Here is a 55,675-nt window from a genome sequence, read left to right on the forward strand (position 1 = left end):
CATGGCGACCATCAAGGCCAGCTCCTACCAGATCGTCGACATCATCGGCGTGATCGACTCGATCGCGTTCCAGACCAACATCCTCGCGCTCAACGCGGCGGTGGAGGCGGCGCGCGCCGGCGAGCAGGGACGCGGCTTCGCCGTGGTGGCCTCCGAGGTGCGCAACCTGGCCCAGCGCAGTGCCGGCGCGGCCAAGGAAATCAAGACCCTGATCGGCAATTCGGTGGAACAGGTGGACGCCGGCGGTAAACTGGTCGACTCGGCCGGACAGACCATGGAGCGTATCGTGACCGCCGTGCAGCAGGTGGCCGACTTCATGCACGACATCACGGCCGCCAGCCAGGAGCAGAGCGTGGGCATCGAGGAAGTGAACCGCGCCGTGGGCCAGATGGATAACATGACCCAGCAGAACGCGGCCCTGGTCGAACAGGCTGCGGCGGCGGCCGAGAGTATGCAGGAGCAGGCCAACCACCTGGCACAGGCCGTGGGCATCTTCAAGCTGGGCGCGCAGGATGGGCCGGCCCGCGCCCTGCCCTCGACGCGCGATGCAATAGTAGGGTACCTCGCAAAATCACCAGTTCGTCGTTCCCGCGCAGGCGGGAACGACGGCGACACATCCACCGACCAGACCACTTGAACGACACCATGACGACCACACCCAACTTCCGCTCCCGCGCCACGCTGCTCGCACATATCCAGCACACCATGCGCTTCTACGAGCCGCGCTGCGTGGACGGCAGCGGCGGCTTCTACCACTACTTCAAGGATGACGGCACCGTGTACAACGCACACAGCCGCCATCTGGTCAGCAGCACGCGCTTCGTGTTCAATTACGCGATGGCGTTCCGCCACTTCCAGCAACCGATCTACCTCGAGCGCGTGCGCCACGGCCTCGCCTTCCTGCGCGGCGCGCACCGCGACGCGGTCACGGGCGGCTATGCGTGGGAGCTGGACTGGCGCGACGGCAAAGCCAGCGTCACGGACGGCACCAATCACTGCTACGGTCTCGCCTTCGTGCTGCTGGCTTATTCACAGGCGCTGATGGCTGGCGTGAGCGAAGCACGCGACTGGATCGCCGAAACCTATGCGCTGATGGAGCAACGCTTCTGGCTGCCGGAGCACGGTCTGTATGCCGACGAAGCCAGCGCCGACTGGTCGCAGCTGGCGCCGTATCGCGGCCAGAACGCCAACATGCACAGCTGCGAAGCGCTGCTGACGGCGTTCGAGGCGACCGGCGAACTGCGCTACCTGCACCGGGCCGAAACGCTGGCGCGCAACATCACCGTGCGGCAGGCGGCGCTGGCCGATGACCTGATCTGGGAACACTACCACCAGGACTGGTCGGTGGACGGCGATTACAACCGCCACGACAAGACCAACATCTTCCGTCCCTGGGGCTACCAGCCCGGCCATCTGACGGAATGGGCCAAGCTGCTGCTGATACTGGAGCGCCACGCCGTGCGGCTGGCCGGCCCGTCCGACTGGCTGCTGCCGCGCGCCCGCGCCCTGTTCGACCAGGCGCTGGCCAAGGCCTGGGATGGCGAACATGGCGGCATCTGCTACGGTTTCGCGCCGGACGGCGGCATCTGCGACAGCGACAAATACTTCTGGGTGCAGGCCGAGAGCCTGGCCGCCGCCGCGCTGCTGGCCACGCGCACCGGCGATCCGGTCTACTGGGACTGGTATGAGCGGCTGTGGCAGTACAGCTGGACGCACATGATCGACCACCAGCATGGCGCCTGGTATCGCCTGCTCAGCGCCGACAACCGCAAGCGCAGCGACGAGAAAAGCCCGGCCGGCAAAACGGACTACCACACCATGGGCGCGTGCTACGAAGTGCTGAACGTGCTGGCGGACTAGCCGCCAGCTTCCCTGCCGGCGATGGCGCCAGCGGCGGCGGCGGCGCCATCGCGCATTACATCAAGCTGCGCGGCGGCGACGCGCCACCACGCCCATCAACGCCAGGCCGCCCAGCAGCATGCCATAGGTTTCAGGTTCCGGCACGGCGGTGGTGATGTTCAGGCCGCCCGAATAGCTGGCCGACGGGCCAGCCCAGCCGCGCACGGTCAGCACCAGCGGGCCGCTGAAGCCCGTGTCGAACAGGTGGGCGCCGCTGACAAACTGGCCGTCGGCGATGTCCAGCTGCTTGCCGTTCAGGCTCACTTCCTGGAAGCGGATGTGCTGCGATTCGCTGCCGTAGAAATTCACCACCCCGCCATTGGCCATGAAATTGCCGTTCAGCGTGGGCGAGAACGTGTAGGTGTCGCTGAAAAAATTGCCGTCGATGGGCTCGGGCAGGCTCAGGTTGAAGCTGCCCGTCCATTCGTTCGGTTGGTAAGGCGATTGCAGCAACGACACCGTGTAGTCGCGGGCCATGGCGGAGCCGGTGGCGGCGCCAGCCAGCAGCAGTGCGAGCAAGGTCGATTTCATAGGATTCCCTTCAGTTGTGGAGTTGGCGGCGCCGGCGCGCGGCCGGGCCGGATCTGCATGGCGGGCCTGCGATGGGCCCGCCGATCAAGAAGAATAGTAATTTGTTATCATTTCCTGCAAAATAGTCTATTTGGACTGATTTGTGGCCCGGCACTTGTGGCGCCGGGCACGCTGGGCTGTAATAACGATATGAACCATTGCTTCCTTTTGATCGACGATCACGCCCTGTTCCGGGCCGGACTGCGCATGACGCTGGAGAGCGCCCACCCCGGCGTGCCGCTGCTTGAAGCGGCCACGCTCGACGAGGCCGTCCACGCGCGGCGCGACGCGCCCGCCCCCACCGTGGTGCTGCTAGACCTGCAACTACCCGGTCTGAACGGCATGGACGGCATGACCCTGATCCGGCACAAATGGCCCGACTGCGCCATCGTCGTGTTGTCAGCCGACGACAGTCCCGACACGGCGCGCCGCGCGCTCGAACTCGGCGCGCTGCGCTACATCTCCAAGGGCGAGCCGGCGGCCAGCATCCTCGACGGCATCGCCGCCGTGATGCGGGCCGAGCCGGGTGCGCTGACCGCGTCGGCCCCGCGCACCGCCGCGCCGCGCCTGACGCCGCGCCAGTGCGAAGTGCTGGACCTGCTGTGCCAGGGCATGTCGAACAAGCTGATCGGCCGGCGCCTGAACCTGTCGGAGAACACCGTGCGCGGCCATGTGCAGGCGCTGCTGGCCCTGCTGCAGGTGGTGAGCCGGGCCGAGGCGGCCTACGCGGCCCGCAGCCGGGGGCTGGTTGGCTAGGCCGGGCGCGGCGCGGCGCGCCGAGGGTCTGATCCGGGCCGAACAGATGCGCCTGCTGCTGGGCAATATGGGCAGCTCGCTGCTGCCCACGATCGCGGTGGCGTCGCTGCTGCTGTACACGCTGGCCACGCCGGCCAACGCGCTGGGGCTGCGGCTGTGGTGCGCGGCCGTCATCGGCTCCAAAGTGTTCGGCTGCTGGGACGCGCGCCGCATCCTGCGCGGCCGCATCGGCCCATGGCGCGCCTACCGGCTCGAACGCTGGATGATGCTGGTGAGCGCCATCGACGGCGCGGCCTGGGGCGCGCTGACCTGGACCGGCTTCGATCCGGCGTCCACCGCCAACAGCATCCTGGTGGTGGCCGTGTTGTCCGGCATCGTCGGCAACGCCATGTCGATGCTGTCGCCCGTGCTGAGCGTGTTCGCCATCTTTTGCGTGTTCGAGCTGGGCGCGCTCGCGCTCAGGGCGTGGTCGCTCGATGACTTGCCGTTCCGGACCCTGAGCCTGGCCGTCGTGGTCTATTTCTTCAGCCTGCTCAGCCAGGGACGCAACAGCGCCCGCGCCGCGCGCGCCGCCATCCAGCTGAGCTTCGACAACATCGACCTGATCCGGCAACTGCGGGTCGAGAGCGACAAGACACGGCAAGCGCTGCACGCGGCCGAACAGGCCAACCTGGCCAAGTCGCGCTTCCTGGCCGCCGCCAGCCACGACCTGCGCCAGCCGATCCACGCGCAGGGCTTGTTCCTGGAAGTGCTGGCGCGCTCGCCGCTCAACGACAACCAGCGCACGGTGCTGGCCAGCGCACGCGCCGCGTCCGAAGCGTCGGCCGACATGCTGCATACGCTGCTCGACTTTTCGCGCATCGAGGCCGGCGTGATCGAACCGCAGATCGAAGCGTTCGCGCTGCAGCCGCTGCTGGCCAAGCTGGAAAGCGAACTGGCGCCGCAGGCGAACGCCAAGGGCCTGGTGTACCGCACGCGCGACAGCGGCCTCGCGCTGCGCACGGACCGGGGTTTGCTGGAACTGATCGTGCGCAATCTGGTGACGAACGCCGTGCGCTACACGGAGCAAGGCGGCGTGCTGGTCGCATGCCGCCGGCGCGGCGGCCACGCCGTGCTGGAAGTGTGGGACAGCGGCATCGGCATCGCCGCCGAGCAGCAGGAGGAAGTGTTCCGCGAATTCCACCAGCTCGGCAATCCCGAGCGCGACCGGCAGAAAGGCCTGGGTCTGGGCCTGTCGATCGCGCGCGGCCTGGCGCAGTTGCTGGGCCACGAATTGACGGTGGCGTCGCGTCCCGGGCGCGGCAGCGTGTTCCGGCTGGCCGTGCCGCTGGCGGCCATGCCGGCGCTGTCGTCCTCGCCCGCGCCGCTGGCATTGGACGCGCTCACGCGGCGCGCCCTGCCGCTGCGCGTGCTGGTGATCGACGACGACGCCATCGTGCGCGTCAGCATGCAGCAATTGCTGACCGGGTGGGGCTGCGACTGCCAGGTGGCGGACGGCATCGAGGCGGCGCTCGCGCTGGCGAGCGCGTGGCGGCCCGACATGATCATCAGCGACTACCGGCTGCGCGAGCAGCGCACGGGCGCGGAAGCCATCGCCATGCTGCGCGCGCAAGCGGGCGCCGCGATCCCCGCCCTGCTGATCACGGGCGACACGGCCCCCGCCCGCCTGCGCGAGGCGCGCGCCAGCGGCGTGCCGCTGCTGCACAAGCCGACCTCGCCCGAACAGCTGTACCACGCCATGGAGCAAGCCTGCGCCAGCCGGGGTCACGCCAACCGGAGTCAGGTCCAACAATCCGATACGGCCTCATCCGATGCCCTGGACTATGGCTGAGTTTGGGATGCGATGTTGGCCCTGACTTTGCGTGCTTAGTCCGGTAGAAAATCCGGCGAAAATACTACTTCGACCGGCCACGGGCATTGCTCCGGAAAATCATCGCATTTCGTTTCGCGCTGCGCCAAATTGCGGGCGCGGCGATACACGTAGGCATACCAATCGGGATCTGGCAACAGCCGACGCAAGCTAGGGCTATCCGCCAATACCTCTTCAATGCAATAGCGCTGTTCCGTGATCGTGCTGAACCAACCGTTTCCCCGCAATCGAGGCTGGTACCGCCACTTCAACAGATGGGCCAGGAGGATCGCGCAACGGTGCCGCAGTTCCCGTTTCTCACTCGTACTCACTGCCGCAATCTCCTCGGCGATATGTTCAGCATCGATCTGCGAGAGACGCCCCGCCTTCAGCAGCGCCACCTGTTCTTCCGCCCAGGCGACCACGTCCGTTTCATACGCTGTGTCCATGGCTAGCTCCTCCTTCACAGATCGTTAGAACCAGGCCGGGCTCGAAAGTTCCGTGACTGGCCAGCGCGACAAATGCTTGATTACTCAACAATTTCCAGTAAATTGATGCAAAATTGCCGCAACCGATGGCAAAGCGACCACATTTATTTTGATAGTGCTACACTGGTCGATGTCTTTTCATTGATTGAGAGGCTCCCCCATGAACCAGATGTCGAGGCGTCAGTTCCTGAAGGTGACTGGCGCGACCCTGGCCGGATCGAGCATCGCGCTGCTGGGGTTCGCCCCGGCCACCGCGCTGGCCGAAGTCCGGCAATACAAGCTGGCGCGCAGCACCGAGACCCGCAACACCTGCCCCTACTGCTCGGTGGGCTGCGGCATCCTGATGTACGGACTGGGGGACGGCGCCAAGAACGCCACGGCCCGCATCATCCACATCGAGGGCGACGCCGACCACCCCGTCAACCGCGGCACGCTGTGCCCGAAAGGCGCCAGCCTGATCGACTTCATCCACAGCCCCAACCGGCTGCAGGTGCCCGAGTACCGGGCGCCCGGCGCCACCGAGTGGAGTCCGATCGCGTGGGACGACGCGCTCAACCGCATCGCCAAGCTGATGAAGGCCGACCGCGACGCCAACTTCATCGAGAAGAGCGCGGACGGCAAGACCGTCAACCGCTGGCTGTCCACCGGCATGCTGTGCGCCTCGGCCTCCACCAACGAGGTGGGCTACCTGACGCACAAGACCATGCGCAGCCTGGGCATGCTGGCCTTCGATAATCAGGCGCGTGTATGACATGGTCCGACGGTGGCAGGTCTTGCCCCGACGTTTGGCCGTGGCGCGATGACGAATCACTGGGTCGACATCAAGAACGCCGATGTGATCCTGGTCATGGGCGGCAATGCCGCCGAAGCCCACCCCTGTGGCTTTAAATGGGTGACGGAAGCGAAGGCGCACCGCGGCGCCAAGCTGATCGTGGTCGACCCGCGCTTCACCCGCACCGCCTCGGTGGCCGATCATTACGTGGCCACCCGCACCGGCTCGGACATCGTGTTCCTGGGCGCGATCATCAACTACCTGCTCGCCAACGACAAGATCCAGCACGAGTACGTGCGCAACTACACGGACCTGCCGTTCATCGTGCGCGAGGACTTCGCCCTCAACGACGGCCTCTATTCGGGCTACGACGACAAGACCGGCAAGTACGCGGACAAGAGCAGCTGGAACTATGAACTGGGCGCGGATGGCTACGCCAAAATCGACCCCACGCTCGAACATCCACGCTGCGTCTACCAGCTGCTGAAGAAGCACTACGCGCGCTACACGCCGGAGATGGTGCAGAAGGCGTGCGGCGTGGCGCCCGACAAATTCAAGCTGGTGGCCGAGGCGCTGGCGTCGACGGCCGTGCCGGGCCGCGCCGCCACCATCCTGTACGCGCTGGGCTGGACCCAGCATTCGACGGGCGCGCAGACGCTGCGCTGCGGCGCCATGGTGCAGCTCTTGCTGGGCAACATAGGCATCGCCGGCGGCGGCATGAACGCGCTGCGCGGCCACTCCAACATCCAGGGCTTGACCGACCTGGGGCTGATGACCAACCTGCTGCCCGGCTACATGACGCTGCCCGGCGAGGCCGAGCAGGACTTCGACGCCTTCATCAACCAGCGCGCGCTCAAGCCGCTGCGCCCCAACCAGCTCAGTTACTGGAGCAATTACCGCAAATTCCACGTCAGCCTGATGAAGGCGTGGTGGGGCGACGCGGCCACCGAGGAGAACAAGTTCGCCTTCGACTACCTGCCCAAGCTGGACAAGCCCTACGACATGATGCAGGCGTTCGAGCTTATGCATCAGGGGAAGATGAACGGCTACATCTGCCAGGGCTTCAACATCCTCGCCTCGGCGCCGGACAAGCAGAAGATCACGGAGGCGCTGTCGAAGCTCAAGTTCCTGGTCGTGATGGACCCGCTGGCCGTGGAGACGGCCGAATTCTGGCGGCCGTTCGGCGCCTTCCATGAAGTCGATCCGGCCAAGATCCAGACCGAGGTGTTCCGCCTGCCCACCACCTGCTTCGCCGAGGAGCGCGGTTCGCTGGTCAGCTCCTCGCGCGTGCTGCAGTGGCACTGGCAAGGCGCGGAAGGGCCGGGCCAGACCCGCAGCGACCTGGAGATCATGTCCGGCATCTTCCTGCGCATGAAGAAGATGTACCAGACCGAAGGCGGCAGATATCCCGATCCCATCGTCAACCTGACCTGGCCTTACGCGCAGCCGTACAGCCCCACGCCGGAGGAACTGGCGATGGAGTACAACGGCAAGGCGCTCAAGGAACTGACCGATCCCAAGGACGCCACCAAGGTGCTGGTGAAGAAAGGCGAACAGTTGGCCGGCTTCGCGCAGTTGCGCGACGACGGCTCCACGGCCTGCGGCTGCTGGATCTTCTCCGGCGCATGGACGGCGGCCGGCAACCAGATGGGCCGGCGCGACAACGCCGATCCGTCCGGCATCGGCCAGACGCTGAACTGGGCCTGGGCCTGGCCGGCCAACCGCCGCGTGCTGTACAACCGCGCCTCGTGCGACAGCAAGGGCAAGCCGTTCGATCCCACCCGCAAGCTGGTGGGCTGGAACGGCGCCAACTGGGGCGGCGTGGACGTGCCGGACTTCAAGCTCGACGAGCCGCCCGAGAACGGCATGGGCCCGTTCATCATGCTGCAGGAAGGCGTGGCCCGCTTCTTCTGCCGCGCCGGCATGAACGAGGGCCCGTTCCCCGAGCACTACGAGCCGTTCGAAACGCCGGTCGGCCACAACCCGCTGCACCCGTCCAACGCGCGCGCCACCAGCAACCCGGCGGCCCGCATGTTCCCGTCGGACCGGGCCAAGCTGGGCACGGCGGCCGAGTTCCCGCACGTGGCCACCAGCTACCGGCTCACCGAGCATTTCCACTACTGGACCAAGCATGCGCGGCTCAACGCCATCATCCAGCCGGAACAGTTCGTGGAGATCGGCGAAGACCTGGCGGCGGAAATCGGCGTGACCAATGGCGGCACCGTCAAGGTCAGCTCCAAGCGCGGCCACATCGTGGCCAAGGCGGTGGTCACCAAGCGCATCAAGGCGCTCACCATCGAGGGCAAGAAGACCCATACCGTGGGCCTGCCGATCCACTTCGGCTTCAAGGGCGTGACCAAGCCGGGCTATCTGATCAACACGCTCACGCCCACCGTCGGCGACGGCAATTCCCAGACCCCGGAATACAAGTCGTTCCTGGTCAAGGTGGAAAAAGCATGAGCGCGCGAGGAGAATGACATGGCACTGCAATCATTGGATATCAAGCGCCAGTCCGCCACCACGGTGCAGCCGCCCAGCGCGCGCGAACCGGCGCTGGGCACCGTGGCCAAGCTGATCGACGTATCGAAGTGCATCGGCTGCAAGGCTTGCCAGACCGCCTGCATGGAGTGGAACGACCTGCGCGACGACGTGGGCACCAACGCGGGCGTGTACGACAACCCGAACGACCTGACCCCGCAATCGTGGACGGTGATGCGTTTTTCCGAATACGAGACGGGCGACGGCAACCTCGAATGGCTGATCCGCAAGGACGGCTGCATGCACTGCGAAGACCCCGGCTGCCTGAAGGCCTGTCCGGCGCCGGGCGCCATCGTGCAGTACACCAATGGCATCGTCGACTTCCACCAGGAGAACTGCATCGGCTGCGGCTATTGCGTGGCCGGTTGTCCGTTCGACGTGCCGCGCATCTCCAAGAAGGACAGCCGCGCCTACAAATGCACGCTGTGCTCGGACCGGGTGGCCGTGGGCCAGGAGCCGGCCTGCGTCAAAACCTGCCCCACCGGCGCCATCGTGTTCGGCACCAAGGAGGACATGCAGCTGCACGCCGAGGAACGCATCGCCGACCTCAAGTCGCGCGGCTACGCGCAGGCAGGCCTGTACGACCCGGCGGGCGTGGGCGGCACGCATGTGATGTATGTGCTGCACCATGCAGACCAGCCGGGCCTTTACCACGGCTTGCCGGCCTCGCCCAGCATCAGTCCCATGGTGGGGCTGTGGAAGGGCATGACCAAGCCGCTGGCCCTGGCCGGCATCGCCGTCACGGCGCTGGCGGGCTGGTTCCACTACTCGCGCGTGGGACCGAATGAAGTGAGCAGGGAAGAAGAAGCCGAGGCAGTCGCAGACGCCAACCGCATCCGGGAGGGCCAAAATGAATCGCGATAAGGATGGCAATCCGCTCATCGAGCGTTACACGGCCAATGAACGCAGCGGCCACTGGGTCACCGCCATCTGCTTCTTGCTGCTGATGGTGTCCGGCCTGTCCATGTTCCACCCGGCCACCGCGTGGATGGCGGTGTTCCTCGGCGGCGGACAATGGACGCGCATCCTGCACCCGTTCATCGGGCTGGTGATGGCGGCCTCGTTCGCCGGCATGGTGGCGCAGTTCTGGCGCCACAACCAGTTCGAGCCGGGCGACCGCGAATGGCTGGACCAGGCGGGCGACGTGATCCACAAGCGCGAACACCTGGTGCCCAAGGCGGGGCGCTACAACGGCGGGCAGAAGCTGCTGTTCTTCGTGCTGGTGGGTTGCATGGCCGCGCTGCTGGTGACGGGGATCGTGATCTGGCGCGCCTACTTCTCGGCGTTGTTCCCGGTCGGCCTGATACGCTTCTCCGCCCTGCTCCACGCGTTCGCCGCGCTGCTCATCATCGTCGCGATCATCATCCACGTGTACGCGGGCTTGTGGGTCAAAGGCTCGCTGGGGGCGATGGTGCGCGGCACGGTCACGTACGGGTGGGCGCGCAAGCACCACGGGCGCTGGTTCGAGGAAGTCGTGCGCAAATCGCGCGAATAAGCCCCCGCCCGAAAAACCGTCATTCCCGCGCAGGCGGGAATGACGAATTCTTGGTTATTCGGGCGCCCCCTATGTGGGGCACATAACAACGTGTTGTAGCCCGCCCGTTTTGGATTAGAATAAGCCGCAAGGCCCGCCACCGCCGGTGGCGGGCGGGTTTGGCATCCTGGCATTCTGGGACGGGGGACTTACTTGGTACAACGCCTGCTTGCACCCGGCGAGATCGAAGCGCTCGATCACACCGCCATTCCGCGCCTGCTGCTGCCGCAGCCGCGCACCCTGTTCTCCGCCCGCGCGGCCCGTCTGCGCCGGCTCGCCAATAACGACATCAAGGGCATCCCCGTCGGCGCCACGCTGCGCGGCTATCTGCTGTTGATGGCGGCGCTGGTCGACGCGCAGGCGGCCGTCACGCTGGCACTGCCGTCCGACGCCGGCGCGCTGGCGGCGGCCATCGGCATGCCCGACGACGCCACCATCGCCCAGGCGCTAGCGCACAACATGCCTCCGCTGCCCGTCAGCGGCACGCGCCCGACGGCTTGGCGCGGCGTGTTCGACAATCTGCTGGCACAAATGGGCACGCTGGCCGTCAGCCAGCCACAATTTTCCTCCGTGCTGGACGAACTGCGCGCGCTCACCGGCGTCGAACTGGAAGGCTGCGCCGACGCCGTGCTGGCGCAATTCGGCGACGCCATCAACCCGCTGCACGCGCCATTCGTGGCGGCCGCGCTGCAAGTGGTGTGGACGCTGCAAGCGAGCCTGCTCGACGCGCGCCGTGTGCAGCCGCTGGTGACGGGCACATTGTGCCCGGTGTGCGGCTCGCATCCGGTGGCCAGCGTGATCCGCATCGGCGGACAATCGCAGGGCTACCGTTACCTGCAGTGCGGGATGTGTGCCAGCGAATGGCACATGGTGCGCGTCAAATGCTCGAACTGCGAAGACAATGCGCAAGTGGCCTACCAGAGCCTGGAGGATGCGGAGGCCAGCGCGGCCCCGCCGTCCGACGCCATCAACAAGGCCAACGATCCCTCGCGCGTGGCGCGCGCGGAAACATGCGACCACTGCCACAGCTACCGCAAAATCTTCAACCAGGAACATGACTACGATGTCGAACCGCTGGCCGACGATCTGGCCAGCCTGATGCTCGACGTGCTGGTGGGCGAAGCGGGCTACGTGCGCGCCAGCGGCAATCCCCTGCTGTGGTTCAGCGCGGCATGAGCGGCGCCGCGACCGGAGCGCAGTCGGACGGCGGCGCGGCTGGCGCGGGCGGCACCAGCGTCGCGGGCGCCAGCAACACGCGCGTACGCAGCGTACACCTGCCGGCCGTGCATTCGATTTTGTCCGATCCCTCGTGCCAGCCGCTACTGGCCGAGTATGGCCGCGTGCAGACGCTGTCCGCCGCCCGCGCCCTGCTGGCCGAACTGCGCGGCGACATGCTGCGCGTGGCCGATGCAGGTGGCGGCGCGCCATCGGCCGCCGGAGAAATCGCCATTTCCGCCATCACGGCGCTGCTGGCACAGCGGCTGGCGCGGGCCAACCGTTCGCCGCTGCGGCCGTTGTTCAACCTGAGCGGCACCGTGCTGCACACCAACCTGGGTCGCGCGCTGCTGCCGGATTGCGCCGTGCAAGCCGTGGCCGAAGCGCTGCGCTGGCCGATGAACCTGGAATGGGACATCGAAACGGGCAAACGCGGCGACCGCGACGACCTGGTGGAAGACCTGCTGCGCGAACTGACCGGCGCCGAAGCCGTCACCATCGTCAACAACAACGCCGCCGCTGTGCTGCTGATGCTGGACACGCTGGCCCATGGCCGCGAAGCCGTCGTCTCGCGCGGCGAGCTGGTGGAGATCGGCGGCGCGTTCCGCATCCCGGACATCATGCAGCGCGCCGGCGCCACGCTGCGCGAAGTGGGCAGCACCAACCGCACCCACCGGCGCGATTACGCCGACGCGGCCAGCGCGCAGACGGCGCTACTGCTCAAGGTCCATTGCAGCAATTACGCCATCACCGGCTTCACCAAGAGCGTGGAGGTGGCCGAACTGGCGCCGCTGGCGCGCGAGCGGCAGATCCCGCTGGCGGTGGACCTGGGCAGCGGCACGCTGGTCGATCTGGAACAGTATGGCCTGCCCCACGAGACGACGGTGCGCGAAACCATCGCCACCGGGGCCGACCTCGTGACCTTCAGCGGCGACAAGCTGCTGGGCGGCCCCCAGTGCGGCATCATCGCCGGCCGCGCCGACCTGATCGCGCGCATCAAGCGCAATCCGCTCAAGCGCGCGCTGCGGGTCGGCAAACTGACGCTGGCCGCGCTGGCGCCCGTGCTGGCCCTGTACCGAGCGCCCGACCTGCTGCCCGAACGTCTGACCACGCTGCGCCTGCTCACGCGCCCGGCCGCCGACATGCGCGCGCAGGCGCAAGCCATCCTGCCGCTGCTGCGGCACGCGCTGGGCGCCGACTACGACGTGCGCGACGAGGCCATGACCAGCCAGATCGGCAGCGGCGCGCTGCCGGTGGACCTGCTGCCCAGCCACGGCCTGACCGTGCGCGCCGCCGCCGGCTCGCGCGTGAGCGATGCGCTGGGCGTGCTGGAACGGCGGCTGCGCGCGCTGCCCGTCCCCGTCGTCGGCCGCATCGCGCAGGACGCGCTGTGGCTGGACCTGCGCTGTCTGGAGGCCAGCCACCAGCAGCGCTTCATCGACCAACTGGAAGCGCTGGCCGTATGATCGTCGGCACCGCAGGCCACATCGACCACGGCAAGACCACGCTCACGCGCGCGCTGACGGGCGTGGACACCGACCGCCTGAAGGAAGAAAAAGCGCGCGGCATCTCGATCGAACTCGGCTACGCCTACCTGCCGCTGGACGATGGCCAGGTGCTGGGCGTGATCGACGTGCCCGGCCACGAAAAGTTCATCCGCACCATGGCCGCCGGCGTGACGGGCATCGACTACGCGCTGCTGGCCGTGGCCGCCGACGACGGCATCATGCCGCAGACGGTGGAACACCTGTCCATCCTGCGCCTGCTCGGCGTGCGGCGCGGCGCCGTGGCCCTCACCAAGGCCGACCGCGCCGACGCGGCCCGACTGGCGCAAGTGGAAGCGGACGTGCGCGCCCTGCTGTCCACCATGGGTTTCGACGCCGCGCCGCTGTTCCGCACCAACGCCACCGTGGCAGGCGACGAAGGCGTGGCCGCGCTACTGGCGCATCTGACCGCCACCGCCCGCGCCCTGCCCGCCCGCGACGAGCAACGCCTGTTCCGGCTGGGCGTGGACCGCGTGTTCACGCTGGCGGGGCAAGGCACCATCGTCACCGGCACCGCGCTGGCGGGCGCTGTGCGCGTGGGCGACGTGCTGCGGCTGGCGCCGGGCGGCCAGCAAGTACGCGTGCGCAGCATCCACGCGCAGAACCGTGCGGCAGAACGGGGCGTGGCCGGCCAGCGGCTGGCACTGAACTTGAGCGGCGCCGCGCGTGAGGACATCGCCCGTGGCAGCTGGGTAGTCGCACCCGCGCTGGCCGAATGCAGTGAACGCTTTGACGCCGAACTGACGCTGCTGCCCGACGCCGGTGCACCGCTCGCATCATGGTCGCCCGTGCACGTGCACCTGGGCGCAGCGCATCACACGGCGCACGTAGTGCCGCTAGACGGCGACACGCTGGCCCCCGGCCACACGGGCCGCGTCCAACTGGTGCTCGATGCGCCCGTGCACGCCGTGCCGGGCGACCGCTTCGTGATCCGCAACGCGCAGGCCAGCGCCACCATCGGCGGTGGCGTGGTGCTGGACCCGTTCGCCCCTGCCCGCAAGCGGCGCAGCGCGGAACGGCTGGCGTGGCTAAAGGCCATGTCCAGCTATCTCGCCAATAACGATCTGGCCGCGCTGCTGGCGTGCAGCCCGCACGGCCTGCGCACGTCCACGCTGACGCGTTTGACGCTGCTGCCGGCCGACCTGCTCTCCACCCCGCCGGATGCGCTGCGCATCGGACTGACGGGCGGCGATGCGCTCCTGATCGCGCGCACCAGCGTGCAAGCGTTGCAAGGCCGCACCGTCGCCGCACTGGCCCAGTTCCACACGCGCATGCCCGACGAGGCGGGCCCGGAATGGTGGCGGCTCAAGCGCATGGTGGCGCCCGATGCGGAGGACAAGCTGTGGAGCGAACTGCTGGAACAGCTGATCGCGGCGGGCCGCGTATGCCAGCGTGGCCGCAGCCTGCACCTGCCCGAACACCGCATCGAACTGAGTCCGCAGGAACAATCGCAGGCCGCGCCCTTGCTGGCGTCGTTGCTGGCCGGTGCCTACGACCCGCCGTGGGTGCGCGACCTCGCGCGCACCACAGGCGTGGCGGAGGACGAGGTGCGCCGCCTGCTGCGCAAACTCAATCGCAGCGGCGATGTGGGCCAGGTGGTTCCCGATCTGTTCTACCACCCGGCCCGTTTGGCCGAACTGGCGCGCATCATCGCGGCGCTGCCCGAAGCGCAAGCGGCCTCGTTCCGCGACGCCACGGCGCTGGGACGCAAGCGCGCCATACAGCTGTTGGAATACTTCGACCGCGTCGGCTATACTCGGCGCGTAGGCAACATCCACCTGATACGGCCCAACGCCGTGTGGTCTTAGCTGCACTTAGCTGCACCTTGCTGCGCCAAGAGGAAGGCATACTCATCCGGTGATGGGGCCGGGCTTCAAACCCGGTGGGGGGCGTCAGCCGCTCCCTCGTAAGTTCGACTCCTACTGCCTTCCGCCCTTCCCTCCGTTCCTCTCCTGCCGGCGGCGCCGACACGCGGCGCAATCGCCCGCTGGTCGCCGTCATACGGCTGTCATGTCAGTCTCCTAATATTGCTGGTTTCTTAACCCGCCACGCCGCGCGCCGCCCAACGGCGAGCGATGTGTCCCTCATCTCCAGCAGCCAACCATGTTCAAACACTCGTCCTTGCGCCCAGCCCCGCGCGTCACCCGTTTAACCCTGGCACTCGCCGCCGCCGGCCTGTCCACGCTCGCCCTGCACCCTGCTTATGCTCAGCAAGCCATCGAGGCCGAGGCGCTTGCGCCCACGGCCGCGCTGACGCAAGTGCTGGTCAAGGCCACGGTCGAAAAGAAGAAACTGGGCGATAGCGTCAGCGGCGGCGCGCTGGGGCGCCGGTCCGAACTCGACACGCCGTTCTCCACCAAGGCCGTCAGCAGCGACGAAATCGAAGACCGGCTGGCCACCAGCATCGCCGAAGTGCTCAAGTACGACGCCTCCGTCACCGCCATCAGCCCCAGCGTCGGCACCCACCCGGCCACCATCGCCATGCGCGGCCTGCGGCTCGATGACCTGAACGGCTACAAGATCGACGGCCTGGCCAACATCAACCGCGGCACCGAAATGCCGCTCGAAATGTTCGAGAGCGTGGAAGTGCTCAAAGGCCTGTCCGGCTTCATGTACGGCTTCGGCTCCCCCGGCGGCATCGTCAACTATGTCAGCAAGCGCCCCACCACGGAACGCAGCTTCAGCGCGGCGGTCGGCTATCAGCAAGGTGGCGCCATCAAGGAGCACTTCGACATGGGCGGCCGCGTGGGCGAAGACGCCGGCGTGGGCTACCGACTGAACCTGGTGCACGAGGACGGTGGCGTGGCCGAGGACGACGGCTCCATCAACCGCAACGCCGCTGGTCTGAACCTGGACTGGCACGTCACGCCCGACCTCACCCTGTCCTACGACGCGTTGTATCAGCGGCGCCGCACCGTGGGCGGCACCGACATCGTCACCAGCCCGAAATTCACGCTGCCCACGCCCCTGAGCGGCGACACCCACCTGAACAGCGCAGGCGCTGGCAACAACGTCGAATTCGACCTCGGCACCTTGGGACTGCAATACCAGCTGGCGCCGGACTGGCGTGCCAACGTGTCGTACCGCACGTCTGACTCCACGCGCGTCTATAAGAAGGACCAGTACTACATCACCAGCGACAGCGGCAATTACCGCGACCGCGTCACGTCCGAGCTGCATGGCTACCACTTCAAGCAGTGGCAGGCGAGCGTGGAAGGCAGCGCCGCCACCGGCACGCTGCGCCACCAGATCGTGGCCGGCGCGATGACGCAGGAACTGACGTCGGTATCGTCCGTCGTCACGCCCAAACCCTACATCGGCACCGGCAACCTGTACGCACCAACGCTGTTCTCGGTGGACAAGGTGAACTACAGCGGCGGCACCTACGAGGACGGCAAGACCACCCAGGACGCGCTGTTCGCCAGTGACACGGTGCAGCTCCCCGCCGGCTGGTCGCTGCTTGCCGGCCTGCGCTACACGCGCTTCAAGGACGTGGCCTACACCACCGCCAATGCGGTCAGCGCCAGCTATCCCGCCAATAAGACGACGCCCACGCTGGCCCTGATGTACAAGCCCGCCGCCGACACCACGTTCTACGGCAGCTATGTGGAAGCGCTGGAACAAGCGGACAGCGCGCCCGCCTCCACCGTAAACGCCAACCAAACCTTCGCGCCGCTCAAGAGCAAACAGGCCGAAGCGGGCGTGAAGACCGAGCGCGCCGGCTGGAACGCCAGCACCGCCCTGTTCCGCATCGAACGCGGGGCGCAATACACCAACGCCGCCAACGTCTACGTGGCCGACGGCCAGACCCGCTATCAGGGGCTGGAATTCAACACCGTGGTGCAGGCGGCGAAAAACCTGTCGATCGAAGGCGGCCTGCTGCTGCTCGACGCGACGTTGCAGGACGCGGCGCCGGCCGTCACCGGCAAGCGCGCCGTGGGTGCGCCCAAGCGCCAGGCATCGCTGCAGATGACGTGGCGTCCCGCCGCGCTGCCGGGACTGGCGCTGCACGCGGGCACGCAGTACCTGGGCCAACTGGCCATGGATGCGGCCAATGCGCACACGCTGTCATCGTACGCGCTGTTCGACGCGGGCCTGAACTACCGCTCGCGCATCGGCGGCAAGATGGTGAGCCTGCGCGCCAACATCACCAACGCCGGCAATCGCAAATACTGGACCTTCTACCAGGAGAACTATCTGAACGTGGGCGCGCCGCGCACGGCCAGCGTCAATCTGCGGGTCGACTTCTGATGCGCGCACGGTCAAACGTGATGTGGGCAGCACGCCCCGCTTCCACTTTCGCGCTGGCGGCACTGCTGTGCGCCGGCGCGCAAGCCGACGGCACCGGGGCACGGTTCTACCAGACCAAGACGCCGTATCAACCGCGACAGGATATGGCCAGCTATCAGCCCGTCCCTGCCGGCTATCGCGCCGTGCAGACCCAGATGCTGGCCCGTCACGGTTCGCGCGGGCTGACCGGGTTCAGTGCCGACCTGGCCCTGTACAACCTGTGGCTGCAAGCCAGCCAGGATGGTGCGCTCACACCGCTCGGCGCCGCGCTCGGCCCGGACCTGCGCCAACTGATGCGCGCCAATTTCCTGCTCGGCTACGGCGTGCCCGGCATCGGCAAGCCGGGCTATGGCAACGAGACGATGCAGGGCATACAGGAACACACGGCGCTGGCCCGGCGCATGCAGCAACGGCTGCCGGAACTGTTCCGCGAGGCTGCCGCCAGCACCAGCACTGCCGGCGCCGCAAGCCAACCGCGCCGGATCACCGTCGTCAGCTCCGGCAAAGACCGGGCGGTCGACAGCGGCGCCTTCTTCGTCCAGTCCTTGCTGGCGCAGCAGGCGGGATTGACGCCACTGCTGAACTATCCCCCCGCGCACGCGCCGCGCACCGCCAGCGAGGACGGCAAGCGGACGGCGGGCACGGACCGCTACCTGCTCTACTTCCACAAGTTGAACGCGAAGCAGGACAAGGTCAGCGATCCAACCGATCCGCTGTACCGCACCTACATGGACAGCCAGGCCTACCAGGCCTACGCCGACAGTGCAGACCTGCGCGCCCGGGAGCGCGCTATCCTGAATCAGCCCCGCCTTGCCGAAGCGGCGAAGGTAGTACTGGCGCGTCTGTTCACGCCCGCCTTCGTCGCATCCCTTTCGCAAGGGCGGCGCAGCGCCAACAGCGGCACCTACAGCTACACCAGCGACGATGGCAAATTTGTCCAGACCTTGACTGGCGCCGGCCACACCGTCATCGACAGTCCGACGGCGGCCGCGCTGGCGCTGTACGAACTGTACTGTGCAGCGGCCGACATGCAAGGAGAAGGCGTGCCGGACTTCGGCCGCTTCCTGCCATCCGCGCAGGCCGCAGTATTCGCGGAGACGGACGACGCGATCAGCTTCTACCGCAAAGGCCCAGCCAGCGCGGGCAGCGGCGGCGTCACCTACCGCATGGCGCAGCTGCTGCTGGACGATTTCTTCGAGACAGCCGATGCGGCATCGCGCGGTGACTTGTCGCAAGTGGCCAAGCTACGCTTCGCCCACGCCGAAACAGTGGTGCCGTTCGCCGCCTTGCTCGGCCTGCGCGGCATGTCGGAAGCACTACCCGATGGCGTCACCTACCGCTACGACAACAGCCCGTGGCGCGGCGAAACGGTGGCGCCGATGGCCGCCAATGTCCAGTGGGATGTTTATCGTAATGCCGAGGGAAACACACTGGTACGCATGCTGTACAACGAAAAGGAAACAGCCTTCAAGCCAGCCTGCGACGGCGCCCGCGTCGGACAGGGCAGCGTCTATTACGACTATGCGCGGCTCAGGGCTTGTTACTTGAACCGGCCTTGATTCATTCGGCGATAAGAAGGGAAATCGAAATCACATGGGGTGCGCCGAAAGCCGGACGCCGAGCGCACGCACCACTTTGAGAATGGTGTCAAGACGCGGCTTCGCGCCCGGAGCGAGTGCTTTGTAGAGGCTCTCCCGACCAAGCCCCGCGTCCTTGGCGACTTGCGCCATCCCCTTTGCCCTCGCAACGTCACTGAGCGCAAGGATAAGAAGGTCCGTATCCCCGATTTCGAGGACTGCTGTCATATACTCGGCGATAGCGCCGTCGTCTGTGAGATAACGAGCCGCATCGAATGGAAGAAGCTTTATCGTGGTCTTGGTCTTGGCCTTGGCCTCGGCGGTACTCATCACTCAAGTTCCCGTTGTTGCGATATCTTATTGGAGGCAGGGTCAGATTCCGGCAACCGGACAAATTGTGACTATAGCGCAATGCCGGAGCTGTTACCTGCAGAGGAACCGCCCCAGTGCGATACGGTATCCTGTCGTGTGGTACCGCTGTTGCGCGGACGAATTAATGTGGTGGTGAGCATCCCTCACCCATTGCTCCGCGCCTCCTTGGCGCGACATTTTTTGCACTTTCTAGCCTCGAATTGCCCGTCGGGAAACTTCGCAAAAAGCAGTTCAGATTGCTCTTGAAACAAGTGATAGCAGTACTCGAATACGCCTTCGATGTTGAGCATGGCTACACCTCGATTTTCAGGTTCATCGAGGTGATGTAGCAGATCATTAGCATGTTCCCTCAATGCAGCAAGTTGAGGAAACAATTTAGATCGAATTACGGCAAGCCCAATAGTCGCTTCGCGGCAGCCGGAACACTTGAACGATGGATCTTGGATTATCGTATTTTGGATTGCCTGCATGATGTAGGTGTCTGCCGAACGGGTGGCAAGCGCGACGGTAAAGGCACTGGATAGCTTCTGCACCCAGTCATGGCTAGCCTCAAATTCGGTATACGCTCGGAGCGCGGTAAGTCGCTGAATGGCGGGCATTGCGATTACGATGCTGGCGCCTTCCCCTGCCCGGAATCCGGCGGTCTCGATAGGTCGTGGTGTGAATCCCAAGTTATCCGAATCCATCTTGACTGACTTTCTAACGGGCTCGTTAACTGCCCCTCACCAGCGCGTCCGGGTTGAACAAATCTGGGGATAGCTTCGGCAATCGGACAAATTGCCTCTAACGGTGCAATGCCAGAACTGACCCCGTGCGTGTGTTTAATTGCGTCTCATCGATTACAGGTGCATCTACTGCTTTGCCGTTTTCAAATATGACGTGTACCTGAGTGCTCGACCCGCTCGTCAACACGCAAATCCAACAACCAACGCTTCAGGTTCTTTTCGACCTTTGCGTCACTTGGATGGCGCTTGAACTGCTCAGGAGCAACGGTGGCAGCGTATGCCCTACGTTCAAAGTAACTGGCTGCCGGAACGCGCAGCGTGGAGGCAGTCCGATTGACTGCAAAGTTGGGCACGCTCGTTAAACCTTGCTGAGAGCATACCCAACGCTCCTTCCGGAGCAGCGCTTTAGTCTTTTTGTCTCTTCTTGTCGCCTTCCTTCTGAGCTGGGGTTCGATCACCGCCAGTATTTGTTCGATGGTCATGACTACCGTCCTGTTTTTGCTTCCCGCCTGGAATGGCACCAGATTGACCAGGATTTTTGTTCTTGAAGAGATCGTCAAGAAGTCCCATTGGTATTTCACCTCTTACGTCACGGTTAATGAGAGTCAGGCACTACGTGACTTGCCGCCTAACGTGAAGTGGACGTCATATTGACGTTTTTGAGAACATTAACATTGCCAGATAATGACGGTTTGAGCAAGCCGCGAAGGCGATGTTCGACTTACAGCAAACATAAAGCCTCCTAACGGCTGCCATAAACTTTCAGGCCAACAAGGTTCGAGCAACACTCCCCGCCCGCCTATAAAAAAACCGCCAGGCTCACGCACTGGCGGTTTTTTGTTTCAGCCGAAGCCGAAGAACTTACTGGGCTGCTGCCGCCGCTTCTTCAGCGGCCGCTTTCATCGACAGCTTCAGACGGCCACGGTCGTCCGTTTCCAGCACTTTCACGCGCACTGCCTGGCCTTCTTTCAGGTAGTCGGCCACGGCGTTCACGCGCTCGTTGGCGATCTGCGAGATGTGCAGCAGGCCATCCTTGCCTGGCATGACTTGCACGATGGCGCCGAAGTCCAGCAGCTTCAGGACCACGCCGTCGTAGGTCTTGCCCACTTCGACCGAGGCGGTCAGCTCTTCGATGCGGCGCTTGGCTTCCTGGCCGGCGGCAGCGTCCACGGAGGCGATGGTGACCACGCCTTCGTCGCTGATGTCGATCTGGGTGCCGGTCTCTTCGGTCAGCGCGCGGATCACGGCGCCGCCCTTGCCGATCACGTCACGGATCTTCTCTGGGTTGATCTTGATGGTGATCAGGCGCGGTGCGAAGTCCGACAGCTCGGTCTTCACGTGCGGCATGGCTTTCTGCATTTCGCCCAGGATGTGCTCGCGGCCTTCCTTGGCTTGCGCCAGCGCCACTTGCATGATTTCCTTGGTGATGCCCATGATCTTGATGTCCATCTGCAGCGCCGTGATACCGTTGCGGGTACCGGCCACCTTGAAGTCCATGTCGCCCAGGTGGTCTTCGTCACCCAGGATGTCCGACAGCACGGCGAAACGGCCGCCTTCCTTGATCAGGCCCATGGCGATACCGGCCACGTGCTCTTTCATCGGCACGCCGGCGTCCATCAGCGCCAGGCAGCCACCGCAGACGGAGGCCATCGACGAGGAACCGTTCGATTCCGTGATTTCCGACACCAGACGCACCGAGTAGCTGAACTCGTCAGCCGACGGCAGCGCGGCGATCAGCGCGCGCTTGGCCAGGCGGCCGTGGCCGATTTCGCGGCGCTTGGGCGTGCCCACGCGGCCGGTTTCGCCGGTGGCGAACGGTGGCATGTTGTAGTGCAGCATGAACGAATCGGTGAACTCGCCCATCAGCGCGTCGATCTTCTGGCTGTCGCGGGCCGTGCCCAGGGTGGCCACCACCAGCGCCTGCGTTTCGCCGCGCGTGAACAGGGCCGAACCGTGGGTGCGTGGCAGCACCGAGGTGCGGATCGCGATCGGACGCACGGTGCGGGTGTCGCGGCCGTCGATGCGTGGCTCGCCTTCCAGGATCTGCGAACGGACGATCTTCGCTTCCATGTCGAACAGGATGTTGCCCACTTCGGCGGCATCCGGCGCTTCGGCGGTCGCCTCGGCGGCCAGGTCGGCCATCACTTCATTGGTGGCGGCCTTCAGCTTGGCGGTGCGCTCTTGCTTGTCCTTGGTCAGGTAGGCGTCGCGGATCTTCGCTTCGGCGAAGTGCGCCACGCGCGCGATCAGCGCTTCGTTCTTGGCCGGTGGGTTCCATTCCACTTCCGGCTTGCCGCCGTCGCGCACCAGCTCGTGGATCGCGTCGATCACGGCCTTCATCTGGTCGTGGCCGTAGACCACGGCGCCCAGCATGATTTCTTCCGACAGTTGCTTGGCTTCCGATTCGACCATCAGCACGGCCGTTTCGGTACCGGCCACCACCAGATCCATCTGGGAGGTCTTCAGTTGTTCGACGGTCGGGTTCAGGATGTACTGGCCGTTGGCATAACCGACGCGGGCGGCGCCGATCGGGCCGTTGAACGGCACGCCGGACACGCACAGGGCGGCCGAGGCGCCGATCATGGCGGGGATGTCCGGATCGATTTCAGGGTTGACCGACAGCACGTGAATGATGATCTGCACTTCATTCAGGTAACCTTCAGGGAACAGCGGACGGATAGGACGGTCGATCAGACGCGAGGTCAGCGTTTCCTTTTCCGAAGGACGGCCTTCGCGCTTGAAGAAGCCACCGGGGATCTTGCCGGCTGCGTAGGTCTTCTCGACGTAATCGACGGTCAGCGGGAAGAAGTCCTGGCCGGGCTTGGCATCCTTGCGCGCCACCACGGTGGCCAGGATCACGGTGTCTTCGATCGACACCATGACCGCGCCAGATGCCTGGCGGGCGATTTCGCCGGTTTCCAGCGTCACTTGATGTTGGCCGTACTGGAAGGTTTTCGTAACTTTGTTAAACATGGGTATTCCCTTTCTATTTGCCGACAGATTTTCAGGGGCTGTCGTTCACCTCACCACAGGCGGCGTCTCCTTGTAAGATGGTCCGCCTTTACTGCATTTCACTACACTTGCGCTCTTGACGATTGCTCTTTGCCGCACGCCGCGTCGTCCATCGCGCGCCGTGCCGTATCCGGGAATGCCATGTTGCCGCGCCAAGAGGCTGTTCCTCTTAGCAATAAATCACCGGGCCAAATGACAAAATGCCCGCGTCAGCGAACTGGCGCAGGCATTTCGGTTTAAACCGGGTGGCGCAAAAATTACTTACGCAGGCCGAGTTTAGCGATCAGATCGCGGTAACGGGTTGCATCTTTGCCCTTCAGGTAGGACAGCAGGCTCTTACGACGGTTGACCATCATGATCAGGCCGCGGCGCGAGTGGTGGTCCTTCGAGTGGGCTTTGAAGTGGCCGTTCAGCTCGTTGATGCGTGCGGTCAGCAGCGCAACTTGAACTTCCGGGGAGCCGGTGTCGTTTTGACCACGGGCGTTGTCCGCGATGATGGCGGCTTTGTTGATGTTTTCTACGGTCATGATTTTACCTTTAACATGCGGTGCACGGAGTCTGAACCCTGCGCATCGTGAACTTCAAAAAAATTCCGGCCGAAAGACCAGACCCGCAAGTATATCGGAAAAACAGCGCGCGTTGCCAGTGTTGGCTACAATTCTTACTGTATTCGTCCTCACGATGCGGGTGTCGCCATGAAAAACATAGCCTCTTTGATAAGTTTGTCCGTGCTGGCGGCCGGTTGCGCCGGCTGGGGCGGCGCCGCGCTCACGCCGGGCGAACCGGAAGCGGCCGTGCGCGCCGCGCTGGGCACGCCCACCGCCATCTACCGCGACGGCAACGACACGCTGCTCGAATATGCGCGCGGCCCGGCCGGCCAGTACACGTGGATGGCGCGGCTCGACCCGCAGGGCCGGTTGGCGTCCTACGAACAGGTGCTCACCAGCGCCCGCTTCGGCGCCGTGCGCATCGGCAAGGACAACCGCGAGACCATCCTGCACACCTTCGGCCGCCCGGCCGAAGTGCTGCGCTTCGCCTACAGTCCGGCCGACGTGTGGATGTACCGCTACAAGGAACAGGATGTGTGGGATTCCGTGATGTACGTGGAGTTCGCCGCCAACGGCACGGTCGGCAAGATGACCAACGGACCGGACCCGGAGCGGGAAAAACGCTGGGGGCGCTGAGACGCCGGGGGACGCTGAGGCAGGACTAAGCGGTGGGCAGGATGCGCAAGCCGCTGCCGGCCAGTCCTTCGGCACTGAACTCCTCGATCGTCACGTCGATCACCCGCGCCGACGGCGGTCCGCGCCTGGCCCATGTGATGACGGCTTCCATCGCCGCCACGTCGCCGTGGATGCACGCCTCCACGGAACCGTCGCGACAATTGCGCACCCAGCCATCCAGGCCCAGCGCTTCGGCCTGCCGCGCGAACGAGGCGCGATAGCCGACGCCTTGCACCCGCCCTTCTATCATCAACCGTTTCGCCATTGTCGCCTCGCCTGGTCGACGGGTGGGGCAAGCCAGTCGGCCCGCCCCGTCCCGTATCAGATCTGCGGATTGACCCGCTCGATCTTCGAGTGCAGCTTGTTGAGCGCCGACAGATAAGCCTTGGCCGAGGCCACGATGATGTCGGGATCGGCGCCCACGCCGTTGACGATGCGGCCTTCCTTGGACAGACGCATCGTCACCTCGCCCTGCGACTGGGTGCCGTTGCTGATGGCGTTCACGGAGAACAGCACCAGCTCGGCGCCGCTGGCGGCCTGGCCTTCGATGGCGTTGACGGTGGCGTCCACCGGACCGTCGCCGCGCCCTTCGCAGGTGTATTCCTGGCCGTCGATCGAGAACACCACCTTGGCCACGGGCGTCTCACCGGTCTCGGAACGCTGGGCCAGCGACACGAAGCGATAATGCTCGCTCACCTGCGCCTGCTGCTCGTCCGAGACGAGGGCCATGATGTCCTCGTCGAAGATGTCGGCCTTGCGGTCGGCCAGCTCCTTGAAGCGGCCGAAGGCGGCGTTCACCTCCGCTTCCGACTCGAGCTCGATGCCCAGTTCCTGCAGGCGCTGCTTGAAGGCGTTGCGGCCCGACAGCTTGCCCAGCACGATCTTGTTGGCGGTCCAGCCCACGTCTTCGGCGCGCATGATCTCGTAGGTTTCGCGCGCCTTCAGGATGCCATCCTGGTGGATGCCCGAAGCGTGGGCGAACGCGTTGGCGCCCACCACGGCCTTGTTCGGCTGCACGGCGAAGCCGGTGATCTGCGACACCATCTTGGAGGCCGGCACGATCTGGGTGGCGTCGATGCCCACCTCCAGGTTGTAGTAGGCGTTGCGGGTGCGCAGCGCCATCACCACCTCCTCCAGCGCCGTGTTGCCGGCGCGCTCACCGAGGCCGTTGATGGTGCACTCGATCTGGCGCGCGCCGCCGATCATCACGCCGGCCAGCGAGTTGGCCACGGCCAGGCCCAGGTCGTTGTGGCAGTGCACGGACCAGATGGCCTTGTCGGAGTTGGGGATGCGCTCGCGCAGGCGACGGATGGTTTCGCCGAACAGTTCGGGCACGGCGTAGCCCACCGTGTCGGGGAAGTTGATGGTGGTGGCGCCTTCGGCGATCACGCCTTCGATCACGCGGCACAGGAAGTCCTCTTCCGAGCGGCTGGCGTCCTCCGGCGAGAATTCGATGTCGTCGGTGAACTGGCGCGCGAAGCGCACGGCGTTCCTGGCCTGCACCAGCACCTGGTCGGGCTGCATGCGCAGCTTCATTTCCATGTGCAGCGGCGAGGTGGCGATGAAGGTGTGGATGCGCTTGCGGGCGGCCGGCGCCAGCGCCTCGGCCGCGCGCGAAATGTCGCGGTCGTTGGCGCGCGACAGCGAGCAGATGGTCGATTCGCGCACCGTGCTGGCGATGGCCTTGATCGATTCGAAATCGCCTTGCGAGGCGGCGGCGAAGCCGGCCTCGATCACATCCACGCGCAGCCGTTCGAGCTGCTTGGCGATGCGGATCTTTTCATCCTTCGTCATCGAGGCGCCGGGCGATTGCTCGCCGTCGCGCAGCGTGGTGTCGAAGATGATCAGGCGGTTGGACAGGTTACTCATGATGGCTCCGTGGCGTTACATAAAATAGCTGTGGGCCGACCGCCCGCCGCAATCAGCGGCGTTCGCTCGGGTCGACCGGCTCGTGGCCGGTCGGAATCAGGCTGACCGGCTTGCCCTTGGCCAGCCGCCAGGCCGACACGACATAACCGGACAGGCCGTAGGCGATGAAGATGGGGAACAGCACCTTGGGCGGGTCGATCGAAACCAGGGCGAACATCAGCGCGATCAGGAACACGGCGATGAACGGCACCGATTTGCGGAAATTGACGTCCTTGAAACTGTAGAACGGCACGTTGGTGACCATGGTCAGGCCCGCGAACACGGCGATGCCCCACGACACCCAGCGCAGTTCGATGCCCGACACTTCCTGGTCCACCATCAGCAGGATGAAGCCGGCCACCAGCGCGGCGGCGGACGGGCTGGGCAGGCCCTGGAAGAAGCGCTTGTCGACCACTTCGATGTTGGTGTTGAAACGGGCCAGGCGCAGCGCGGCGCCGGCGCAATAGACGAAGGCGGCGATCCAGCCCAGCTTGCCCAGGCCGCGCAGCGACCATTCGTACACCACCAGCGCCGGCGCGGCGCCGAACGACACCATGTCCGACAGGCTGTCGTACTGGGCGCCGAATTCGCTCTGGGTGTTGGTCAGGCGGGCGATGCGGCCATCGAGGCCGTCCAGCACCATGGCGATGAAGATGGCCCAGGCCGCGTGTTCGAAACGCTGGTTCATGGCCATCACGATGGCGTAGAAGCCGCAGAACAGGGCGGCCGTGGTGAAGGCGTTGGGCAGCAGGTAGATCCCGCGCGGACGGGGCCTGGCGGCGCCCTCGGCCAGCGGCTGGCGCGCGAAGCGGCCCAGACGGGACAGCTTGGGCGCCTTGCTGCCCTGGTTGGCGCCGTTCTTGGCTCTGCGACGGGGGAAATGTGCCATATTGTTCCAATTCTAAGTGCTACGGGTGACGCGCGCGTTTTTCTTGTGAGCGTGTTGCGCCATCATTATAGAGGACGAGACAACAAAAGAGGCAGTTCGCGGCGCAACTTCGCCCATCGTCGGCCACGGGGTTGGGCGGACGGGCGCTATTTGGGGGACGGACGGAACAGGAGACGGCCAATGACGGCCAGTTTGACAGGGGACGACCGCGGGGCGCCGCCGGGGAGGCGGCCGGTTGCGCCCCCGGCGGTATCGCGCGGCGTCCCGGTTAAGCGGCGGGCGCGGTCAGGCGCAGGGCGGTGGCGGCGCTCTCCGCGCGCCCGGCCGTGTCGAGCTTGAACAGGCCCACCACCTGCGACAGCCGCCCGGCCTGGCTTTGCATGGCCTCGGACGCGGCCGCCGCCTGCTCGACCAGCGCCGCGTTCTGCTGCGTCACCTGGTCCATCTGGCTGATGGCGATGCTGATCTGCTCGATGCCGCTGCTCTGTTCCTTGCTGGCCAGCGTGATGTCGCCGATGATATCGCTCACCTGGCGCACGCTGCTGACGATATCGCGCATGGTGTCGCCGGCCGCGCTCACGTACTGGCTGCCCGCCTCCACCCGCTCCACCGAGTCGCCGATCAGCGCCTTGATCTGCTTGGCCGCGTCGGCCGAGCGGTGGGCCAGACTGCGCACCTCGCTGGCCACGACGGCGAAACCGCGTCCCTGCTCGCCCGCGCGGGCCGCCTCCACGGCCGCGTTCAGCGCGAGGATGTTGGTCTGGAACGCGATGCTGTCGATCACGCCGATGATGTCGGTGATCTTGCGCGCCGAATCGCTGATCTCATCCATGGTGCCCACCACCTGGCCGATCACGTGGCCGCCCTTGGCCGCCACGGCCGATGCCGATTCGGCCAGCGTGTTGGCCTGCATCGCGTACTCCGTGTTCTGCCTGACGGTGGCCGTCAGCTGCTCCATCGAGGCCGCCGTTTCCTGCAGCGAGCTCGCTTGCTCCTCCGTGCGCGAGGACAGGTCCTGGTTGCCGGCCGCGATTTCGCCGGTGGCCACGGCGATGGTGTCGGTGCCGGTGCGCACCTGGCCGACGATGCTGACCAGGCTGGCGTTCATCTTTTGCAGGGCCGCCATCAGGCGCCCCGTCTCGTCGTTGGCGCGCACGACGATGGTGCGCGTCAGGTCGCCGCCGGCGATGGCGCCGGCCACCTCCACCGCCTCGTTCAGCGGCACGGTGATGGCCCGCACCAGCCAGTAGCCGATGGCGGCCGCCAGCAGCAGGCCCAGCGCCATGCCGGCCAGGCACCAGTTGCGGATCCAGCGGTAGCGCTGGTCGGAAGTCAGGTAGGCGTCGCGCGCCACGTCGAGCTGCAAGGCGATCAGGTCGTCGACGGCGCGGCGCAGCGGCGCGAAGGTTTGCTCCATCCGTCCCTGCACCAGTTCCACGGCCTTGGCCTGATCATCGGCGCGCAGCGCCGCCACCACCGGCAGCAGACCCTCCTTGAGGAAGGTGGCGCGGGCGGCGACCGCCTGCTCAGCCAGGCGCGCCTCGTCCGGCGTCAGCGAGGTGGCCATGTATCCCCCCCACACCTTGCCCACTTGCTGGATGTTCGATTCGATCTCATCAACCAGGGGCTTGACCTTCTCAGGGGGCGCCGTCAGCGCCTTGGCGGCGTTGATCTGGTTGATGCTGAGCAACCGCACCACCTGGTTCAGCTGCCCCAGACAAACGAGCCGGTCGGCGTACATGGATTGCATCGCCACGTCCGCGACATACAAGCCAACAATCCCCACCACCGCCCCCACGACCAGTTCCAGCGACAGGAAGGCGATGACGGCGACCAGACGGGTCTTGATGGATAAATTCTTCAGCATGGTCTTCTCCATTGAGTCAATGTTTCATCCGCGAAAAAAAAGATGCCGCGTCACAGCATGCCTTGCCGCGCAACGTAAAACCATGCTCAATGACAAGATCAGATCATGCCCACCCCCATCTGGCTTGTCAGGCCCGGTGGATGGCTCGGAAACTAGCGAAAACGTACCTTGCCAACAACATGCATCTGCAAGGTCGTCTCGCCCGGCTCGAAGCTGGGTTCGGCCACCTCCGCGCTGTCGGCCATTTTCGCGGCCCGCATCATCATCGGCGCGGCGCGCTCGGGCTGGGCGTAGTTGCCCGAACCTTCGAAGTCGACCGTGTCGAGCACGGCGTCGCCGACCTTGCGGCCCATGGCGTTGGCGATGGAGACGATACGCTCGTTGAGGTTCTGGTAGGTGGCGGCGATGCGCTGGTCATCGAGCTTTTTGGTGGTCTCGGGCGTCAGGCCGAAGTTCAGGCTGTTGAGGGTCAGCACGCGCTGGGCGGCGGCCACGGTCTTGGGCAGCGTGTCGAGGCTGGTGGTGCTCACCTGCAGATACTGGCCCACGCGCCAGGCCGTCGGTACGCGCGGACGCGGCGCCACGCCATTGGGCACGGGGCGGTCTTCCGGATAAACGGGATAGGTGTAATAGCCCTGCGTCTTCAGGCTCGCATGCGGATCCTGCTGCTTGACGATGTCGATGCCCTGTTTCATTTTCAGGTTGACGCGCGAAGCGGCGGCGGCCTTGTCCTTGTCCTGCTCCTCCACGGCCAGCGTGATGACGGCCAGATCGTTGGCGTGTTTGACCTCGCCGAACGCGGGCACGACGACGAGGGTGCCTGCCGTCGTCAGCGGTTCAAGGGGCGCGGCCTGCGCGGCCACGGCGAACGTGACGGCGGCAGCGGCGGCGAGTTTGTGGATGACTGTCATGGTTTGCTCCAGGTTGAAATATCGGCAAGCAACACTGTACCGTATCGCGCAGCCGGGGGCAGTAACACATGGTGAGCGTTTGTAACAACTGCTCGGCACCGCACGGGCGAAAAAAAACCGGGAACAGGTCCCGGTTTTCTGCTGTCGCGAACGACTACTTAGTTCTTCGACTGGTCGACCATCTTGTTCTTGGCGATCCAAGGCATCATGGCGCGCAGCTTGGCACCGACTTCTTCGATCTGGTGCTCGGCCGTCAGGCGGCGGCGCGAGATCAGGGTCGGGGCGCCGGCCTTGTTTTCCAGGATGAAGGACTTGGCGTATTCGCCGGTCTGGATGTCCTTCAGGCACTGGCGCATGGCATTCTTGGTGTCTTCCGTCACCACTTTCGGGCCCGTCACGTACTCGCCGTACTCGGCGTTGTTCGAGATCGAGTAGTTCATGTTGGCGATGCCGCCTTCGTAGATCAGGTCGACGATCAGCTTCAGCTCGTGCAGGCACTCGAAGTAAGCCATCTCAGGGGCGTAGCCGCCTTCGACCAGGGTTTCGAAACCGGCTTTGATCAGTTCCACGGCGCCGCCGCACAGCACGGCCTGCTCGCCGAACAGGTCGGTCTCGGTTTCTTCACGGAAGTTGGTTTCGATGATGCCGGCACGGCCGCCGCCGTTGGCCGAGGCGTACGACAGGGCGATGTCGCGGGCGATGCCGGACTTGTCCTGGTACACGGCCACCAGGTGCGGCACGCCGCCACCCTGGGTGTAGGTGGCGCGCACGGTGTGGCCCGGGGCCTTCGGTGCGACCATGATCACGTCCAGGTCGGCGCGTGGCACGACTTGGCCGTAGTGCACGTTGAAGCCGTGCGCGAAGGCCAGCACGGCGCCTTGCTTGGCGTTTGGCGCCACGTTTTCGTTGTAGACCTGGGCGATGTTCTCGTCCGGCAGCAGGATCATGATGACATCGGCGGCTTTGACGGCGTCGTTCACTTCCGCCACTTTCAGACCGGCCTTCTCAACCTTGGACCACGACGAACCGCCCTTGCGCAGGCCCACGGTGACGTTGACGCCGGAGTCGCTCAGGTTTTGCGCGTGGGCGTGGCCCTGCGAACCGTAGCCGATGATGGCCACGTTTTTGCCCTTGATCAGGGAGAGGTCAGCGTCTTTGTCGTAGAAAACTTTCATGATAATTCCTATATTTGGGGTATTGTTTGTTTGAAGCCGTGCGTCGGGGACGTCCGGTTAAACCTTGAGGATGCGTTCGCCGCGTCCGATGCCGGAACCGCCGGTACGGACCGTCTCCAGGATGGAGGCGCGGTCGATCGAATCGATGAACGCGTCGAGCTTGCCCTTGTTGCCGGTCAGTTCGATGGTGTACGTCTTTTCCGTCACGTCGATGATGCGGCCACGGAAGATGTCGGCGGTGCGCTTCATTTCCTCGCGCTCCTTGCCGACGGCGCGCACCTTGATGAGCATGAGCTCGCGCTCGATGTGGGCGCCCTCGGTCAGATCGACCACCTTCACCACCTCGATCAGGCGGTTCAGGTGCTTGGTGATCTGCTCGATGATGTCATCCGAGCCGCTGGTGACGATGGTCATGCGCGACAGGGTCGCGTCTTCCGTCGGCGCCACGGTCAGCGTCTCGATGTTGTAGCCGCGGGCCGAGAACAGGCCCACCACGCGCGACAGCGCGCCAGCTTCGTTTTCCAGCAATACAGAGATAATGTGTCGCATCTTATAAGTCCTCCGAACCCAACAGCATTTCGGAGAGCCCTTTGCCCGCCTTCACCATCGGCCATACGTTTTCAGATTGATCGGTGATGAAGTTCATGAACACCAGCCGGTCTTTCATGTCGAACGCTTCCTTGAGCGCGCCTTCCACATCGCCCGGTTTCTCGATGCGCATGCCGACGTGGCCATAGGCCTCGGCCAGCTTCTCGAAGTTGGGCAGCGAATCCATGTAGGACTCGGAATAACGCGAACCGTAGTCGATCTGCTGCCACTGCCGCACCATGCCGAGGAAGCGGTTGTTGAGCATGATGATCTTCGGCGTCAGGTGGTACTGCTTGCAGGTCGCCAGTTCCTGGATGCACATCTGGATCGAGCCTTCGCCGGTGATGCAGGCGACGGTGGCGTCCGGATTGGCCATCTGCACGCCCATGGCGTACGGCAGGCCGACACCCATGGTGCCCAGGCCGCCCGAGTTGCACCAGCGCTTGGGCTTGTCGAACGGATAGTACTGGGCCGCCCACATCTGGTGCTGGCCCACGTCGGAGGTGATGAAGGCGTCGCCCTTGGTCACTTGCCACAGCTTCTCCACCACGGCCTGGGGCTTGATCACCAGGTCCGACGGCGTGTAGGCCAGGCACTTGCGGCCGCGCCATTCATTGATCTGCTGCCACCAGTCCTTCAGCGCGGGCGCGTTGGGCTTGGTCTCGGCCGCGTCGAGCTGGGCCAGGAATTCGATCAGCACGTCCTTGACGTTGCCGACGATGGGGATGTCGACCTTGACGCGCTTGGAGATCGACGACGGGTCGATGTCCACGTGGATGATCTTGCGCGGGTGGCTGGCGAAGTGTTTCGGGTTGCCGATCACGCGGTCGTCGAAGCGGGCGCCGATGGCGATCAGGACGTCGCAGTGCTGCATCGCCATGTTCGCCTCGAAGGTGCCGTGCATGCCGGGCATGCCGACGAACTTCTCGTCGCTGGCGCGGTAGGCGCCCAGGCCCATCAGCGTGTTGGTGACGGGGAAGCCCAGCTTGTCGACCAGCTTGTTCAGTTCCGGCGCGGCATTGGCCAGGATCACGCCGCCGCCCGTGTAGATCATCGGGCGCTCGGCTTGCAGCAGCAGCTGCACGGCCTTGCGGATCTGGCCGGAATGGCCCTTGTCGACCGGTTTGTAGGACCGCATCTCGACCTCTTTCGGGTACGAGAAGGTGGTCTTGTGCATCGAGATGTCCTTCGGGATGTCGACCAGCACGGGGCCGGGACGGCCGGTGCGGGCGATGAAGAAGGCCTTCTTGATGGTTTCCGCCAAGTCCTTGACGTCCTTGACGAGGAAATTGTGCTTGACGACGGGACGGGTGATGCCGACCGTGTCGCATTCCTGGAACGCATCCTGGCCGATGGCGTGGCTGGGCACCTGGCCCGAGATGACCACCATCGGGATCGAGTCCATGTAGGCCGTCGACAGGCCCGTGACGGCGTTGGTCACACCGGGACCGGAGGTCACCAGGGCGACGCCGACCTTCTGCGAGCTGCGCGAATAGGCGTCGGCGGCGTGGATCGCGGCCTGCTCATGGCGGACGAGGATGTGCTGGAATTTGTCTTGCTTGAAGATGGCGTCGTAAATGTACAGAACGGCACCGCCCGGGTAGCCAAAGACGTGCTCAACGCCCTCTTCGGCCAGGCAGCGCACGACGATTTCCGCGCCTGTGAGTTGATTTCCTGCTGCTTCGGTATTCATAAAACATTCCTTTCAAGGTCCATTGGAGATTGATCGGATGCCCTGTCCTGGCGAAGTATGCGTACTGCCGCAGCGTGGTCCAGCTGCCCTTTTCGCTGCGCTCACGGTGCCTCTTCCGCTCACCGTAGGGAGCGTACAAGGCGTCGCTGGACGCAATTTCGTTAGGCTGGAGTATTCTGCAGCGGTTGTGCGTACCTCTCGCGCTTGTGGCGCGGGTTAGAGCAAACTGCCTACATGTGAAAGCGCGTCTTGTCGATTGCGGCGTTGTGTGCCGGCGGCGACCAGACCATAGAGCTTCGGGGTGTTCAAAGCTCCCATACGGTAACACCGGCCCACCTGTTTGAGCAAGCAAAATCATGCGCAAAGCGCCATTCCGGTGCGCCGACATGCGAAAACCATGCAGAAATGGTCAATTTTTGCTAGCATGCGCTCAGTTTACGAAACGTGACAGTACGCCACAGGCAACACTTCCGGCCCCCGCGCCCCAGACGCCGGCATTCCCGGCCAAACGCTCCACGACGCATGGCAACAGACAAAGAATTATCCGACTTTCTAGAAAACGTCGAGCGGCGCGCCTTTAAACAAGCCGTCTATGCGGTACGCAAGGACGAATCCGCCCTGGACATCGTGCAGGACGCGATGATCAAGCTCGCCGAGAAATACGGCGACAAGCCGGCCGCCGAGCTGCCCATGCTGTTCCAGCGCATCCTGCAGACCACCATCCTTGATTACTTCCGCCGGGAAAAAGTACGCAACACCTGGGTCAGCCTGTTCTCCGGCCTCGGTCCCTCGGGCGACGAGCATGAGGACTTTGATATACTGGAATCGTACGAGGCCGAACAAGGCACGGCGGCCGCCGAGTCCAGCGCCGACCAGGTCGAGCGCCAGCAAATGCTGGCCCTGATCGAGAACGAGGTGCAAAAACTCCCCGCGCGTCAACGGGAAGCCTTCCTCATGCGTTACTGGCAAGATATGGACGTGGCTGAAACAGCCGAAGCGATGGGTTGTTCCGAAGGGAGCGTCAAAACGCATTGCTCACGCGCAACACATGCACTCGCCGAGGCGTTGCAAGCCAAGGGAATAAAACTATGAACACCGAAGACCTCAATTTCGCATACAAGGTGCGACACAAGCTCAACGAGCGCCTGGACGAGCTGCCGGCATCGACCACCGACCGGCTGGCGCAAGCGCGCCAGGCGGCCCTGGCCCGCAAGAAGGCCGATGCCCCGCTGCGCGTCAAGCAGACGGAACTGGCCACGGCCGGCGCCGGCGGCGCGCGCGGCCTGGGCAGCTACTTCACCCAGCCGTTCTCGTGGCTGGGCCGGGTCAGCATGGTGATCCCGCTGCTGGTGCTGGTGACGGGCCTGATCGGCATCTACCAGTATGAGCAGCAACAGCGCGTGGCCGAACTGGCCGAGCTGGACGCGGCCGTGCTGTCGGACGAGCTGCCATTGTCGGCCTACCTGGACCACGGTTTCAACGCCTACCTCGCCCAGAGCGAGCAAAGCGAGCAATAAGCATGGCGGGTTTCAGCAGTCAGGCAAAACTGGGCGTGGCGGTGGCGGCAGGCGTACTGGCGGCAGTGGCCGGCACGGTCTGGGTCGGCACGCGCCCGGCGCCGGTGGCGCCCGTGGTCGTGGCGCCGGCCGCGCCGTCGGCGTCGGCCGCCGCCGGCAAGCCTGGCGTTGGCGGCAAGCAGCATGGCGCCGCCCCCAAAGGCCTCGACAACCCATTGTGGAGGGAATTGACGGCGTCGCAGAAACAGACGCTGCTCCCGCTGCAAGCGGAATGGAACCAGATGGAGAGCTTGCGCAAGCAAAAGTGGCTGAAGATCGCCAACCGCTATTCCTCCATGACGGCCGACGAGCAGGCGCGCGTGCGCGAGCGCATGAACGAATGGGTGCGCATGACGCCTGAGCAGCGGCGCCAGGTGCGCGAGAACTTCGCCCGCGTGCAGAAGATCGGCCCCGGCCACAAATCGGCCCAGTGGGAGGAATACCAGCAGCTGCCGGACGAGCAGAAGAAGCAACTGGCGGCGGCGGCGGCCGAGAAGAAGCAAGTGGCCAACCTGCCCACGCCCGAACAGAGCAAGATGAAGACGGTGGCGCCGATCAAGAAGAATGTGACGCCGCCGCCCTCGATCGCACCGATCACGCCCATGTCGCCGGCGCCGGCGCCGGCCCCTGCGCCCGCAGCGGCGGCGGCGGGGCCGGCCACGCCCGCCGGCGGCGCGCCAGCCGCCGTAGTGCCTCCCGCCTCCGCCCCAACGGCGCCGGCTGCAGCTGCGGCGACACCCTCCCCCAGCACTACGACCCCGGCCGTCCCACCGGCCAGCGCACCCGCCCCTACGAATGTCAAATAGTCCCACCCCGGCTGTCGCAAGCCTGGCCGCGCCCACTGTGGGGCGCCGCCTGATCTCGATGGTGTACGAAACCCTGCTCGGCCTGGCCGTGCTGTTCCTGCCCTTCCTCGTGTTCGAGATCGCCACCCAGGCCAGCCACGCCAAGGTGGTCGAGCACATGCGGCAAGCCCTGGCCTTCCTCGTGCTGGGCGCCTACTTCATCCACCAATGGAGCCGCGAAGGCCAGACGCTGGCCATGCGCACCTGGCGCATCAAGCTGGTGATGCCGGGCCACGAGCACGTGCCGCTGCAGGCGGCCGCCGTGCGCTACCTGCTGGCCTGGCTGTGGATCGTGCCGGCCGCGCTGCTGGACCACGCGCTGGGCCTGGCGCACTGGCAGGCGCTGGGTGTGCTGGGCGCCGGCCTGCTGGCCTGGTCGGCCACGGCCCTGTTCGACAAGGACCGCCAGTTCCTGCACGACCGCCTGACGGGCACCCGCCTGGTGCAACTGCCCAAGCCCGAGAAAAAGAAAAAAGCCGCGTAAGCGGCAAAAAACCGGGGTCAGGTCATGAAGTCACGCAATGTTGTGTGGCTTCATGACCTGACCCCGGTTTTTTTTTGCGTCTTAGAACCGCTCGTAGGGCTGCAGATAGCGCCACTCGCCCGCCGGCAAGCCGGCCATGGCGATGCGGCCGATGCGGATGCGCTTGATCGCCACCACGCTCAATCCCACCTGCTTGCACATGTGCTCGATCTGGCCCGGCTGCACGCCCTTGAGCGCGAAGCGCAGCCGCTTTTCGTTCTGCCAGCTGACCTTGATCGGCGGCAGCGCCTTGCCGTTGAACGTGAGGCCGTGGTTCAGCTTCGCCAGACCATCGTCCGCGATCTGCCCCGCCACCTCCACGATCAGTTCCTGCTCCATGCGCGCCGCGTCGTCCACCAGCTTGCGCGCGACGCGGAAGTCCTGCGTGAACACGAGCAGGCCGCTGGCCATCGTCTCCAATGGATTGGTCAGCGTCAGGCCGGCCAGGTGGCGCTTGAGGAAGCGCTGCCCACGGGCGTCGGCCGTCAGCGTGTCGGCGCGCAGGCAGGTGAGCGCCGGCGCGCCCTGCTGGCCGACGCCGGCGTTGACGCCGGCCGGCTTGTGCAGCAGCAGCGTCACCGGCACCGATTCCACCAGCGTCGCCTCGGGGGAGATCGTGACCGTCTGGTGCGGCGCCGCGCGGGCGCCCGGCTCCTCGACCACCACGCCATCCACGCTGACCCAGCCGCCTTCGATGTATTGTTCGGCCTCGCGCCGCGAACAGGCGCGCATTTCCGCCACGCGCTTGGCGAGACGGATGGTGTTGTCTGTGCTGGTATCGCTCATCGCTTCCATCTTCATGCGCTCGCTTGCGCCACTTGCTCGGTGAAGAAGCGGTTGCCCATCTCCTCCAGTCCCAGCGTCTCCAGCACTTCGCGCAGGCGCTCGGTGGGACGGTTGCGCGGCAGGTTCTTGTAGGTGGCGATGATCAGTTCATTCTTCATCGAGTGCTCCCAGCCCACCAGCTCCGTCACGTTGACCTGGTAGCCGTGCGCTTCCAGTTGCAGACAGCGCAGCACGTTGGTGATCTGGCTGCCGAATTCACGGGTGTGGATCGGATGGCGCCAGATCTCCGTCAGCGCGCTCCTGGCCAGCGCCTTGCCCTTGTTCTTCTTCAGCACGGACGCCACTTCGGCCTGGCAGCACGGCACCAGCACCATGTATTTGGCCTTCTTCTTCAGCGCGAAATGGATCGCGTCGTCGGTCGCCGTGTTGCAGGCGTGGAGCGCGGTGACGATATCGATCCGCTCGGGCAGCAGCTTCGACTCCGTCGATTCGGCCACCGACAGCGGCAGGAACGACATGCCGGGGAAGTTGAATTTCTGCGCCAGTTCCTGCGAGCGGGCCACCAGTTCTTCGCGCGTTTCGATGCCGTAGATGTGCGAGCCGTCGTTCAGGCCCTTGAAGAACAAGTCATACAGGATGAAGCCGAGGTAGGACTTGCCCGCGCCATGGTCGACCAGCGTGATGCCGGGACCGCCCTCGCCCCGCTCGGCCTGCAATTCCTTGAGCAGCGGTTCGATGAACTGATACAGGTGGTAGACCTGCTTGAGCTTACGGCGGCTGTCCTGGTTCAACTTGCCGTCGCGGGTGAGGATGTGCAGTTCCTGCAGCAACGCCACGGACTGGCCGTCGCGGATCTCGGGCATGGTGGCGATGCTGGTGGTGGCGGCCAGCGGCACGGCCTTGGCCGCCCGGTTCTCAGCGCGCTTCATCGATCCACGCCGCTTGTATCGCTTCCAGAATCTTCTCGCCGCCTCGGGTGTGGTCGTCGTCGAAGCCTTCCAGGTCCACCACCTTGTTGTGCAGGTCGGTGAAGCGGATGGTGGTCGGATCGGTGTCCGGGTATTTGTCGTACAGCGCTTCCGCGATGGTCGAGATGTCAGTCCATTTCATGTCGTTCTCCCGGCTCAATGCCCGCCTTCGCTGGCGTGGTTGATGGTGTATTTCGGGATCTCGATCACGAGGTCTTCCTCGGCCACGATGGCCTGGCACGACAGGCGCGACGATGCTTCCAGGCCCCAGGCCTTGTCCAGCATATCCTCTTCCGTCTCGGTCGCCTCGTTGAGCGAATCGAAGCCTTCACGCACCAGCACGTGGCAAGTGGTGCAGGCGCACGATTTCTCGCAGGCGTGCTCGATGTGGATGTCGTTTTCGAGCAGGATGTCGCACACGGATTTGCCGGCGGGCGCTTCGATCACGGCGCCTTCGGGGCACAGCTTGGCGTGTGGCAGGATGACGATTTGTGGCACTTGGTTACCTCTGTCTGTTCAATTCGGTTCGCCGCCCGGCCCGCGCGGGCGGGCGGCGGCGGTGATGGGATGATTACACTACCTGGTCCAGCGACTTGCCGGCCAGGGCGCTGCGCACGCTGCGGTCCATGCGGCGCGACGCGAATTCCTCGGTGCCGTTGGCCAGCGCCTCGACGGCCGCCTTCACGCCGCTGTGGTCCAGCGTGCCGGCGTTGGAGGCGGCGATGGCGTCGCGCACCTGCTGCATCAGCGCGTCCACGGCGGCCCGTTCGGCGCCGTCCAGCAGATTGCCGTCCTCGTCGAGCGCGGACTGGGTGGCCAGCAGGATGCGTTCGGCCTCCACCTGTTCCTCGCGCAGCGCGCGCGCGACCATGTCCACGTCGGCCGCCTTGTAGGAATCCTGCAGCATGCGCGCCACGTCGTCGTCGCCCAGGCCATAGGCAGGCTTGACGCTGATCGACGCTTCCACGCCCGAGCGCAGCTCGCGCGCCGACACCGACAGCAAGCCGTCCGCATCGACCTGGTAGGTGATGCGGATGCGCGCCGCACCGGCCACCATGGGCGGAATGCCGCGCAGCTCGAAGCGCGCCAGCGAGCGGCAGTCCGACACCAGTTCGCGTTCGCCCTGCAGCACGTGCACGGCCAGCGCCGTCTGACCATCCTTGAAGGTGGTGAACTCCTGCGCGCGCGCGCACGGGATGGTGGAATTGCGGGGGATGATCTTCTCGACCAGGCCGCCCATGGTCTCGATGCCGAGCGAGAGCGGAATCACGTCCAGCAGCAGCCAGTCGTCGCCGGGCGCGCGGTTGCCGGCCAGCAGATTGGCCTGGATGGCCGCGCCCAGCGCCACCACCTTGTCCGGGTCGATATTGGCGTGCGGCGTGGTGTGGAAGAAATCGCCCACGGCGCGCTGCACGTGCGGCATGCGCGTGGCGCCGCCCACCATGACCACGCCGTCCACGTCGTCGGCATCCACGCCGGCGTCGCGCAGCGCCTTGCGGATCGCGTTCATGGTCTTGGCGACCAGGTGCTTGGTGATCTCGTGGAAGGTGGCGGCCGTGATGCGCAGGTGGACTTCCTCGCCCGAACCGAGCACCGCGTCCACCATCACTTCATCCTTGGTCGACAGCAGTTCCTTCGCTTCGCGCGCCTTGACCATCAGGACGGCCGTGTCCTCGTCGGACAGCGGCGCCAGCTTTTCCTGCTCGTGGATCCAGCAGAACAGGCGGTGGTCGAAGTCGTCGCCGCCCAGGGCCGAGTCGCCGCCGGTCGACAGCACTTCGAACACGCCCTTGGACAGCTTGAGGATGGAGATATCGAACGTGCCGCCGCCGAGGTCGTACACGGCGAACAGGCCTTCGGAGCCGTTATCGAGGCCGTAGGCGATGGCGGCCGCCGTCGGCTCGCTCAGCAGGCGCAGCACGTTCAGGCCGGCCAGCTGGGCCGCGTCCTTGGTGGCCTGGCGCTGGGCGTCGTCGAAATAGGCCGGCACCGTGATCACGGCGCCCACCAGGTCGTCGCCCAGCGAGTCCTCGGCGCGCTGGCGCAGCGTGGCCAGGATCTGGGCCGAGATTTCGACCGGGCTCTTGACGCCGGCGATGGTCTTCAGCTGCACCATGCCGGGCGTGTCCTGGAAATCGTAGGGCAGGTTTTCCGCGTAGGCGATGTCGGCCAGCCCGCGCCCCATGAAGCGCTTGACGGAGACGATGGTGTTCTTGGGATCGGTGGTCTGCGCGGCCTTCGCCTTGTAGCCGATGTTGGCGTGGCCGTTGGGCAGGTAGCGCACCACGGACGGCAGCAGCGGGCGGCCGTCCTCGTCGTTCAGCACTTCGGGGATGCTGTTGCGCACGGTGGCGACCAGCGAATTGGTGGTGCCCAGGTCGATGCCCACGGCCAGCCGGTGCTGGTGCGGCGCGGTCGACATGCCAGGTTCAGAAATTTGCAGAAGTGCCATTTATGGTTTCATGCCTTGCGGCTCTGATTAAAAGTATGCGTTGAGACGGCCGTCCAGTAAGCGCCATGCGCCGGAGCGCCGGGCGGTCGGCCCTCGGCGCGGACGTCGCGCCCTGCTCCACCGCGCCCGGTCAAGCGTCCTCTAACTGATGGAACGCCAGGTCGATCTCGTGTTTCATCTTATCGATGAACATCAGCGCGCGGATGTCCTGCGCGGCGGCGTGGTAATCATTGCCATCGAGGTGCACGGCGATGTCGAGCAACCGGCCCTTGCGGTCGTTGCGCAGTTCGCGGTCGAGCGCCTCCAGCGCGCCCATATCCTTGCCGGCACGGGCCTCGGCCAGCGCCTCGCGCCACTCCATCTGCTGCATCAGGAAGGTCATCGGCATGGCCGTGTTGGACTCCGTCTGCAGATCCACGCCATTGAGCTCGCACAGGTACTGCGCGCGCTTCTGGGGATTCTTCAGGGTCTGGTAGGCTTCGTTGGCGCGCGTGGCCCACTGCATGGCGACGCGCTTTTCCGCGTCGGTCGCGTTGACGAAACGGTCGGGATGGACCTGGCCCTGCACGTCGCGGTAGGCGGCGTCCAGCGCGGCCTGGTCGAGCGTGAATTGCTGCGGCAGGTGGAACAGTTCGAAATGATTTTGCATGGCTGGGGTCTATCCGGGTCTAGTCGCAGGCTGCCGTCACAATCGCAAGACTGCGCGGCATGGCGCGCGGGCTCAGATGCGGAAGCTTTCGCCGCAGCCGCATGCGTCCTTCTGGTTCGGGTTGTTGAACTTGAAGCCTTCGTTCAAGCCCTCGCGCGCGAAATCAAGCTCGGTGCCGTCGATGTACGGCAGGCTTTTCGGATCGACGAACACCTTCACGCCGAACGATTCGAACACGTGGTCCTCCTGCGCCGCCTCGTCCACATATTCCAGCTTGTAGGCCAGCCCCGAGCAGCCCGTGGTGCGCACGCCAAAGCGCAGGCCCACGCCCTTGCCGCGCCGTTCGATGTAACGGTTGATGTGCTTCGCCGCTTTTTCGGTCAGTGTGATTGCCATGCATTTCTCCTGCCGGTCCCGGTTTCGTCGCCGGGGCCGGTGTCAAACAAGTTAAGCCGCTGCGACCGGGTGCTTGGTCTGGTAATCGAGCACGGCGGCCTTGATGGCGTCTTCCGCCAGGATCGAGCAGTGGATTTTCACCGGCGGCAGCGCCAGTTCTTCCGCGATCTGGGTGTTCTTGATGGCCAGCGCCTGGTCCAGCGTCTTGCCCTTGACCCATTCGGTCACCAGCGAGCTCGATGCGATGGCCGAACCGCAGCCATAGGTCTTGAACTTGGCGTCTTCGATCAGGCCATCGGCGCCGACCTTGATCTGCAGCTTCATCACGTCGCCGCAGGCGGGCGCGCCCACCATGCCGGTGCCGACGGTTTCATCGCCTTTTTCGAACGCGCCCACATTGCGGGGGTTTTCGTAGTGGTCCAACACTTTTTCCGAGTAAGCCATTTTGATGCTCCTAAATTTGTCTGAATTCGTACGTGCGTGATTAGTGGGCCGCCCACTGGATCGAATTGATGTCGATCCCTTCCTTGAACATGTCCCACAGCGGCGACAGTTCGCGCAGCTTGCCGACCTTGGACTTCATCAGGTCGACGGCGAAGTCGATGTCGGCCTCGGTGGTGAAACGACCGATGGTGAAGCGGATCGAGCTGTGCGCCAGTTCGTCGCTGCGGCCCAGCGCGCGCAGCACGTACGACGGCTCCAGGCTGGCCGAGGTGCAGGCCGAGCCGGACGACACAGCCAGGTCCTTGACGGCCATGATCAGCGATTCGCCTTCCACGTAGTTGAAGCTCACGTTCAGGTTGTGCGGCACGCGGTGCGCCATGTCGCCGTTGACGTAGGTTTCTTCGATCTCCTGCAGGCCGGCGGCCAGGCGGTCGCGCAGCGCCTTGATGCGCACGATCTCCTCGTCCATCTCCAGCTTGGCCAGGCGGAACGCCTCGCCCATGCCCACGATCTGGTGGGTCGGCAGCGTGCCCGAACGCAGGCCGCGCTCATGGCCGCCGCCGTGCATCTGCGCCTCCAGGCGCACGCGCGGCTTGCGGCACACGTACAGCGCGCCCACGCCCTTCGGGCCGTAGGTCTTGTGCGCCGTGAAGGTCATCAGGTCGACCTTGGTCTTTTGCAGGTCGATGACCACCTTGCCCGTCGCCTGGGCGGCGTCGCAGTGGAAGATGATGCCCTTCGAGCGGCACAGCGCGCCGATCTCGTCGATAGGCTGGACCACGCCGATCTCGTTGTTGACCAGCATGACGGACACCAGGATGGTGTCGGGGCGCATGGCCGCCGTCAGCTGCTCGATCGAGATCAGGCCGTTGTCCTGCGGGTCCAGGTAGGTCGCCTCGAAGCCCTGGCGTTCCAGTTCGCGCACCGTGTCGAGCACCGACTTGTGCTCGGTCTTGACGGTGATGATGTGCTTGCCCTTGGTCTTGTAGAACTGCGCCGCGCCCTTCAGGGCCAGGTTGTTGCTCTCGGTGGCGCCCGAGGTCCAGATGATCTCGCGCGGGTCGGCGTTGACCAGCGCGGCCACGTGGCCGCGCGCCTCCTCCACCGCTTTTTCCGCCACCCAGCCGTACATGTGGCTGCGCGAGGCGGGATTACCGAACTGCTCGCGCAGATACGGGATCATCTGATCGGCGACGCGCGGATCGACCGGCGTGGTGGCCGAGTAGTCCATGTAGATCGGGAAATGCGGGGCGGTATGGAACTGGACCTGCGCGACGTTTTTTTCAGGGGCATTCATCTAGTTACTCCAAAGCGTGACAACTCATTTTCAGGCTAACCGCGACGCGGTCATCAGCCCATCGCGGCGTGGTTGCGGTGCAGCACGACCACGTTTTGTTCGGCGTTCTTCAGTTTCTGCTGGTCGACCAGGTCCTGCAGCGACACGGAATCGAGGTAGTCGACCATCTTCTCGTTGAGCGTGGCCCACAGTTCGTGGGTCATGCAGCGCGCACCGCTGGCGGCGTCGGCGCCGTGGCAGTTCTCCTTGCCGCCGCACTGGGTGGCGTCCAGCGGCTCGTCGACGGCGATGATGATGTCGGCCACCGTCACCTTGTCGGCCCGGCGCGCCAGGCTGTAGCCGCCGCCGGGGCCGCGGATGGATTCGACGATCTCATGCCGGCGCAGCTTGCCGAACAGCTGCTCGAGGTAGGACAGCGAAATGGCTTGCCGCTGGCTGATCCCCGACAACGTGACGGGGCCCTTGCCCTGGCGCATGGCCAAATCGATCATCGCGGTCACGGCAAAACGGCCTTTGGTGGTCAGACGCATCACTACCTCGGTTCAACTCGGTTAAAATATCGCTCTTCAACTAGTCGAAAAAGCCTGATTAGTTGATCGATTTAGTCAAGTATATCAAACTTTGCGGAAGTTTGTCAGGATCGGCTTTGGCCGGTCGCCAGCAGGCGCATGGGGCCGAACAGGCCATGCATGGCCGGGTTGCCGATAAAACTCAGGTTGTACGGATGCTCGCAACATACTTGCGGGAAACTTTTCATCACCGGCAACTTATTCATCTGTTCAGCGATCTTTCCCCACAGCACCACCACCGGCGCCGGTTCGGCCAGCCGGGCCAGTTCCGCCATCACCGTCTCAAAGAACGGCAGCCAGGCCCGGGCGTCGCGCGCGGGCGCCACGTGCGGGCGGAACACCAGCGCCGCGTTGAGCAGCAGGAAGCCGTGCGCCGTCAGCGCGGCCTGCATCTGGGCCAGGGTCTGGATGGTGGCGCCGCCGCTGCGGGCCCGCTCGGCCACGGCCGCCAGCGCCGGGCCGGCCGTGTCGTCGGGCGCCAGCTGGCCGTCGGCCACCAGCAGCATCTTCATGAAGTTGCGCAGCGAGGTGGCCTTGTTGACGGGCTTGGATAGCCCACCGCCCGCCTCGTCCGACCACAGGCTGCCGACGGCGCCGTCCATGAAACACACGCCGGTCGCGCTCTCGGCGCGCGGATACGGCCCCTCGCCCACCAGCACGTAGCGCACCCGGTCCAGTGGCAGCGCGAACGCGGCGAACAGACGTTGCTCCGTCGGCAGATAGTGATCGACGGCCAGCGCCGGCAAATAGGCCGGATCGGCCGCCATCATCGCCTCCAGCCCCTTGCGCAGGACGGGACGCCACGAAACATGGGCGCGCGCGAGCGCGTCGGCGATGGGTGCGGGGATGGTCATGGCGAGGCGATGGGAGGGGAAAGGCGAAATTGTAGCGCAGCGTGCTTACGTCCGTCTTGCGCCCGCGCCGGTTACAGCGCTTGCGCGCGCGGCGACAATATAGCAAGATTGTTATGTTGTTTTGCGCCAGTTCCACCATCCCTTCCACCGCAGAGGTAAAAACGTGGCAAACCCCGACATCTCCAAGCTCAAGATCGAACGCGGCCCGCAGGCGCCGGCGACGGCCGCCCGCACCCGGCGGCGTTGGCTGCGCTGGGTGGTGGTCGGCGTGCTGGTGCTGGGCGCCGCGGCGGTCGTGTCGCGCCGGCTGGGCGGCGCGACCAGCGTGGAGACGGTGACCGTGGCCCAGGCCTACCCGTCCCAGAACTACACGCTGCTCAACGCCACCGGCTATGTGGTGGCCCAGCGCAAGGCGGCCCTGTCGTCCAAGGCCACGGGCCGGCTCGAATGGCTGGGGGTGCTGGAAGGCAGCCACGTGAAAAAGGATGAGGTGGTGGCGCGGCTGGAGAACCGCGACGTGAGCGCCGCGCTGGGCCAGGCCAGGGCCAACGTGCAGGTGGCGCAGGCCAACCTGGCGCAGGGCCAGGCCGAGCTGCAGGACGCGCAGGCCGCCTTCAAGCGCAGCGCCGAACTGCTGCAGCAGAAATTCATCGCCACCGCCACCTACGACGCGGCCCAGGCCCGGCTCAACAAGGCCAGGGCCGGCATCGCCGGCTACCAGGCCGCCATCGCCGCCGCCAAGGCCGGCGCGCAGTCGGCCCAGGTGGCGCTGGACCAGACCCTGATCCGCGCCCCGTTCGACGGCGTGATCCTGACCAAGAGCGCCAACGTGGGCGACAACATCACCCCGTTCTCGTCGGCCGCCGACAGCAAGGGCGCCGTCGTCACCATCGCCGACATGGATACGCTGGAGGTGGAGGCCGACGTGTCCGAATCGAACATCAGCAAGATCCATGTCGACCAGCCGGCCGAGATCCAGCTCGACGCCTTCCCGGACCTGCGGCTGGAAGGCACCGTCTCGCGCATGGTGCCCACGCTGGACCGCAGCAAGGCCACGCTGCTGGTCAAGGTGCGCTTCACGGCGCCCGACAACCGGGTGCTGCCCGACATGAGCGCCAAGGTGGCCTTCCTGTCCAAGGCCGTGCCTCCCGCCGAGCGCGCGCCCGTGGTGGCCGTGCAGCCGGGCGCCATCGCCACCCGCGACGGCAAAACCGTGGCCTTCGTGGCCGACGCCGGCAAGGTGCGCCAGGTGCCCGTGACGGCCGGCGCCAAGGTCGGCGAACTGGTGGCCGTGCAGGGCGTCAAGCCGGGCGACAAGCTGGTGCTCAACCCGGCCGCCAATCTGCGCGACGGCCAGGCCATCGCGCCGGCGAAGAAGTAAGCCATGGCGCCCATCGTCCAGATCGAACACCTGGTCAAGTCCTACCGGCGCGGCGGCCAGGTGGTGCCGGTGCTGACCGACATCAGCCTGTCGATCGAGGCCGGCGACTTCACGGCCCTGATGGGGCCATCCGGCTCCGGCAAGAGCACCCTGCTCAACCTGATCGCCGGCATCGACAAGCCCGACAGCGGCCTGCTGCGCGTGGACGGCCTCGATATCGCCCGCATGGGCGAAAGCGCGCTGGCGCAATGGCGCGCCACCCACGTCGGCTTCATCTTCCAGTTCTACAACCTGATGCCGGTGCTGACCGCCTACGAGAACGTGGAACTGCCGCTGATGCTCACGCCGCTGTCGCGGCGCGAACGGCGCGAGCGGGTGGAACTGACGCTGGCCATGGTCAACCTGTCCGACCGCATGGACCACACGCCCAACGAACTGTCGGGCGGCCAGCAGCAGCGCGTGGCCATCGCGCGCGCCATCGTCACCGACCCGGCCCTGATCGTGGCCGACGAGCCGACCGGTGACCTGGACCGCAATTCGGCGGCCGAGGTGCTGGCCCTGCTGCAGCGCCTGAACCGCGAGCTGGGCAAGACCATCATCATGGTCACCCACGACGCCAACGCGGCCGCCGCCGCGCGCAGCGTGGTGCATCTGGAAAAGGGCGAACTGCTGGCCGAGGGAGCGGCCTGACGCATGGTCGCGCCGTTCTACACGCTGCGGCTGATCGCCAAGAACGCCCTGCGCCACAAGCTGCGCACCACGCTCACGGTGCTCGGCCTGGTGGTGGCCACGCTCTCGTTCGGGCTGCTGCAGACGGTGATCGACGCCTGGTACGCGGGCGCGGAAGGCGCCGCCAACACCACCCTCGTCACCCGCAACAAGACCTCGCTCGTGTTCCCGCTGCCGTTGTCGTACCAGGCCCGCATCCGCGGCGTGGAGGGCGTGAAGGCGGTCGGCTACGCCAACTGGTTCGGCGGCGTGTACCAGGATCCGAAGAACTTCTTCGCCCAGTTCGCCATCTCCGGCCAGAGCTACCTCGACATCTATCCCGACTACCTGCTGCCCGAGGACCAGCGCGCCGCCTTCCTGCGCGACCGCAAGGGCGCCATCGTGGGCCGCAAACTGGCCGACCAGTACGGCTTCAAGGTGGGCGACGTCATCCCCATCAAGGGCACCATCTACCCCGGCCAGTGGGAGTTCGTGGTGCGCGGCATCTACGACGGCCGCCAGAGCAACACCAACACCTCCACCATGTTCGTCCAGTGGGACTACATCAACGAGACGATCAAGAAGGTCGCGCCGCGCCGCGCCAACCAGATCGGCGTGTATGTGGTGCAGATCGGCCAGCCCGAGAACGCGGCCGCCATCTCCGCCGCCATCGACAGCCAGTTCCGCAACTCGCTGGCCGAGACGCTGACGGAGACCGAGAAGGCGTTCCAGCTCGGTTTCGTGTCCATGTCCGAGGCGATCGTGGTGGCGATCCGCGTGGTGTCGTACGTGGTGATCCTGATCATCATGGCCGTGATGGCCAACACCATGGCCATGAGCGCGCGCGAGCGGCTCGGCGAATACGCCACCCTCAAGGCGCTCGGCTTCGGCCCCGGCTTCCTGGCGCTGATGATCTTCGGCGAATCGCTGCTGCTGGCCCTGTGCGGCGCCGGGCTGGGCATCGCGCTGCTGTTCCCCGTGGCGGCCGGCTTCGCGGCCAAGATGGGCACCATGTTCCCCGTGTTCGACGTGTCGGCGGCGACCGTGCTGCAGCAGGTGCTGGCCGCGCTGGCCATCGGCGTGGTGGCCGGCATCGCGCCCACCGTCCGGGCCAGCCGCGTCAACATCGTCGAAGGCTTGCGCAGCATAGGATAGGCCCATGAAAATCCCGCTCTCCTACATCGCCCGCAACCTGTGGATGCGCCGCCTGACCACCGGCCTGACGGCGGCCGGCCTGGCGCTGGTGGTGTTCGTGTTCGCCACCGTGCTGATGCTCGACGAGGGCTTGCGCAGCACCCTCGTCACCACCGGTGAATACGACAACGTGGTGGTGATCCGGCGCGCGGCCGACACGGAGATCCAGAGCGGCATCGAGCGCGCCCAGGCCAACATCGTCGCCACCCACCCCGCCATCGCGCGCGGGCCGGACGGGCAGGCCATGCTGTCGAAGGAGACCGTGGTGCTGATCTCGCTCAACAAGCGCGACTCGGACAAGCCGTCCAACGTCATCATCCGCGGTGTGGACCTGCGCGGCCTGCAACTGCGGCCCCAAGTGCGGCTGACCAGCGGGCGCATGTTCCGGCCCGGCGCCTCCGAGATCATCGCCGGCGCCAGCATCGCGCGCCGCTTCGCCGGCGCCGGCATCGGCGAGAAGCTGCGCTTCGGCCAGCGCGAATGGACCGTGGTGGGCCTGTTCGACGCCGGCAACAGCGGCTTCGATTCCGAAGTGTGGGGCGACGCCGACCAGCTGCTGCAGGCCTTCCACCGCAACGCCTGGTCGGCCATGGTGCTGCGGCTGTCCAACACCAACAGCTTCGACGGCTTCAAGCACGACATCGAGAGCGACCCGCGCCTGACGCTGGAGGCCAAGCGCGAACAGCTGTTCTACGCCGACCAGTCGAAGGCGCTGTCGACCTTCATCAACATCCTCGGCATCACGCTGTCGGTGATCTTCTCGATCGGCGCCATGATAGGCGCCACCATCACCATGTACGCCTCGGTGGCCAACCGGGTGGGCGAGATCGGCACCCTGCGCGCGCTCGGCTTCCGGCGCCGCAGCATCCTGGCCGCCTTCCTCACGGAGGCCATGCTGCTGTCGCTGGTGGGCGGCGTGGCGGGGCTGGCGCTGGCGTCGCTGATGCAGTTCATGTCCTTCTCCACCGCCAACTTCCAGACCTTCTCGGAGCTGGCCTTCGGCTTCAAGCTGAGCACCGCCGTCGTGGTCAAGACGCTGCTGTTCGCCCTCGTCATGGGCTTCATCGGCGGCTTCCTGCCGGCCGTGCGGGCGGCCCGCCTGCGCATCGTGGAAGCGCTGCGGGCCGCCTGAACGGCCGTGGCGCCTATTCGGCGTCCGGCTGCCGCGACGGATGGGCGGCCGCGAACGCGGGCAGCGCCATGCAGTTGGCGTGGATGCGCATGATGGTGGGGTACGGCGCCATGTCCAGCTCGAAACGCTGGGCATTGAACACTTGCGGCGCCAGGCAGCAGTCGGCCATGGTGGGCGTGTCGCCGTGGCAGAAGCGGCCCGTCTGCGGGTCGTTCGCCAGATGCGCCTCCAGCATGGCCATGCCCTCGCCCAGCCAGTGCTTGTACCACTGCGTCTTCACTTCCTCCGACAAACCCAGCGGCCCTTTCAGGTACTTGAGCACGCGCAGGTTGGTGAGCGGGTGGGTGTCGCACGCCACCGTCAACGCCAGCGCGCGCACGCGGGCGCGGGCCAGCGCGCCGGCGGGCAGCAGCGGCGTGGACGGATGCAGCTCGTCCAGGTATTCCATGATGGCGAGCGACTGGTGCACGATGGCGCCGTCGTCCTCCAGCGCCGGGATCAGGGCGCTGGGGTTGACGGCGCGGTATTCGGGCGCCAGTTGCTCGCCGCCATGCCGCAATAAATGAACGGGGATGGCCTCGTAAGCCAGCCCTTTCAAGTTCAACGCAATACGCACGCGGTAGGCGGCGGAACTGCGGAAGTAGGTGTACAGCTTCATTGCTCGATTCTTTCAAAAAAATCCGGCCATACGCGAAACGTGATCAGTGGCCGGCGGCCGCCATGCCGTCGGCCACGGCGCCCTCCGCCACCGGTGGGCGCTCCATCAGCCACAGCATGACGGCGGACAGCAGGGCCGGCACGGCGGCGATGGCGAAGATGGTGCTGTTGGGCCAGTTCATGCGGATCAGTTCTCCGCCCAGCACGGGGCCGACGATGGAGCCGATGCGGCCCACGCCCAGGCTCCAGCCGATGCCGGTGGAGCGCAATGTGGTCGGGTAGTAGCTGCCGGCCAGCGCGTTGACGGCCGGTTGGCCGCCGACGATGCAAAAGCCGGCCACCAGGATGCTGGCGAACAGGAACAGCAGCGACGCTTCCGGACGGCCGATCAGCACGATCGCCACCGCCGCCACCAGGAAGCCGGGGATGAGCACACGGCGGAAACCGGAGCGGTCGATCAGTTGCCCCATGACGAGCGTGCCGATGGTGCCGCCGATCGGCAGCACGGTCCCGGCCAGCACCGCCATGCTGGTCGACAGGCCGGCATCCTTGATGATGGTGGGCAGCCAGTTGGACAGGAAGTACAGGTTCAACAGGTTGAGGAAGTTGACCAGCCAAAGCAGCGTGGTGGTCCAGGCCCGGCCCGCGTGGAACAGCGCCAGCACGGAGCCGCCCTTCTGCGGCGCCTCCTGCACCAGATAACGACTGCCGGCGCCGGCCACCACGGTGGGATCGATGGCGCGCAGCCATTGGGCCACCTTGTCCGTGCGACGTCCGCGCAGCACGAGGAACTGCATGGATTCGGGCAGCAGCGCCAGCATCAGCAGGCCGATGGCCAGCGGCGCCAGGCCGCCGACATAGAACACGGCGCGCCAGCCGAACGCCGGAATCAGCGCCGCCGACACCAGGCCGCCGACCACGGCGCCCACGGTGAAGCCGCACGACACCAGCATCATCAGCGTCACGCGGCGGCGCGCGGGACTGTACTCGCCGGCCAGCGCCATCACATTGGGCATGATGGCGCCCAGGCCCAGGCCCGTGATGAAGCGCAGCACCTGCAACTGCTCCAGCGAGGCGGCCCACGGCGTGACCAGCATGCACACCGAGAAGAACAGCGTGGCGCCGATCAGCACCGGCCGGCGGCCGATCTTATCGGCCAGCACGCTGAACGCGAGCGAACCGACCAGCATGCCCAGCAGCCCGGCGCCGAACACCGGCCCCAGGCTGGCCTTGGTCACATGCCACTCCTGGATGATGGCCGGGGCCACATAGCCCATGGCCTGCACGTCGAAGCCATCCATCAGGATGCACAAGCCGCACAAGAGCAATACGCGAAGCTGGAACCCGCCGACCTTGTTGCGGTCGATGAGCGCCGGGATATCGATCTGACTTTCCATGCTGTCTCCCTGTTCTCTTTTTTTATCCGCTTTTACTGTTTCAACCGCGTCAACCGCGTTCGCGGTAGTGCGTGACGGTCTGCTCGATGGCGCCGAAGATGCTGGCGCCGTCCGCGTCGCGCATCTCGATGCGCACGCTGTCGCCGAACTTCAGGAAGCCCGTCTGCGGCTTGCCGCTCTCGATGGTTTCGTACATGCGCACTTCGGCCAGGCAGCAGTAACCGACGCCGCCATTGGCGATGCTCGATCCGTGCAGGCTGCCCTGCTTGTTGGACACCGTGCCCGAGCCGATGATAGTGCCGGCCGCCAGTTCGCGCGTGGCGGCGGCGTGCGCCACCAGCTGGGCGAAATTGAACGTCATGTCCTCGCCCGCGTTGGGACGGCCGAACGGACGGTGGTTCAGTTCCACCAGCAGCGGCAGGTGCAGCTTGGTGTCGGCCCAGTGCGCGCCCAGTTCATCGGGCGTGACGGCCACCGGCGAGAACGCGCTGGCGGCCTTGGACTGGAAGAAGCCGAAGCCCTTGGCCAGTTCGTTCGGGATCAGATTGCGCAGCGAAACGTCGTTGACCAGCATGATGAGCCGGATCGCCTTGGCCGCGTCGTCCGCGCTGGCGCCCATGCGCACGTCGCCCGTGATGACGGCCACTTCCGCCTCCAGGTCGATGCCCCAGTCCTCGGACAGCGCGTAGATCGGATCATGCGGGCCGATGAAGCTGTCCGAACCGCCTTGGTACATCAGCGGGTCGGTGTAGAACGACGCCGGCACTTCGGCGTTGCGGGCCTTGCGCACCAGTTCCACGTGGTTGATGTAGGCGGAGCCGTCGGCCCACTGGTAGGCGCGCGGCAGCGGCGAGTGGCACAGGCGCTGGTCGAACGGCAGGGCCTCGGCCACGGTGCCGGCGTTGAGCGCGGCGTAGGTCTGCTCCAGACGCGGCGCGATGGCGTCCCAGTCGTCGAGCGCATGCTGCAGGGTGGCGGCGATTTGCGGCACGGCCACGCAGCGCGACAGGTCGCGGCTGACGATGACGAGGGCGCCGTCGCGGCTGCCGTTCTTCAGGGTGGCGAGCTTCATTATTGCTGGCCCTCCGATTCCGGTTCATGCATCCAGGCCGCGTGGCGCGGCGCCTTGCGCGTCTTCGACCACTCCTCCAGCATCTCCCATTTGACGGCGTCGAGCTTCTGGTACATCTCCGGCGTGCCGATGTTGGCCGCCAGCTCCAGCCGGTGGCCGTTGGGGTCGAAGAAGTAGATCGACTTGAAGATGGTGTGGTTGACGGGACCCAGCACGTCGATGCCGGCGGCCACCAGGCGCTCCTTGGCGGCCAGCAGTTCGTCCATGCTCTCCACCTCCAGCGCCAGGTGCTGGACCCAGGCCGGGGTGTTGCGGTCGCGGTCCATCGGCGCCTGGGTCGGCAGCTCGAAGAAGGCCAGCACGTTGCCGTGGCCGGCGTCCAGGAACACGTGCATGTACGGGTCCGGCGCCTTGGTCGATGGCACTTCGTTTTCGGCGATGGCCAGCACGAAGTCCATGTTCAGGTGTTTGACGTACCACTCGACGGTCTGCTTGGCGTCGATGCAGCGGTAGGCCACGTGGTGGATTTGCTTGATCTTCATCTGTGTCTCCGGTTAAGTCCTCATGCAGAGCATTAGAATCCAGATTCAGATATCATACAAACAGTATTTTCTTAGCCATTTATCAGATTTTCTTATGAATCCCAGCCTGCGACAGATGCGTGCCCTGGTGGCCGTGGCCAAGACCGGCAGCTTCACGCTGGCCGCCGAGTACCTGCACGTGACCCAGTCGGCCCTGAGCGGCCAGATCAAGGAGCTGGAACAGGTGCTGGGCGTGACGGTGGTCGAGCGCACCACGCGGCGCGCCCAGTTGTCGGAACTGGGGCGCGAACTGTATCCGCTGTTCGACAAGATGCTGCAGGACCTCGACGGCGCCATGGCCGACATCGCCAGCCGCAAGGCGCTCAAGAAGGGCATGGTGCGGGTGGCGGCGCCACAGATGATGTCGTGCACGCTGTTGCCCGAGGTGATCGCCGCCTACCAGGCCGCCCAGCCCGCGATCCAGGTGCGGCTGGTCGATTGCCCGCTGGAGCAGGTGACGGCCCGCGTGTTCAGCGGCGAGGTCGATTTCGGCATCGGCCCCGAGCGCGACCCCACGGCCGAGATCGACGCCGTGCAATTGCTGGAAATGCCGTTCGTGCTGGTCTATCCGCCCGGCCACCCGCTCGAACAGCGCGAGCGCGTGACGTGGGCCGACGTGGCCGACTATCCGTTCATCTCGCTGCAGGGCCAGTTCACGGAACGGTTGCTGCGCGACATGCACGCCTCGTTCCGCGACATCTCGCTCAGCCCCTACAACGAGGTCACGTTCATGACGACGGCGCTGGCCATGGTCGCCGCGCGGCTCGGCATCACCGTCTGCCTGCCCTACGCGGCGCAGATGGTCAAGCTGTACGGCCTGCAGATGCGCCAGCTGTTCGAGCCCGAGCTGACGCGGCGCTTCTTCGTCTACACCAAAAACGCGCGCGCGCTGTCGCCGGCGGCCGACAGCTTCGCCACCTTCCTGCACCAGTTCGTGGCCGGCCACGAGTGGAACGTCCCGCCGGCCTGACGGGCGCCGGCCAGCGGCGCCGTCCCGGCACAGCGGGCGGAATCGTCCATTATTGCAATAAACTATATGCTTTTTACCTATTGGCAACACAATTGCCACAAGGATATACTGCGCGATGCTTTACGCCAGTTGAATACAATAGACCAATGAACATCCTCCATATCGACACCTGCGCCCTCGGCGACATCAACGGCTCGCGCCAGGCCTCCGCGGCCGTGGTCGCCACGCTGTGCCCGGACGGCACGGCGCGGGTCGTGTACCGCGACCTGGCCGCCGCGCCGCTGTCGCACATCAGCGGCCCGCTGCTGCAAGTGCTGCGCCAGCATTGGGATGACGCCATCCCGCTCAACGCCGAAGTGCGCGCCGAAGCCGCGCTCAGCCAATCGCTGCTGCGCGAGTTCCTCGACGCCGACCTCGTCTTGCTGGCCGCGCCGCTGTACAACTTCTCCATCCCGTCCGTGCTCAAGGCCTGGCTGGACCGGATCCTGCACCTGGCCCCGACGCTGGACGCCGCGGACAGGCAAGCGGCCCTGGCCGGCAAACGCGTGCTGCTGATCACGTCCTGCTGCAGTCCGGCCGAACAGCCCGAGCAGCAGCGGATCATGGACGAGCACGAACGACACCTGGCCCGCGTGTTCCGCCACATCGGCATCGCCCAGCCGGAATTCCTGCGCATCGCCACCGACGACGAGGGCAAGCTGTGCATGCCCGACATCCTGCCCACGCCCACGCTGGCGCCCTGAGCCACGCTGCGCAACTTGCCTGACGCAAGTGTTGCTTCCGGCCTATAATGTCCGGGTGCCGGCCCGGCGGCCGGATCGTCATCCGAACCATTGCGCACCATGATTGCCAACACCATCGCCGTCAACGAAAAGATGGACAAGTTCGACGGCTGCCACAGCGTCTGGCTGTTCGGCTACGGCTCGCTGATCTACAAGGCCGACTTCCCCTACCTGGAGCGCCGCCCCGCCAGCATCGCGGGCTGGACGCGCCGCTTCTGGCAAGGCTCGCACGACCATCGCGGCACACCGGAAGCGCCGGGCCGCGTGGTGACCCTGATCCGCGAGGCGGACGCCATCTGCCACGGCATGGCCTACCTGATCACACCCGACGTGTTCGGCCACCTCGACCACCGCGAGAAGAACGGCTACCTGCGCCTGGCCATCCCGATCCGGTTCGACGACGGCCGCAGCGAGGAAGGGCTGGTCTACATCGCCACGGAAGACAACACGGCGTTCCTCGGCGCCGCCTCCGAGGAAGACATCGCGCGCCACATCGCCCGCTCGTCCGGCCCCAGCGGCCCCAACAGCGACTACCTGAACCACCTGGCCTCCGCCCTGCGCGAACTGGGCCAGCACGACCAGCACGTGTTCGCCATCGAACGCCATCTCGCCGAACTGCACGGCCAGGCTTCCTGACCGGACGGCCAGTCGCCGCCTCCTAACGCATCGCCTGGCCTTTGCATACGCCAGATCAATACCCGTCCATCGGCGTCCGATTTGTTATCAAAAAATGACCATACTATGTGCCATGGCGGCACATTGCCCGCTCGACCTACATCTTCGAAGCAGGAGGGAGACTATGGATTTCCGCAACACGACCGTGGCCACGCGGCTGACGGCGGGCTTTGGCCTGATCATCATGGTAGGCATGGCTGTGGCCAGCTACGGCCGTGCCCAACTGGGCACGATCGGCACTGAAATGCACCTGCTGGTGAACGACCGCATGGTCAAGTACGACCAGCTCAACGAGGTCCAGGACAACGTCAACCTGGTGGCGCGCGCCGTGCGCAATGTGGTGCTGCTGTCGGACCACGACGCCAGGCAGGAGGAAGTGGGCCGGATCAACG

At 65.6% G+C, this 55,675-nt stretch carries 55 protein-coding genes and 1 tRNA gene (2 of these 56 only partly in view); 26 read left to right on the forward strand and 30 right to left on the reverse strand.

Going from position 1 to position 55,675, the window contains the following annotated elements; all coding sequences use genetic code 11:
- A protein-coding gene (locus tag AC1RQG_RS11155; protein WP_493131234.1) for a methyl-accepting chemotaxis protein crosses the window boundary here: on the forward strand, positions 1-637 show its final stretch. The gene continues 1,037 nt to the left of window position 1, outside the view; the window shows 637 of its 1,674 coding nt (coding positions 1,038-1,674); its start codon lies off the left edge, out of view; it ends in the stop codon at positions 635-637.
- An 8-nt stretch (positions 638-645) separates the two neighbouring features.
- Positions 646-1,860: an AGE family epimerase/isomerase gene (locus AC1RQG_RS11160; RefSeq protein WP_493131236.1), complete on the forward strand. Its 1,215-nt coding sequence runs from the start codon at positions 646-648 to the stop codon at positions 1,858-1,860.
- A 60-nt stretch (positions 1,861-1,920) separates the two neighbouring features.
- Here the strand turns inward: AC1RQG_RS11160 and AC1RQG_RS11165 are convergent, their stop codons facing one another.
- The gene (locus AC1RQG_RS11165; protein WP_493131238.1) at positions 1,921-2,430 is read right to left on the reverse strand and encodes an FxDxF family PEP-CTERM protein; all 510 of its coding nucleotides are present in this window, start codon (positions 2,428-2,430) and stop codon (positions 1,921-1,923) included.
- Positions 2,431-2,637: 207 nt separating this feature from the next.
- On the opposite strand from AC1RQG_RS11165, the gene AC1RQG_RS11170 reads away from it, so the two are divergent.
- Both AC1RQG_RS11170 and AC1RQG_RS11175 read left to right on the forward strand, forming a co-directional pair.
- The gene (locus AC1RQG_RS11170; protein ID WP_493131240.1) at positions 2,638-3,225 is read left to right on the forward strand and encodes a response regulator; all 588 of its coding nucleotides are present in this window, start codon (positions 2,638-2,640) and stop codon (positions 3,223-3,225) included.
- Positions 3,218-5,056 (forward strand): ATP-binding response regulator, encoded by a 1,839-nt coding sequence (locus AC1RQG_RS11175; protein ID WP_493131242.1) that lies wholly within the window; start codon positions 3,218-3,220, stop codon positions 5,054-5,056. The genes AC1RQG_RS11170 and AC1RQG_RS11175 overlap by 8 nt, the downstream gene beginning before the upstream one ends.
- A 35-nt stretch (positions 5,057-5,091) precedes the next feature.
- On the opposite strand, the gene AC1RQG_RS11180 is transcribed toward AC1RQG_RS11175, so the two are convergent.
- Positions 5,092-5,523 (reverse strand): DUF29 domain-containing protein, encoded by a 432-nt coding sequence (locus AC1RQG_RS11180; protein ID WP_493131243.1) that lies wholly within the window; start codon positions 5,521-5,523, stop codon positions 5,092-5,094.
- A gap of 199 nt (positions 5,524-5,722) precedes the next feature.
- On the opposite strand from AC1RQG_RS11180, the gene fdnG reads away from it, so the two are divergent.
- The 9 genes from fdnG to AC1RQG_RS11225 all read left to right on the forward strand — a co-directional run bounded on the left by fdnG (position 5,723) and on the right by AC1RQG_RS11225 (position 19,014).
- Positions 5,723-8,794, forward strand: coding sequence for a formate dehydrogenase-N subunit alpha (gene fdnG, locus AC1RQG_RS11185; protein WP_493131245.1), 3,072 nt, complete (start codon positions 5,723-5,725; stop codon positions 8,792-8,794).
- 18 nt (positions 8,795-8,812) lie between these two features.
- Positions 8,813-9,736 carry a formate dehydrogenase subunit beta gene (fdxH, locus tag AC1RQG_RS11190; protein WP_493131247.1) on the forward strand — a complete coding sequence of 308 codons (924 nt, stop codon included), beginning with the start codon at positions 8,813-8,815 and terminating at the stop codon, positions 9,734-9,736.
- Positions 9,723-10,367 (forward strand): formate dehydrogenase subunit gamma, encoded by a 645-nt coding sequence (locus AC1RQG_RS11195; RefSeq protein WP_493131249.1) that lies wholly within the window; start codon positions 9,723-9,725, stop codon positions 10,365-10,367. Before fdxH ends, AC1RQG_RS11195 begins: the two co-directional genes overlap by 14 nt.
- Before the next feature lie 192 nt (positions 10,368-10,559).
- A complete protein-coding gene (gene fdhE, locus AC1RQG_RS11200) occupies positions 10,560-11,582 on the forward strand; it encodes a formate dehydrogenase accessory protein FdhE (protein WP_493131251.1) in 1,023 nt (340 codons plus the stop codon).
- Positions 11,579-13,087 carry an L-seryl-tRNA(Sec) selenium transferase gene (gene selA / locus AC1RQG_RS11205; protein ID WP_493131253.1) on the forward strand — a complete coding sequence of 503 codons (1,509 nt, stop codon included), beginning with the start codon at positions 11,579-11,581 and terminating at the stop codon, positions 13,085-13,087. Before fdhE ends, selA begins: the two co-directional genes overlap by 4 nt.
- Complete coding sequence (gene selB, locus AC1RQG_RS11210; RefSeq protein ID WP_493131255.1) at positions 13,084-14,973, forward strand: selenocysteine-specific translation elongation factor; 1,890 nt, start codon at positions 13,084-13,086, stop codon at positions 14,971-14,973. Before selA ends, selB begins: the two co-directional genes overlap by 4 nt.
- A gap of 31 nt (positions 14,974-15,004) precedes the next feature.
- Positions 15,005-15,097, forward strand: a tRNA-Sec gene (locus AC1RQG_RS11215).
- A 171-nt stretch (positions 15,098-15,268) separates the two neighbouring features.
- Positions 15,269-17,416 carry a TonB-dependent siderophore receptor gene (locus tag AC1RQG_RS11220; protein ID WP_493131257.1) on the forward strand — a complete coding sequence of 716 codons (2,148 nt, stop codon included), beginning with the start codon at positions 15,269-15,271 and terminating at the stop codon, positions 17,414-17,416.
- Positions 17,417-17,436: 20 nt separating this feature from the next.
- A complete protein-coding gene (locus tag AC1RQG_RS11225) occupies positions 17,437-19,014 on the forward strand; it encodes a histidine-type phosphatase (RefSeq protein WP_493131259.1) in 1,578 nt (525 codons plus the stop codon).
- A gap of 30 nt (positions 19,015-19,044) precedes the next feature.
- On the opposite strand, the gene AC1RQG_RS11230 is transcribed toward AC1RQG_RS11225, so the two are convergent.
- From AC1RQG_RS11230 to rpsO, 5 genes are all read right to left on the reverse strand, one after another.
- Positions 19,045-19,362 (reverse strand): addiction module antidote protein, encoded by a 318-nt coding sequence (locus AC1RQG_RS11230; protein WP_493131261.1) that lies wholly within the window; start codon positions 19,360-19,362, stop codon positions 19,045-19,047.
- Positions 19,363-19,547: 185 nt separating this feature from the next.
- Complete coding sequence (locus AC1RQG_RS11235) at positions 19,548-20,090, reverse strand: hypothetical protein (RefSeq protein ID WP_493131263.1); 543 nt, start codon at positions 20,088-20,090, stop codon at positions 19,548-19,550.
- Positions 20,091-20,272: 182 nt separating this feature from the next.
- Complete coding sequence (locus AC1RQG_RS11240; protein ID WP_493131265.1) at positions 20,273-20,611, reverse strand: hypothetical protein; 339 nt, start codon at positions 20,609-20,611, stop codon at positions 20,273-20,275.
- Positions 20,612-20,990: 379 nt separating this feature from the next.
- Complete coding sequence (pnp, locus tag AC1RQG_RS11245) at positions 20,991-23,102, reverse strand: polyribonucleotide nucleotidyltransferase (protein WP_493131267.1); 2,112 nt, start codon at positions 23,100-23,102, stop codon at positions 20,991-20,993.
- Positions 23,103-23,398: 296 nt separating this feature from the next.
- Positions 23,399-23,668, reverse strand: coding sequence for a 30S ribosomal protein S15 (rpsO, locus tag AC1RQG_RS11250; RefSeq protein WP_173594619.1), 270 nt, complete (start codon positions 23,666-23,668; stop codon positions 23,399-23,401).
- A 168-nt stretch (positions 23,669-23,836) separates the two neighbouring features.
- Between rpsO and AC1RQG_RS11255 the strand changes: the two genes are divergently transcribed.
- Positions 23,837-24,325: a hypothetical protein gene (locus tag AC1RQG_RS11255; protein WP_493131269.1), complete on the forward strand. Its 489-nt coding sequence runs from the start codon at positions 23,837-23,839 to the stop codon at positions 24,323-24,325.
- A gap of 25 nt (positions 24,326-24,350) precedes the next feature.
- On the opposite strand, the gene AC1RQG_RS11260 is transcribed toward AC1RQG_RS11255, so the two are convergent.
- From AC1RQG_RS11260 to AC1RQG_RS11295, 8 genes are all read right to left on the reverse strand, one after another.
- Positions 24,351-24,629: an acylphosphatase gene (locus tag AC1RQG_RS11260; RefSeq protein ID WP_493131271.1), complete on the reverse strand. Its 279-nt coding sequence runs from the start codon at positions 24,627-24,629 to the stop codon at positions 24,351-24,353.
- Between the two features lie 56 nt (positions 24,630-24,685).
- Entirely contained in the window at positions 24,686-26,233 is a 1,548-nt protein-coding gene (locus AC1RQG_RS11265; RefSeq protein ID WP_493131273.1) for a 2-isopropylmalate synthase, read from the reverse strand.
- Between the two features lie 52 nt (positions 26,234-26,285).
- On the reverse strand, positions 26,286-27,161 hold the full coding sequence (gene pssA / locus AC1RQG_RS11270; RefSeq protein ID WP_493131275.1) for a CDP-diacylglycerol--serine O-phosphatidyltransferase: 876 nt from the start codon (positions 27,159-27,161) through the stop codon (positions 26,286-26,288).
- 268 nt (positions 27,162-27,429) lie between these two features.
- Positions 27,430-29,028 carry a methyl-accepting chemotaxis protein gene (locus AC1RQG_RS11275; protein ID WP_493131277.1) on the reverse strand — a complete coding sequence of 533 codons (1,599 nt, stop codon included), beginning with the start codon at positions 29,026-29,028 and terminating at the stop codon, positions 27,430-27,432.
- 152 nt (positions 29,029-29,180) lie between these two features.
- Positions 29,181-29,939 (reverse strand): SIMPL domain-containing protein, encoded by a 759-nt coding sequence (locus tag AC1RQG_RS11280; protein WP_493131279.1) that lies wholly within the window; start codon positions 29,937-29,939, stop codon positions 29,181-29,183.
- Positions 29,940-30,097: 158 nt separating this feature from the next.
- Positions 30,098-31,114: a ketol-acid reductoisomerase gene (ilvC, locus tag AC1RQG_RS11285; protein ID WP_182155854.1), complete on the reverse strand. Its 1,017-nt coding sequence runs from the start codon at positions 31,112-31,114 to the stop codon at positions 30,098-30,100.
- Positions 31,115-31,171: 57 nt separating this feature from the next.
- A complete protein-coding gene (ilvN, locus tag AC1RQG_RS11290; RefSeq protein ID WP_093389534.1) occupies positions 31,172-31,663 on the reverse strand; it encodes an acetolactate synthase small subunit in 492 nt (163 codons plus the stop codon).
- Between the two features lies 1 nt (position 31,664).
- Entirely contained in the window at positions 31,665-33,395 is a 1,731-nt protein-coding gene (locus AC1RQG_RS11295) for an acetolactate synthase 3 catalytic subunit (protein ID WP_493131282.1), read from the reverse strand.
- 522 nt (positions 33,396-33,917) lie between these two features.
- Here AC1RQG_RS11295 and AC1RQG_RS11300 point away from each other — a divergent pair.
- From AC1RQG_RS11300 to AC1RQG_RS11315, 4 genes are read left to right on the forward strand one after another with little or no spacing between them, the layout of a single operon-like run.
- Positions 33,918-34,487, forward strand: a complete 570-nt coding sequence (locus AC1RQG_RS11300; protein ID WP_182220610.1) for an RNA polymerase sigma factor — start codon at positions 33,918-33,920, stop codon at positions 34,485-34,487.
- Entirely contained in the window at positions 34,484-34,912 is a 429-nt protein-coding gene (locus AC1RQG_RS11305) for a DUF3619 family protein (protein WP_493131284.1), read from the forward strand. The genes AC1RQG_RS11300 and AC1RQG_RS11305 overlap by 4 nt, the downstream gene beginning before the upstream one ends.
- 2 nt (positions 34,913-34,914) lie before the next feature.
- The gene (locus AC1RQG_RS11310; RefSeq protein WP_493131286.1) at positions 34,915-35,757 is read left to right on the forward strand and encodes a DUF3106 domain-containing protein; all 843 of its coding nucleotides are present in this window, start codon (positions 34,915-34,917) and stop codon (positions 35,755-35,757) included.
- Entirely contained in the window at positions 35,747-36,280 is a 534-nt protein-coding gene (locus AC1RQG_RS11315; protein WP_493131288.1) for an RDD family protein, read from the forward strand. The genes AC1RQG_RS11310 and AC1RQG_RS11315 overlap by 11 nt, the downstream gene beginning before the upstream one ends.
- A gap of 81 nt (positions 36,281-36,361) precedes the next feature.
- Here the strand turns inward: AC1RQG_RS11315 and AC1RQG_RS11320 are convergent, their stop codons facing one another.
- The 11 genes from AC1RQG_RS11320 to AC1RQG_RS11370 all read right to left on the reverse strand — a co-directional run bounded on the left by AC1RQG_RS11320 (position 36,362) and on the right by AC1RQG_RS11370 (position 44,734).
- Positions 36,362-37,105 (reverse strand): rRNA pseudouridine synthase, encoded by a 744-nt coding sequence (locus tag AC1RQG_RS11320; RefSeq protein WP_493131290.1) that lies wholly within the window; start codon positions 37,103-37,105, stop codon positions 36,362-36,364.
- Positions 37,106-37,116: 11 nt separating this feature from the next.
- Complete coding sequence (locus AC1RQG_RS11325) at positions 37,117-38,034, reverse strand: class I SAM-dependent methyltransferase (protein WP_493131292.1); 918 nt, start codon at positions 38,032-38,034, stop codon at positions 37,117-37,119.
- Entirely contained in the window at positions 38,021-38,215 is a 195-nt protein-coding gene (gene iscX, locus AC1RQG_RS11330) for a Fe-S cluster assembly protein IscX (RefSeq protein ID WP_493131294.1), read from the reverse strand. The genes AC1RQG_RS11325 and iscX overlap by 14 nt, the downstream gene beginning before the upstream one ends.
- A gap of 14 nt (positions 38,216-38,229) precedes the next feature.
- Positions 38,230-38,571 (reverse strand): ISC system 2Fe-2S type ferredoxin, encoded by a 342-nt coding sequence (fdx, locus tag AC1RQG_RS11335; protein ID WP_493131296.1) that lies wholly within the window; start codon positions 38,569-38,571, stop codon positions 38,230-38,232.
- Positions 38,572-38,644: 73 nt separating this feature from the next.
- Complete coding sequence (hscA, locus tag AC1RQG_RS11340; protein WP_493131298.1) at positions 38,645-40,525, reverse strand: Fe-S protein assembly chaperone HscA; 1,881 nt, start codon at positions 40,523-40,525, stop codon at positions 38,645-38,647.
- A gap of 130 nt (positions 40,526-40,655) precedes the next feature.
- Complete coding sequence (hscB, locus tag AC1RQG_RS11345; protein WP_493131300.1) at positions 40,656-41,174, reverse strand: Fe-S protein assembly co-chaperone HscB; 519 nt, start codon at positions 41,172-41,174, stop codon at positions 40,656-40,658.
- 72 nt (positions 41,175-41,246) lie between these two features.
- A complete protein-coding gene (iscA, locus tag AC1RQG_RS11350; protein WP_182165966.1) occupies positions 41,247-41,570 on the reverse strand; it encodes an iron-sulfur cluster assembly protein IscA in 324 nt (107 codons plus the stop codon).
- Between the two features lie 51 nt (positions 41,571-41,621).
- Entirely contained in the window at positions 41,622-42,014 is a 393-nt protein-coding gene (gene iscU / locus AC1RQG_RS11355) for a Fe-S cluster assembly scaffold IscU (RefSeq protein WP_182155877.1), read from the reverse strand.
- Positions 42,015-42,054: 40 nt separating this feature from the next.
- Entirely contained in the window at positions 42,055-43,311 is a 1,257-nt protein-coding gene (locus AC1RQG_RS11360; protein WP_493131303.1) for an IscS subfamily cysteine desulfurase, read from the reverse strand.
- A gap of 53 nt (positions 43,312-43,364) precedes the next feature.
- A complete protein-coding gene (gene iscR / locus AC1RQG_RS11365) occupies positions 43,365-43,841 on the reverse strand; it encodes a Fe-S cluster assembly transcriptional regulator IscR (RefSeq protein WP_182155881.1) in 477 nt (158 codons plus the stop codon).
- 104 nt (positions 43,842-43,945) lie between these two features.
- Positions 43,946-44,734 carry a uracil-DNA glycosylase family protein gene (locus tag AC1RQG_RS11370; RefSeq protein ID WP_493131305.1) on the reverse strand — a complete coding sequence of 263 codons (789 nt, stop codon included), beginning with the start codon at positions 44,732-44,734 and terminating at the stop codon, positions 43,946-43,948.
- Between the two features lie 163 nt (positions 44,735-44,897).
- Here AC1RQG_RS11370 and AC1RQG_RS11375 point away from each other — a divergent pair, with 163 nt between their 5' ends.
- Genes AC1RQG_RS11375 through AC1RQG_RS11390 form a run of 4 tightly spaced genes read left to right on the forward strand, consistent with a single transcriptional unit; the run spans position 44,898 to position 49,149 of the window.
- Entirely contained in the window at positions 44,898-46,115 is a 1,218-nt protein-coding gene (locus tag AC1RQG_RS11375) for an efflux RND transporter periplasmic adaptor subunit (protein ID WP_493131307.1), read from the forward strand.
- Between the two features lie 3 nt (positions 46,116-46,118).
- Positions 46,119-46,805, forward strand: a complete 687-nt coding sequence (locus AC1RQG_RS11380) for an ABC transporter ATP-binding protein (RefSeq protein ID WP_493131309.1) — start codon at positions 46,119-46,121, stop codon at positions 46,803-46,805.
- Positions 46,806-46,808: 3 nt separating this feature from the next.
- Positions 46,809-47,978: an ABC transporter permease gene (locus AC1RQG_RS11385; RefSeq protein ID WP_493131311.1), complete on the forward strand. Its 1,170-nt coding sequence runs from the start codon at positions 46,809-46,811 to the stop codon at positions 47,976-47,978.
- A 4-nt stretch (positions 47,979-47,982) separates the two neighbouring features.
- On the forward strand, positions 47,983-49,149 hold the full coding sequence (locus AC1RQG_RS11390) for an ABC transporter permease (RefSeq protein ID WP_493131313.1): 1,167 nt from the start codon (positions 47,983-47,985) through the stop codon (positions 49,147-49,149).
- Positions 49,150-49,162: 13 nt separating this feature from the next.
- On the opposite strand, the gene maiA is transcribed toward AC1RQG_RS11390, so the two are convergent.
- From maiA to AC1RQG_RS11410, 4 genes are read right to left on the reverse strand one after another with little or no spacing between them, the layout of a single operon-like run.
- A complete protein-coding gene (maiA, locus tag AC1RQG_RS11395; RefSeq protein WP_493131315.1) occupies positions 49,163-49,807 on the reverse strand; it encodes a maleylacetoacetate isomerase in 645 nt (214 codons plus the stop codon).
- Positions 49,808-49,850: 43 nt separating this feature from the next.
- The gene (locus tag AC1RQG_RS11400) at positions 49,851-51,203 is read right to left on the reverse strand and encodes an MFS transporter (protein WP_493131317.1); all 1,353 of its coding nucleotides are present in this window, start codon (positions 51,201-51,203) and stop codon (positions 49,851-49,853) included.
- A 49-nt stretch (positions 51,204-51,252) separates the two neighbouring features.
- Positions 51,253-52,275, reverse strand: a complete 1,023-nt coding sequence (locus AC1RQG_RS11405) for a fumarylacetoacetate hydrolase family protein (protein WP_493131319.1) — start codon at positions 52,273-52,275, stop codon at positions 51,253-51,255.
- A complete protein-coding gene (locus AC1RQG_RS11410; RefSeq protein WP_493131321.1) occupies positions 52,275-52,817 on the reverse strand; it encodes a VOC family protein in 543 nt (180 codons plus the stop codon). The genes AC1RQG_RS11405 and AC1RQG_RS11410 overlap by 1 nt, the downstream gene beginning before the upstream one ends.
- Positions 52,818-52,911: 94 nt before the next feature.
- Here AC1RQG_RS11410 and AC1RQG_RS11415 point away from each other — a divergent pair, with 94 nt between their 5' ends.
- The 4 genes from AC1RQG_RS11415 to AC1RQG_RS11430 all read left to right on the forward strand — a co-directional run.
- The gene (locus AC1RQG_RS11415; RefSeq protein ID WP_493131323.1) at positions 52,912-53,826 is read left to right on the forward strand and encodes a LysR family transcriptional regulator; all 915 of its coding nucleotides are present in this window, start codon (positions 52,912-52,914) and stop codon (positions 53,824-53,826) included.
- A 146-nt stretch (positions 53,827-53,972) separates the two neighbouring features.
- Complete coding sequence (locus tag AC1RQG_RS11420) at positions 53,973-54,569, forward strand: NAD(P)H-dependent oxidoreductase (protein WP_493131325.1); 597 nt, start codon at positions 53,973-53,975, stop codon at positions 54,567-54,569.
- 99 nt (positions 54,570-54,668) lie between these two features.
- A complete protein-coding gene (locus AC1RQG_RS11425; RefSeq protein WP_493131327.1) occupies positions 54,669-55,244 on the forward strand; it encodes a gamma-glutamylcyclotransferase in 576 nt (191 codons plus the stop codon).
- A gap of 163 nt (positions 55,245-55,407) precedes the next feature.
- A protein-coding gene (locus tag AC1RQG_RS11430; protein ID WP_493131329.1) for a methyl-accepting chemotaxis protein crosses the window boundary here: on the forward strand, positions 55,408-55,675 show its 5' end (the start). 1,511 nt of this gene lie beyond the right edge of the window; only the first 268 of its 1,779 coding nucleotides appear in the window; it begins with the start codon at positions 55,408-55,410; the stop codon falls past the right edge of the window.

The organism is Rugamonas sp. GW822-FHT03B10, assembly GCF_058801745.1.

Coding starts and splice junctions, on each gene's coding strand:
- hscB (WP_493131300.1), bottom strand. CDS start 41,174: ATGCAAAATCATTTCGAACTGTTCCACCTGCCGCAGCAATTCACGCTC.
- AC1RQG_RS11390 (WP_493131313.1), top strand. CDS start 47,983: ATGAAAATCCCGCTCTCCTACATCGCCCGCAACCTGTGGATGCGCCGC.
- AC1RQG_RS11385 (WP_493131311.1), top strand. CDS start 46,809: ATGGTCGCGCCGTTCTACACGCTGCGGCTGATCGCCAAGAACGCCCTG.
- AC1RQG_RS11410 (WP_493131321.1), bottom strand. CDS start 52,817: ATGAAGATCAAGCAAATCCACCACGTGGCCTACCGCTGCATCGACGCC.
- iscR (WP_182155881.1), bottom strand. CDS start 43,841: ATGCGTCTGACCACCAAAGGCCGTTTTGCCGTGACCGCGATGATCGAT.
- AC1RQG_RS11275 (WP_493131277.1), bottom strand. CDS start 29,028: ATGCTGAAGAATTTATCCATCAAGACCCGTCTGGTCGCCGTCATCGCC.
- AC1RQG_RS11195 (WP_493131249.1), top strand. CDS start 9,723: ATGAATCGCGATAAGGATGGCAATCCGCTCATCGAGCGTTACACGGCC.
- AC1RQG_RS11235 (WP_493131263.1), bottom strand. CDS start 20,090: ATGGATTCGGATAACTTGGGATTCACACCACGACCTATCGAGACCGCC.
- rpsO (WP_173594619.1), bottom strand. CDS start 23,668: ATGACCGTAGAAAACATCAACAAAGCCGCCATCATCGCGGACAACGCC.
- AC1RQG_RS11315 (WP_493131288.1), top strand. CDS start 35,747: ATGTCAAATAGTCCCACCCCGGCTGTCGCAAGCCTGGCCGCGCCCACT.
- AC1RQG_RS11325 (WP_493131292.1), bottom strand. CDS start 38,034: ATGAAGCGCGCTGAGAACCGGGCGGCCAAGGCCGTGCCGCTGGCCGCC.
- hscA (WP_493131298.1), bottom strand. CDS start 40,525: ATGGCACTTCTGCAAATTTCTGAACCTGGCATGTCGACCGCGCCGCAC.
- AC1RQG_RS11255 (WP_493131269.1), top strand. CDS start 23,837: ATGAAAAACATAGCCTCTTTGATAAGTTTGTCCGTGCTGGCGGCCGGT.
- AC1RQG_RS11230 (WP_493131261.1), bottom strand. CDS start 19,362: ATGAGTACCGCCGAGGCCAAGGCCAAGACCAAGACCACGATAAAGCTT.
- AC1RQG_RS11305 (WP_493131284.1), top strand. CDS start 34,484: ATGAACACCGAAGACCTCAATTTCGCATACAAGGTGCGACACAAGCTC.
- AC1RQG_RS11240 (WP_493131265.1), bottom strand. CDS start 20,611: ATGACCATCGAACAAATACTGGCGGTGATCGAACCCCAGCTCAGAAGG.
- AC1RQG_RS11300 (WP_182220610.1), top strand. CDS start 33,918: ATGGCAACAGACAAAGAATTATCCGACTTTCTAGAAAACGTCGAGCGG.
- AC1RQG_RS11320 (WP_493131290.1), bottom strand. CDS start 37,105: ATGAGCGATACCAGCACAGACAACACCATCCGTCTCGCCAAGCGCGTG.
- AC1RQG_RS11180 (WP_493131243.1), bottom strand. CDS start 5,523: ATGGACACAGCGTATGAAACGGACGTGGTCGCCTGGGCGGAAGAACAG.
- selB (WP_493131255.1), top strand. CDS start 13,084: ATGATCGTCGGCACCGCAGGCCACATCGACCACGGCAAGACCACGCTC.
- AC1RQG_RS11370 (WP_493131305.1), bottom strand. CDS start 44,734: ATGACCATCCCCGCACCCATCGCCGACGCGCTCGCGCGCGCCCATGTT.
- AC1RQG_RS11380 (WP_493131309.1), top strand. CDS start 46,119: ATGGCGCCCATCGTCCAGATCGAACACCTGGTCAAGTCCTACCGGCGC.
- AC1RQG_RS11280 (WP_493131279.1), bottom strand. CDS start 29,939: ATGACAGTCATCCACAAACTCGCCGCCGCTGCCGCCGTCACGTTCGCC.
- AC1RQG_RS11220 (WP_493131257.1), top strand. CDS start 15,269: ATGTTCAAACACTCGTCCTTGCGCCCAGCCCCGCGCGTCACCCGTTTA.
- AC1RQG_RS11420 (WP_493131325.1), top strand. CDS start 53,973: ATGAACATCCTCCATATCGACACCTGCGCCCTCGGCGACATCAACGGC.
- fdxH (WP_493131247.1), top strand. CDS start 8,813: ATGGCACTGCAATCATTGGATATCAAGCGCCAGTCCGCCACCACGGTG.
- AC1RQG_RS11265 (WP_493131273.1), bottom strand. CDS start 26,233: ATGAGTAACCTGTCCAACCGCCTGATCATCTTCGACACCACGCTGCGC.
- AC1RQG_RS11310 (WP_493131286.1), top strand. CDS start 34,915: ATGGCGGGTTTCAGCAGTCAGGCAAAACTGGGCGTGGCGGTGGCGGCA.
- AC1RQG_RS11165 (WP_493131238.1), bottom strand. CDS start 2,430: ATGAAATCGACCTTGCTCGCACTGCTGCTGGCTGGCGCCGCCACCGGC.
- AC1RQG_RS11415 (WP_493131323.1), top strand. CDS start 52,912: ATGAATCCCAGCCTGCGACAGATGCGTGCCCTGGTGGCCGTGGCCAAG.
- AC1RQG_RS11425 (WP_493131327.1), top strand. CDS start 54,669: ATGATTGCCAACACCATCGCCGTCAACGAAAAGATGGACAAGTTCGAC.
- AC1RQG_RS11400 (WP_493131317.1), bottom strand. CDS start 51,203: ATGGAAAGTCAGATCGATATCCCGGCGCTCATCGACCGCAACAAGGTC.
- iscU (WP_182155877.1), bottom strand. CDS start 42,014: ATGGCTTACTCGGAAAAAGTGTTGGACCACTACGAAAACCCCCGCAAT.
- AC1RQG_RS11360 (WP_493131303.1), bottom strand. CDS start 43,311: ATGAATGCCCCTGAAAAAAACGTCGCGCAGGTCCAGTTCCATACCGCC.
- iscX (WP_493131294.1), bottom strand. CDS start 38,215: ATGAAATGGACTGACATCTCGACCATCGCGGAAGCGCTGTACGACAAA.
- pssA (WP_493131275.1), bottom strand. CDS start 27,161: ATGGCACATTTCCCCCGTCGCAGAGCCAAGAACGGCGCCAACCAGGGC.
- AC1RQG_RS11295 (WP_493131282.1), bottom strand. CDS start 33,395: ATGAATACCGAAGCAGCAGGAAATCAACTCACAGGCGCGGAAATCGTC.
- AC1RQG_RS11160 (WP_493131236.1), top strand. CDS start 646: ATGACGACCACACCCAACTTCCGCTCCCGCGCCACGCTGCTCGCACAT.
- AC1RQG_RS11405 (WP_493131319.1), bottom strand. CDS start 52,275: ATGAAGCTCGCCACCCTGAAGAACGGCAGCCGCGACGGCGCCCTCGTC.
- ilvN (WP_093389534.1), bottom strand. CDS start 31,663: ATGCGACACATTATCTCTGTATTGCTGGAAAACGAAGCTGGCGCGCTG.
- AC1RQG_RS11260 (WP_493131271.1), bottom strand. CDS start 24,629: ATGGCGAAACGGTTGATGATAGAAGGGCGGGTGCAAGGCGTCGGCTAT.
- pnp (WP_493131267.1), bottom strand. CDS start 23,102: ATGTTTAACAAAGTTACGAAAACCTTCCAGTACGGCCAACATCAAGTG.
- iscA (WP_182165966.1), bottom strand. CDS start 41,570: ATGGCAATCACACTGACCGAAAAAGCGGCGAAGCACATCAACCGTTAC.
- AC1RQG_RS11225 (WP_493131259.1), top strand. CDS start 17,437: ATGTGGGCAGCACGCCCCGCTTCCACTTTCGCGCTGGCGGCACTGCTG.
- maiA (WP_493131315.1), bottom strand. CDS start 49,807: ATGAAGCTGTACACCTACTTCCGCAGTTCCGCCGCCTACCGCGTGCGT.
- selA (WP_493131253.1), top strand. CDS start 11,579: ATGAGCGGCGCCGCGACCGGAGCGCAGTCGGACGGCGGCGCGGCTGGC.
- ilvC (WP_182155854.1), bottom strand. CDS start 31,114: ATGAAAGTTTTCTACGACAAAGACGCTGACCTCTCCCTGATCAAGGGC.